At 71.9% G+C, this 54523-nt stretch carries 60 protein-coding genes (2 of these 60 only partly in view); 23 read left to right on the top strand and 37 right to left on the bottom strand.

Going from position 1 to position 54523, the window contains the following annotated elements:
* The 3 genes in view from BIU90_RS07570 to BIU90_RS07580 are tightly spaced (at most 59 nt apart) and all read right to left on the bottom strand, a layout consistent with a single transcriptional unit that may run on beyond the window.
* On the bottom strand, nucleotides 1-1123 hold the 5' portion of the coding sequence (locus tag BIU90_RS07570; RefSeq protein ID WP_071299606.1) for a serine/threonine-protein kinase. 446 nt of this gene lie to the left of the window's left edge; only the first 1123 of its 1569 coding nucleotides appear in the window; its start codon is at nucleotides 1121-1123; its stop codon lies off the left edge, out of view.
* A 10-nt stretch (nucleotides 1124-1133) separates the two neighbouring features.
* The gene (locus BIU90_RS07575) at nucleotides 1134-1955 is read right to left on the bottom strand and encodes a phosphatase PAP2 family protein (protein ID WP_071299607.1); all 822 of its coding nucleotides are present in this window, start codon (nucleotides 1953-1955) and stop codon (nucleotides 1134-1136) included.
* A 59-nt stretch (nucleotides 1956-2014) separates the two neighbouring features.
* Nucleotides 2015-3700: a bifunctional 3'-5' exonuclease/DNA polymerase gene (locus BIU90_RS07580; protein WP_071299608.1), complete on the bottom strand. Its 1686-nt coding sequence runs from the start codon at nucleotides 3698-3700 to the stop codon at nucleotides 2015-2017.
* Between the two features lie 115 nt (nucleotides 3701-3815).
* Between BIU90_RS07580 and BIU90_RS18650 the strand changes: the two genes are divergently transcribed.
* The gene (locus tag BIU90_RS18650) at nucleotides 3816-3953 is read left to right on the top strand and encodes a hypothetical protein (protein ID WP_175470157.1); all 138 of its coding nucleotides are present in this window, start codon (nucleotides 3816-3818) and stop codon (nucleotides 3951-3953) included.
* Nucleotides 3954-3956: 3 nt separating this feature from the next.
* Here BIU90_RS18650 and BIU90_RS07585 read toward each other — a convergent pair whose 3' ends face one another.
* From BIU90_RS07585 to BIU90_RS07615, 7 genes are all read right to left on the bottom strand, one after another.
* A complete protein-coding gene (locus tag BIU90_RS07585; protein ID WP_071299609.1) occupies nucleotides 3957-4178 on the bottom strand; it encodes a hypothetical protein in 222 nt (73 codons plus the stop codon).
* 35 nt (nucleotides 4179-4213) lie between these two features.
* The gene (locus BIU90_RS07590) at nucleotides 4214-5002 is read right to left on the bottom strand and encodes a hypothetical protein (RefSeq protein ID WP_071299610.1); all 789 of its coding nucleotides are present in this window, start codon (nucleotides 5000-5002) and stop codon (nucleotides 4214-4216) included.
* A complete protein-coding gene (locus BIU90_RS07595) occupies nucleotides 4999-5853 on the bottom strand; it encodes a carbohydrate ABC transporter permease (protein WP_071299611.1) in 855 nt (284 codons plus the stop codon). The genes BIU90_RS07590 and BIU90_RS07595 overlap by 4 nt, the downstream gene beginning before the upstream one ends.
* Nucleotides 5850-6833, bottom strand: coding sequence for a carbohydrate ABC transporter permease (locus BIU90_RS07600; RefSeq protein ID WP_071299612.1), 984 nt, complete (start codon nucleotides 6831-6833; stop codon nucleotides 5850-5852). The genes BIU90_RS07595 and BIU90_RS07600 overlap by 4 nt, the downstream gene beginning before the upstream one ends.
* 10 nt (nucleotides 6834-6843) lie before the next feature.
* A complete protein-coding gene (locus BIU90_RS07605) occupies nucleotides 6844-8184 on the bottom strand; it encodes a sugar ABC transporter substrate-binding protein (protein WP_083403782.1) in 1341 nt (446 codons plus the stop codon).
* A gap of 23 nt (nucleotides 8185-8207) precedes the next feature.
* Nucleotides 8208-9413, bottom strand: a complete 1206-nt coding sequence (locus BIU90_RS07610; protein ID WP_071299613.1) for a Gfo/Idh/MocA family protein — start codon at nucleotides 9411-9413, stop codon at nucleotides 8208-8210.
* Between the two features lie 221 nt (nucleotides 9414-9634).
* Nucleotides 9635-10423, bottom strand: coding sequence for a DeoR/GlpR family DNA-binding transcription regulator (locus tag BIU90_RS07615; protein WP_071299786.1), 789 nt, complete (start codon nucleotides 10421-10423; stop codon nucleotides 9635-9637).
* Nucleotides 10424-10555: 132 nt separating this feature from the next.
* Here BIU90_RS07615 and BIU90_RS07620 point away from each other — a divergent pair, with 132 nt between their 5' ends.
* The 5 genes from BIU90_RS07620 to BIU90_RS07640 are packed head-to-tail and all read left to right on the top strand — an operon-like array spanning nucleotide 10556 to nucleotide 15234.
* Nucleotides 10556-11434 carry an SIS domain-containing protein gene (locus BIU90_RS07620; protein WP_071299614.1) on the top strand — a complete coding sequence of 293 codons (879 nt, stop codon included), beginning with the start codon at nucleotides 10556-10558 and terminating at the stop codon, nucleotides 11432-11434.
* Nucleotides 11434-12372, top strand: a complete 939-nt coding sequence (locus BIU90_RS07625; protein ID WP_071299615.1) for an ROK family protein — start codon at nucleotides 11434-11436, stop codon at nucleotides 12370-12372. Before BIU90_RS07620 ends, BIU90_RS07625 begins: the two co-directional genes overlap by 1 nt.
* A complete protein-coding gene (nagA, locus tag BIU90_RS07630; protein WP_071299616.1) occupies nucleotides 12369-13487 on the top strand; it encodes an N-acetylglucosamine-6-phosphate deacetylase in 1119 nt (372 codons plus the stop codon). The genes BIU90_RS07625 and nagA overlap by 4 nt, the downstream gene beginning before the upstream one ends.
* Complete coding sequence (locus BIU90_RS07635) at nucleotides 13484-14401, top strand: 1-phosphofructokinase family hexose kinase (protein WP_071299617.1); 918 nt, start codon at nucleotides 13484-13486, stop codon at nucleotides 14399-14401. The genes nagA and BIU90_RS07635 overlap by 4 nt, the downstream gene beginning before the upstream one ends.
* A complete protein-coding gene (locus tag BIU90_RS07640) occupies nucleotides 14398-15234 on the top strand; it encodes a class II fructose-bisphosphate aldolase (protein WP_071299618.1) in 837 nt (278 codons plus the stop codon). Before BIU90_RS07635 ends, BIU90_RS07640 begins: the two co-directional genes overlap by 4 nt.
* A 64-nt stretch (nucleotides 15235-15298) precedes the next feature.
* Here the strand turns inward: BIU90_RS07640 and BIU90_RS07645 are convergent, their stop codons facing one another.
* The 3 genes from BIU90_RS07645 to BIU90_RS07655 form a co-directional block, all read right to left on the bottom strand.
* Nucleotides 15299-16681, bottom strand: coding sequence for an L-serine ammonia-lyase (locus BIU90_RS07645; protein ID WP_071299619.1), 1383 nt, complete (start codon nucleotides 16679-16681; stop codon nucleotides 15299-15301).
* Nucleotides 16682-16866: 185 nt separating this feature from the next.
* Nucleotides 16867-17061 carry a PspC domain-containing protein gene (locus tag BIU90_RS07650; RefSeq protein ID WP_071299620.1) on the bottom strand — a complete coding sequence of 65 codons (195 nt, stop codon included), beginning with the start codon at nucleotides 17059-17061 and terminating at the stop codon, nucleotides 16867-16869.
* Between the two features lie 10 nt (nucleotides 17062-17071).
* Nucleotides 17072-17998, bottom strand: coding sequence for an NADP-dependent oxidoreductase (locus tag BIU90_RS07655; RefSeq protein ID WP_254786973.1), 927 nt, complete (start codon nucleotides 17996-17998; stop codon nucleotides 17072-17074).
* 94 nt (nucleotides 17999-18092) lie between these two features.
* On the opposite strand from BIU90_RS07655, the gene BIU90_RS07660 reads away from it, so the two are divergent.
* Nucleotides 18093-18911 carry a shikimate 5-dehydrogenase gene (locus BIU90_RS07660; protein WP_071299622.1) on the top strand — a complete coding sequence of 273 codons (819 nt, stop codon included), beginning with the start codon at nucleotides 18093-18095 and terminating at the stop codon, nucleotides 18909-18911.
* 49 nt (nucleotides 18912-18960) lie between these two features.
* Here BIU90_RS07660 and BIU90_RS07665 read toward each other — a convergent pair whose 3' ends face one another.
* The 6 genes from BIU90_RS07665 to BIU90_RS07690 form a co-directional block, all read right to left on the bottom strand.
* Nucleotides 18961-19404: an SRPBCC family protein gene (locus BIU90_RS07665; protein ID WP_071299623.1), complete on the bottom strand. Its 444-nt coding sequence runs from the start codon at nucleotides 19402-19404 to the stop codon at nucleotides 18961-18963.
* Nucleotides 19405-19409: 5 nt separating this feature from the next.
* Nucleotides 19410-20855, bottom strand: a complete 1446-nt coding sequence (locus tag BIU90_RS07670) for an NAD(P)/FAD-dependent oxidoreductase (protein WP_071299624.1) — start codon at nucleotides 20853-20855, stop codon at nucleotides 19410-19412.
* A gap of 48 nt (nucleotides 20856-20903) precedes the next feature.
* Entirely contained in the window at nucleotides 20904-21596 is a 693-nt protein-coding gene (locus BIU90_RS07675) for a hypothetical protein (RefSeq protein WP_071299625.1), read from the bottom strand.
* 95 nt (nucleotides 21597-21691) lie between these two features.
* Nucleotides 21692-22174, bottom strand: coding sequence for a hypothetical protein (locus tag BIU90_RS07680; RefSeq protein ID WP_071299626.1), 483 nt, complete (start codon nucleotides 22172-22174; stop codon nucleotides 21692-21694).
* Nucleotides 22175-22204: 30 nt separating this feature from the next.
* A complete protein-coding gene (locus BIU90_RS07685; protein WP_071299627.1) occupies nucleotides 22205-22435 on the bottom strand; it encodes a hypothetical protein in 231 nt (76 codons plus the stop codon).
* 60 nt (nucleotides 22436-22495) lie between these two features.
* Nucleotides 22496-23173, bottom strand: coding sequence for a hypothetical protein (locus BIU90_RS07690; protein ID WP_071299628.1), 678 nt, complete (start codon nucleotides 23171-23173; stop codon nucleotides 22496-22498).
* Between the two features lie 102 nt (nucleotides 23174-23275).
* On the opposite strand from BIU90_RS07690, the gene BIU90_RS07695 reads away from it, so the two are divergent.
* On the top strand, nucleotides 23276-23551 hold the full coding sequence (locus tag BIU90_RS07695) for a hypothetical protein (RefSeq protein ID WP_071299629.1): 276 nt from the start codon (nucleotides 23276-23278) through the stop codon (nucleotides 23549-23551).
* 93 nt (nucleotides 23552-23644) lie between these two features.
* Here BIU90_RS07695 and BIU90_RS07700 read toward each other — a convergent pair whose 3' ends face one another.
* The 3 genes from BIU90_RS07700 to BIU90_RS07710 form a co-directional block, all read right to left on the bottom strand.
* Nucleotides 23645-24172 (bottom strand): GNAT family N-acetyltransferase, encoded by a 528-nt coding sequence (locus tag BIU90_RS07700; protein ID WP_071299630.1) that lies wholly within the window; start codon nucleotides 24170-24172, stop codon nucleotides 23645-23647.
* An 80-nt stretch (nucleotides 24173-24252) separates the two neighbouring features.
* Nucleotides 24253-25530, bottom strand: coding sequence for an ABC transporter permease (locus BIU90_RS07705; RefSeq protein WP_071299631.1), 1278 nt, complete (start codon nucleotides 25528-25530; stop codon nucleotides 24253-24255).
* Nucleotides 25527-26255 carry an ABC transporter ATP-binding protein gene (locus BIU90_RS07710; RefSeq protein ID WP_071299632.1) on the bottom strand — a complete coding sequence of 243 codons (729 nt, stop codon included), beginning with the start codon at nucleotides 26253-26255 and terminating at the stop codon, nucleotides 25527-25529. Before BIU90_RS07710 ends, BIU90_RS07705 begins: the two co-directional genes overlap by 4 nt.
* An 80-nt stretch (nucleotides 26256-26335) precedes the next feature.
* Here BIU90_RS07710 and BIU90_RS18275 point away from each other — a divergent pair, with 80 nt between their 5' ends.
* A complete protein-coding gene (locus tag BIU90_RS18275) occupies nucleotides 26336-26965 on the top strand; it encodes a TetR/AcrR family transcriptional regulator (RefSeq protein WP_071299633.1) in 630 nt (209 codons plus the stop codon).
* 134 nt (nucleotides 26966-27099) lie between these two features.
* Here the strand turns inward: BIU90_RS18275 and BIU90_RS07720 are convergent, their stop codons facing one another.
* From BIU90_RS07720 to BIU90_RS07750, 7 genes are all read right to left on the bottom strand, one after another.
* Entirely contained in the window at nucleotides 27100-28101 is a 1002-nt protein-coding gene (locus tag BIU90_RS07720; RefSeq protein ID WP_071299634.1) for a glycine betaine ABC transporter substrate-binding protein, read from the bottom strand.
* Nucleotides 28098-28895, bottom strand: a complete 798-nt coding sequence (locus tag BIU90_RS07725; RefSeq protein WP_071299635.1) for an ABC transporter permease — start codon at nucleotides 28893-28895, stop codon at nucleotides 28098-28100. The genes BIU90_RS07720 and BIU90_RS07725 overlap by 4 nt, the downstream gene beginning before the upstream one ends.
* Entirely contained in the window at nucleotides 28888-30150 is a 1263-nt protein-coding gene (locus BIU90_RS07730) for an ABC transporter ATP-binding protein (protein WP_071299636.1), read from the bottom strand. Before BIU90_RS07730 ends, BIU90_RS07725 begins: the two co-directional genes overlap by 8 nt.
* The gene (locus tag BIU90_RS07735) at nucleotides 30137-30784 is read right to left on the bottom strand and encodes an ABC transporter permease (RefSeq protein ID WP_071299787.1); all 648 of its coding nucleotides are present in this window, start codon (nucleotides 30782-30784) and stop codon (nucleotides 30137-30139) included. Before BIU90_RS07735 ends, BIU90_RS07730 begins: the two co-directional genes overlap by 14 nt.
* Nucleotides 30785-30991: 207 nt before the next feature.
* Complete coding sequence (locus BIU90_RS07740) at nucleotides 30992-31684, bottom strand: DinB family protein (RefSeq protein ID WP_083403785.1); 693 nt, start codon at nucleotides 31682-31684, stop codon at nucleotides 30992-30994.
* Nucleotides 31681-32292 carry a hypothetical protein gene (locus BIU90_RS07745; RefSeq protein WP_071299637.1) on the bottom strand — a complete coding sequence of 204 codons (612 nt, stop codon included), beginning with the start codon at nucleotides 32290-32292 and terminating at the stop codon, nucleotides 31681-31683. The genes BIU90_RS07740 and BIU90_RS07745 overlap by 4 nt, the downstream gene beginning before the upstream one ends.
* Nucleotides 32293-32351: 59 nt before the next feature.
* Nucleotides 32352-33227, bottom strand: coding sequence for an aminoglycoside phosphotransferase family protein (locus BIU90_RS07750; RefSeq protein ID WP_071299638.1), 876 nt, complete (start codon nucleotides 33225-33227; stop codon nucleotides 32352-32354).
* Nucleotides 33228-33393: 166 nt separating this feature from the next.
* On the opposite strand from BIU90_RS07750, the gene BIU90_RS07755 reads away from it, so the two are divergent.
* Together BIU90_RS07755 and BIU90_RS07760 are read left to right on the top strand one after the other, a co-directional pair.
* Nucleotides 33394-33828, top strand: coding sequence for a hypothetical protein (locus BIU90_RS07755; protein WP_139195169.1), 435 nt, complete (start codon nucleotides 33394-33396; stop codon nucleotides 33826-33828).
* Nucleotides 33829-33867: 39 nt separating this feature from the next.
* A complete protein-coding gene (locus BIU90_RS07760; RefSeq protein WP_071299640.1) occupies nucleotides 33868-34923 on the top strand; it encodes a hypothetical protein in 1056 nt (351 codons plus the stop codon).
* A 104-nt stretch (nucleotides 34924-35027) separates the two neighbouring features.
* Here BIU90_RS07760 and BIU90_RS07765 read toward each other — a convergent pair whose 3' ends face one another.
* The 3 genes from BIU90_RS07765 to BIU90_RS07775 are packed head-to-tail and all read right to left on the bottom strand — an operon-like array spanning nucleotide 35028 to nucleotide 38052.
* Complete coding sequence (locus tag BIU90_RS07765) at nucleotides 35028-36191, bottom strand: PP2C family protein-serine/threonine phosphatase (RefSeq protein ID WP_071299641.1); 1164 nt, start codon at nucleotides 36189-36191, stop codon at nucleotides 35028-35030.
* The gene (locus BIU90_RS07770) at nucleotides 36188-36940 is read right to left on the bottom strand and encodes a ThuA domain-containing protein (RefSeq protein ID WP_071299642.1); all 753 of its coding nucleotides are present in this window, start codon (nucleotides 36938-36940) and stop codon (nucleotides 36188-36190) included. Before BIU90_RS07770 ends, BIU90_RS07765 begins: the two co-directional genes overlap by 4 nt.
* Nucleotides 36937-38052 (bottom strand): Gfo/Idh/MocA family protein, encoded by a 1116-nt coding sequence (locus tag BIU90_RS07775; RefSeq protein ID WP_254786974.1) that lies wholly within the window; start codon nucleotides 38050-38052, stop codon nucleotides 36937-36939. Before BIU90_RS07775 ends, BIU90_RS07770 begins: the two co-directional genes overlap by 4 nt.
* A 100-nt stretch (nucleotides 38053-38152) precedes the next feature.
* On the opposite strand from BIU90_RS07775, the gene BIU90_RS07780 reads away from it, so the two are divergent.
* Nucleotides 38153-38611, top strand: coding sequence for a DUF3817 domain-containing protein (locus tag BIU90_RS07780; RefSeq protein ID WP_071299643.1), 459 nt, complete (start codon nucleotides 38153-38155; stop codon nucleotides 38609-38611).
* Nucleotides 38612-38829: 218 nt separating this feature from the next.
* On the opposite strand, the gene BIU90_RS07785 is transcribed toward BIU90_RS07780, so the two are convergent.
* Entirely contained in the window at nucleotides 38830-41040 is a 2211-nt protein-coding gene (locus BIU90_RS07785; protein ID WP_071299644.1) for an NADP-dependent isocitrate dehydrogenase, read from the bottom strand.
* 169 nt (nucleotides 41041-41209) lie between these two features.
* Here BIU90_RS07785 and BIU90_RS07790 point away from each other — a divergent pair, with 169 nt between their 5' ends.
* Nucleotides 41210-41485 carry a hypothetical protein gene (locus BIU90_RS07790; RefSeq protein WP_071299645.1) on the top strand — a complete coding sequence of 92 codons (276 nt, stop codon included), beginning with the start codon at nucleotides 41210-41212 and terminating at the stop codon, nucleotides 41483-41485.
* The gene (locus BIU90_RS07795; protein WP_071299646.1) at nucleotides 41482-43185 is read left to right on the top strand and encodes a sodium:proton antiporter; all 1704 of its coding nucleotides are present in this window, start codon (nucleotides 41482-41484) and stop codon (nucleotides 43183-43185) included. Before BIU90_RS07790 ends, BIU90_RS07795 begins: the two co-directional genes overlap by 4 nt.
* A 35-nt stretch (nucleotides 43186-43220) precedes the next feature.
* On the opposite strand, the gene BIU90_RS07800 is transcribed toward BIU90_RS07795, so the two are convergent.
* A complete protein-coding gene (locus BIU90_RS07800) occupies nucleotides 43221-43715 on the bottom strand; it encodes a hypothetical protein (protein WP_071299647.1) in 495 nt (164 codons plus the stop codon).
* A gap of 93 nt (nucleotides 43716-43808) precedes the next feature.
* Between BIU90_RS07800 and BIU90_RS07805 the strand changes: the two genes are divergently transcribed.
* From BIU90_RS07805 to BIU90_RS07825, 5 genes are all read left to right on the top strand, one after another.
* On the top strand, nucleotides 43809-44699 hold the full coding sequence (locus tag BIU90_RS07805) for a M23 family metallopeptidase (protein ID WP_071299648.1): 891 nt from the start codon (nucleotides 43809-43811) through the stop codon (nucleotides 44697-44699).
* A gap of 69 nt (nucleotides 44700-44768) precedes the next feature.
* Nucleotides 44769-46034 (top strand): hemolysin family protein, encoded by a 1266-nt coding sequence (locus tag BIU90_RS07810; protein WP_071299649.1) that lies wholly within the window; start codon nucleotides 44769-44771, stop codon nucleotides 46032-46034.
* Between the two features lie 185 nt (nucleotides 46035-46219).
* A complete protein-coding gene (locus tag BIU90_RS07815; protein ID WP_217640900.1) occupies nucleotides 46220-47101 on the top strand; it encodes a helix-turn-helix transcriptional regulator in 882 nt (293 codons plus the stop codon).
* Nucleotides 47102-47127: 26 nt separating this feature from the next.
* The gene (locus BIU90_RS07820) at nucleotides 47128-47814 is read left to right on the top strand and encodes an SAM-dependent methyltransferase (protein ID WP_083403786.1); all 687 of its coding nucleotides are present in this window, start codon (nucleotides 47128-47130) and stop codon (nucleotides 47812-47814) included.
* Between the two features lie 162 nt (nucleotides 47815-47976).
* Nucleotides 47977-48459, top strand: a complete 483-nt coding sequence (locus BIU90_RS07825) for an FBP domain-containing protein (RefSeq protein WP_071299650.1) — start codon at nucleotides 47977-47979, stop codon at nucleotides 48457-48459.
* A gap of 70 nt (nucleotides 48460-48529) precedes the next feature.
* Here BIU90_RS07825 and BIU90_RS07830 read toward each other — a convergent pair whose 3' ends face one another.
* A complete protein-coding gene (locus BIU90_RS07830; protein WP_071299651.1) occupies nucleotides 48530-49516 on the bottom strand; it encodes an aldo/keto reductase in 987 nt (328 codons plus the stop codon).
* 130 nt (nucleotides 49517-49646) lie between these two features.
* Here BIU90_RS07830 and BIU90_RS07835 point away from each other — a divergent pair, with 130 nt between their 5' ends.
* Entirely contained in the window at nucleotides 49647-50174 is a 528-nt protein-coding gene (locus BIU90_RS07835; protein ID WP_071299791.1) for an acyl-CoA thioesterase, read from the top strand.
* A 22-nt stretch (nucleotides 50175-50196) separates the two neighbouring features.
* Nucleotides 50197-51747 (top strand): FAD-binding oxidoreductase, encoded by a 1551-nt coding sequence (locus BIU90_RS07840; protein WP_071299652.1) that lies wholly within the window; start codon nucleotides 50197-50199, stop codon nucleotides 51745-51747.
* A 180-nt stretch (nucleotides 51748-51927) separates the two neighbouring features.
* On the opposite strand, the gene BIU90_RS07845 is transcribed toward BIU90_RS07840, so the two are convergent.
* Nucleotides 51928-52317: a hypothetical protein gene (locus tag BIU90_RS07845; RefSeq protein WP_071299653.1), complete on the bottom strand. Its 390-nt coding sequence runs from the start codon at nucleotides 52315-52317 to the stop codon at nucleotides 51928-51930.
* Nucleotides 52318-52410: 93 nt separating this feature from the next.
* Here BIU90_RS07845 and BIU90_RS07850 point away from each other — a divergent pair, with 93 nt between their 5' ends.
* Together BIU90_RS07850 and BIU90_RS07855 are read left to right on the top strand one after the other, a co-directional pair.
* Nucleotides 52411-52995, top strand: a complete 585-nt coding sequence (locus BIU90_RS07850) for a YdeI family protein (RefSeq protein WP_071299654.1) — start codon at nucleotides 52411-52413, stop codon at nucleotides 52993-52995.
* 66 nt (nucleotides 52996-53061) lie between these two features.
* A complete protein-coding gene (locus BIU90_RS07855; RefSeq protein WP_071299655.1) occupies nucleotides 53062-53940 on the top strand; it encodes an aldo/keto reductase in 879 nt (292 codons plus the stop codon).
* Between the two features lie 94 nt (nucleotides 53941-54034).
* Here BIU90_RS07855 and BIU90_RS07860 read toward each other — a convergent pair whose 3' ends face one another.
* Nucleotides 54035-54523 carry the 3' portion of an SDR family oxidoreductase gene (locus BIU90_RS07860; RefSeq protein ID WP_071299656.1) on the bottom strand. Its footprint extends 243 nt past the window's final position, so the window shows 489 of its 732 coding nt (coding positions 244-732); its start codon lies beyond the right edge, outside the window; the stop codon is at nucleotides 54035-54037.

The following is a 54523-nucleotide window of genomic DNA, read 5'->3' on the forward strand; positions in this document are numbered from 1 at the left end:
GGGGCGCGACCGGCGGGACCGGAGCGCCGCCGCCGCTCTGGCCACCGCCCCGCTGGGCACCGAGCACGGTGGTCGCCATGTCGTCCGGACGGGAGGCACCGCTCGCGGGCAGCACGCGGGTCGCGTCCTCCTGTGCTCCGGGCACGGGCATCGCCCGCGTCGGCTGGTCCGCAGCCGTCATCGCCTGGGTCGCCTGGTCGGCAGTCGCGGCGGACGCACCGGACCCGGCCACGGCCACGGCACCGGCCACCCCGGCGGCCGCAGCCGCCGGGGTCAGCGTGCCCGGGCCTCCCGGCAGGAGCTGCGTGGCGGGCGCACCGTCGTCGTACGACAGCGCGCGGAGTCGTTCGGCGGCCTCGGCGGCGGTCGGCCGCTCGGCCGGGTCCATCGCGGTCATGACGTGCAGCAGCACGCGCCAGGCCGTCGGCAGCGCCGGGTCGATCTCGGGGGCCTTCGTCAACCGGGTCATGGCGGACTCGACCGCGCTGCCGGGGAACGGCATCCGGCCGGACAGGCACTCCAGCAGTACCAGGCCGAGGGAGTACACGTCGGACTTCCCGCTGATCGCCTGGGCCGTCACCTGCTCGGGCGCCAGGTACGCGGCGGTCCCCATCACGGTGCCGGTCCCGGTGACCCGGGCGGCGTCGCGGAGCAGGGCGATGCCGAAGTCGGCGAGCTTGACGTGCGTGCCGTCGGCCTCGAGCAGGACGTTCGCGGGCTTGACGTCTCGGTGGACGATGCCCTGCGCGTGCACGGCGGCCAGGCCCTCCGCGACCTGCGACCCGAGGCGCGCCGTGGTGGGCCGGTCGAGGGCGCCCTCCTTCAGCCGGGTGGCCAGGTCGCTGCCGGGGACGAGCTCCATCACCAGGTACGAGTCGCCGTCGGCGTCGTCGAGGGCCGCGTCGTAGAGCGTCACCAGCGCCGGGCTCCGCAGGCCGGCGAGGACCTGGATCTCGGCCTCGGCGCGCGCGCGTTCACCGTGGTCGACGGCGCCCATCCGGAAGACCTTGACCGCGACCTCACGCCCCAGCTGCTCGTCGACCGCGCGGTACACCGAGGCCATGCCCCCGTGTCCGAGCGTGCCCGTGACGCGGTACCTGCCGCCGAAGACCCGTTCTGCCATGCCCGGCAACCTACCGGCCCGACCTGACGGGCTGCGCGGGCGCGGCGCCCTCGTCCCGGTGTCGCAGCGTCGTCAGGTACAGCCGGTGGGCCGTCACCACGAGGGCCAGCCAGGCCAACCCCAGGGCCCACGCGGCCAACACGTCGGTGAGCCAGTGGTGCCCGAGGAACACGCGGGAGATCCCGACCGCGACGACGAACGCGGTGCCCACGACGATCGTCGTCACCCGGGTCACGCGCCGGCTCTCACGGAGGAGCAGCAGGTACACGATCGTGCCGACGACCACCGTCGCGTTGAGCGTGTGGCCGGAGGGGAACGACGGGGAGTGCTCGTACGGCGGCACCGCGTCGGCCCGCGGCGGACGGTCCCGGCCGATCAGGTCCTTGCCCGCCACCGTCATCGCGAGCGACCCCGCGCTCGCGGCGACGAGCAGGACGAGCGGTGTCCACGACCGGCGTTGGATCGTGAAGCCCACCAGGAACAGGACCGCGACGATCGGCATCCCGATCGTGCCCGCGACGTCCGTGAACCCGGTCACGGCGGCGTCGAGGCCGGGAGCCCGGAGCGACATCGCGAAGTCCAGGGCCGGGCGGTCGAGCACGGCGACGTCGTCCCCGCCCTGGACGGCCTCGTAGACCTCGGAGGCGAGCCAGGTGCCGACCGTCGCGATCGCGATGCCGATGAGCAGGGTCAGCACCAGGACGGGCAGTGCGCCGTACCGCTCCCCGAGGCGGGCCCAGGCATCGGCGGTGGTGCGGCCGGCACGGGTGCGCCAGGTGGTCAGGTCGACGTCGCCGACCCTGCGGTGCTCGGGGCGCGCGTCGTCGGTCATCGACCCAGCCTGCCCGTCGGCACCCGTGCGTACGCCCCGTCGCGGGGCGGCGACGTGGGTCAGTCCTTCGCGCTGCCGTAGTCGTCGACGACCGACACGGACAACGGGAACGTGACCGGGAACGACCCGAACAGGATCCGCCCCGCGTCCTCCGCCGCCGCCACGACCTGCCCGGCGACCCACTCGGCGTCGGCAGCGGGAGCGTGCACCACGATCTCGTCGTGCACGAAGAACACCAGGTGGGCGCCCTCGCGCAGCGGACCCGTCGCTCTGGTCGCCATCCGGGTCCGGAGCGACGCCATCCACGAGAGGGCCCACTCCGCCGCGGTGCCCTGCACCACGAAGTTCCGGGTGAACCGCCCCCAGCTGCGCGCCCGCGACTCCACGGAACGCTGCATCGCCGGGGTCCCCTCGACCGACCACGCCAGGGCCCGCGCTTCGAACCACGCCGGGTCGGGGACCGGCGACGTCCGCCCGAGCCGCGTCGTCACCGGTTCGCCGCGCTCCCCCGCCGCCGCCGCACGCGACACCAGGTCCAGCGCGCGGGGGAACGCCCGAGCCAGCCGCGGGACCAGTCGACCACCCTCGCCCTGGGTCGCGCCGTACATCGCACCGAGCATCGCGCCCTTCGCCTGCTGCCGGGTCTCGACCGCACCCGAGGCCACCACACCGTCGTACAGGTCGCGCCCGTCCCCGGCGCGGGCCATGTCCAGGTCGCCGGACATCGCCGCGAGCACCCGCGGTTCCAGCTGTGCGGCGTCGGCCACGACGAGCTTCCACCCGGGGTCGGCGACGACGGCCGGCCGGATCGTCTTCGGCAGCTGCATCGCCCCGCCGCCGTTCGCCGCCCATCGCCCGGTGACGACGCCCCCGACGGCGTACTCCGGGTGGAAGCGCCCGTCCTGCACCCACTCGTCGAGCCATCCCCAGCCGTTGGCGGTCAGCAGCCGGTACAGGCGCTTGTACTCGAGCAGCGGTGCGATCGCCGGGTGCTCGAGCTGCTGGAGCTCCCACTTGCGGGTGCTGTCCACCACGAGCCCGGCCCGCCGCAGGGACCGCAGGACGTCGGCGGGCGAGTCGGGGTTGAGCGCGGGGTCGTCGAGCGCAGCGCGCAGGTCGTCGGCGATGTCCTCGAGTCGACGGGGTCGGACCCCGTGCGGGACCCGCGGTCCGAGGGCGTCCTCGAGCAGACGCTCGTGCACGTCGGCGCGCCAGGGCAGCCCGCCGAAGCGCATCTCCGCAGCGACGAGGGCCCCGGCGGACTCGGCGGCCACCAGGAGCCGCAGGGCACCGGGATCGGTCGATCCGGCGACGGCGTCGAGCTGTGCGCGCAGTTCGGCCACCGGGTCGCCCTCGTCGACGGCGGAGGGCACGGCGAACATCGCGTCGTCGAACAGGGCCGCCTGCGTCGGGTGCGCCGCGCGTTCCGTGGGTGCCGCCCGGTCCCAGGCCGACTCGGGAGCGGCCTGCAGCGCCGATCCCCGTGCGGCGAGCGCCCCGCGCAGGATCCGGTGCGCCAGCCGCAGGTCGACGCACCGGGCGACCCGACCGCCGGCGGCCAGGACCAGCGGGTACCACTGGGCGGTGTCGTCCCAGACCCAGCGCACCCCGGCCCGCTCGTGCTGGGCGACGAACGCGGCCAGCTGCCCTTCCGGCACGAGAACGGGTGCGCCGTCGTCCGCGCCGGCGTCGGTCAGGGGCGTCGCGAGGACGCCGCCATCGGCGCGGTTGAGGACGAGGTGCACGGAACGATCATGCCGTGCGCCACCGTCGGCGTCGGACGGGCTTCAGTCAACCGGACGACGCGGCTTCGGTCTCGCGGCTGATGTCCCGGCGCGGTCGATGCCGGAAGGTGGTCCCATGAGCACCGTCACCCCGCGCCACCACCGTCCGCCGCAGGGCACGCCCGCCGGGGGCGCCGTGGCCGTCCTGGTCGTCGGGATCCTCCTGGTCACCGCCCTGACCCTGCTGTCGATCGCGGTGCTGCTGCAGCCCTGACGGTCAGCGGCGGTCGCTGCGGTGCGGGTCGGTCCCGCCCGGACGCACCGCCGCCGTGTCCGCGACGTCGATCCGCACGGTGCCGTCCTCGCGCTCGTCGACCTCGACCCGCGGGGCCTCGTCGCCCGCGTCCGAGCCGGACATCCGCCGGAGCGTGTCGTGTCGGCGCTCGTCGAACGTCATGTCGACGCCGTCGTCCAGGTGGTCGCGGTCCGCATCGCTCATGCCCGCGACGGTACGCCCACCACCCCGGTGCGCCGTCAGGACACCGGCGCGACGCCCGTGCGCTCGGTCCAGTGGCCGCCGACCCGCCACCGGTCGAGGACCGCGAGCTGGAGTCGTCCACGTGCCACGGCGGCGCGCGCCTGGTCGAGCGGCAGCCCGAACACGAACTTCGCCACGCTGGCGTCCCCCTCGTGCTCGTCGGCGTCGGACGCCGGCAGCAGGGCGAACCGACCGGCGAAGCGCACCAGGTTGGCGTTCGGTCCGAGCACCGCGGGCAGGCCCGGGTCGAGGGTCCACGAGCGGCAGCTCCAGGTGTCGGCCGCCAGGTCCGGCGCCAGGCGACGGAGGACGTCGGGCGCCGCACGGAACGACCGGTCGCAGGCGTCGACATCGAGCGGCCCGGTCTCGGGCACGTGCACACCCCAGGCCGGGCTGCCGTCCGGCAGGTGCGCGCCGACCTCGTACTGGAGGCGCCCCACGGCCACCACACGCCCGGTCGCCACCGCGCAGAACCAGTCCAGCCCGGTGCCGCGGACCCCGTACCGGTCGCGCTTGCGCACCACGTCCGCGATGCTCGCCGCCGCCTGCTCGTCGGTCAGGCCGCGGCCGACCAACCACGCCGCGGTCTGCGGCAGGACGGCCTGCACGGCGGCGAACGCCAGGTCGTCCTGCTGCCCGGCCGGCGCGTCCGCGACGCTCGCCGTGAGCTCCGCGGTCACCGTGGCGGCGCGGTCGGGCCGGCCGACCGCGGCCGCGAGCAGCGCGACGGAGGCGGGTCGGGCCTCCCGTCCGGAGCCCGCGACCGGACCGGCCGCACCGGTCACTTCAGCCCGGACGACGCCAGGCCGTCGATCACCCGACGCTGCAGCACGACGAACATGATGAGCACCGGCGCCATGGCCATCAGGCTGGCGGCCATCAGCACCGGGTAGTCGATCGTCCGGTCGCTCGACAGCGTGGCCAGGCCCGCCGCGAGCGGCATGTCCTCGGCCCGGGTGGACACCACGAGCGGCCAGAGCAGCTCGTTCCAGGACCACAGCACCGTCGTGATCGCCAGCACGCTGATCGACGGACGGGCGAGCGGCAGCATGATCCGCCAGAACACCTGGAACGGGTTCGCCCCGTCCATGCGCGCGGCCTCTTCGAGCTCGGGCGGCAGGTTGAGGAACGCGGTCCGCATCAGGAACGTGCCGAACGCGCTGAACAGCCCGGGCGCGACGATCCCGGCGAGGGTGTCGAGCCAGCCGAGGCCCTGCACGATCTGGTACTGCGAGATGAGGTACACCTGCGAGGGCACGAGCAGGATCGACAGCACGATCGCCAGCAGCACGGCCCGACCGCGGAACCGCATCCGGGCGAAGGCGTAGCCAGCCAGGGTGCAGAGCACGATCTGCGCCAGGGTGCGGATGATCGTGACGTACACCGATGTGCCGAGCTGGTCCAGGAACGGCAGCCGTTCGAACACGGCGGCGAAGTTCTGCCACTGCAGCACGCCCGGCCAGAACACCGGCGTCGGCGAGGTCACCTGCGCGTTCGTGGACAGCGACATGATGATCTGCCACAGGAACGGGAAGGCCATCACGAACCCGCCGACCCCCAGGACGACGTGGATCCACCAGTGGCTGCCGCCACGACGGCCCGGCCGCTTGCCGGTCCTGATCACGGTGGTGGTCATGACTGCACCCACTTCCTCTGGACGCGGAACTGCACCAGCGTGACGATGCCGATGAGCACGAAGATCACCATGGCGATCGCCGCCGCGAAGCCCTTGTCGTTGTCGATGAACCCGGCGCTGTAGAAGTAGAAGACGAGCGACATCGTCTTCGGGATGACCGGGTTGGTGCTGCCGAGGATCGCGTAGAGCAGGTCGAACAGCTGGAAGCTCGAGATCGTCGTGACGATGACCACGAAGAAGATGCTCGGCGTCAGGAGCGGCACCGTGACCGAGCGGAACTGGCGCCAGCGGCTGGCCCCGTCGAGCTCGGCGGCCTCGTACAGCTCGGGCGGGATGTCCTTGAGGCCGGCGCCGAGGATGATCATCGAGAAGCCGAGCGAGGACCACAGCCCGACCAGGCTGACCGCGACGAGTGCGAACCCGGGCGTCGAGATCCAGTACGGGCCGTCGATCCCGAACCGGCCGAGGAACCAGTTCACGATGCCGTAGTCGCCGTTGAACATGATGCGCCAGACCAGGGCGATCGCGGCCGGCATCGCGACGTAGGGCAGGAAGAACAGCACCCGGTAGAACTGGGCGAACCGCAGGCCCGGGGTGTTCAGCAGACTGGCGAGCCAGACCGCGATCGGGATGCCGATCAGCACGATCACCGTGTAGATCACGGTGTTGAGCAGCGACTGGTACAGCTGCGGGTCGGCCAGCAGCCGGGTGTAGTTCGCCAGGCCCGTGAACGTCGCGCCACCGAACACGCCCCAGGTGGTGAACGAGAACCAGAACGTCTGCAGGATCGGCCAGATGTAGAACGTGCCGACGCCGACCAGCAGCGGCAGGACGAACAGCCAGGGCCAGACGCCGTCCGTCCGCCGGGGGCGCCGGCCGGACTCGGGTGCGGGGGCGCCCCGCCCGGACGCACGCGGCGTCCGGGCGGGGCCGGCGACGGGGGAGGTCGCCGTGTCGGGGTGCTCGGTGTGGATCGTCATCGGGGTGTCGTCACCGTTCCTTGCCGAGGGCGGCGTCCATCTTCGTGGCGAGCTGCTCGGCCACCTGGTCGACCGGGGTCGAACCGTCGAAGGCACTCGGCAGCAGGTTGGTCTCGAGGGTGTTCCACGCAGCGGTGTTCTTCGACACGGGCAGGGGCTTGGCGTAGTCGACCGCGTCGAGGAACACCTGCAGGTCGGCGTCGGGCATCGTCTTCGTGAAGGCGTCCTGCGTCCCGGTGAAGGCCGGGATCACCGCACCCATGTCGCCCTGCTGCTGCTGCGCGGCCTTGCTGGCGAGGTACACCTGCAGCGCCTGCGCGGCGGCCTTGTGCTTCGAGTCCGCCGACACCACGTTCGAGACACCGTGGATGACCGTGGCCTGCTCCTTGCCCTTGGGCAGCGGGTACACGACGACGTCCTTCTCCATGTCCGTGCCGACCAGGGCGGAGCGGAACCAGCTGCCGCCCTGGTACATCGCGAGCTTGCCGGAGGTGAACCACTGGTCGGCCGTGGTGTCGGTCAGCTGCTTGATCGACGGCGACGCACCCGACTTGATGAGGTCCGTCCAGAACTGCAGCCCCTGCTCGGACGCCTTCGACGCGTACTCGGACTGCGTCCCGTCGGCGTTCAGCACGGAGCCGCCCGCCTGGAAGATCGTGTCGTAGTAGGTCGTCTGGCCGTCCATGCCGCCCGCGGCGCCGTACGCGCCCTGGGCCTTGAGCTTCGCGGACAGTTCGGCGCCGGTCTTCTGGAAGTCGTCCCAGGTCCAGTCCTTCGACGGCAGGGCGACCCCGGCCTGCTCGAACAGTGCCTTGTTCACCCAGACCCCGATCGTGTCGAAGTCCTTCGGCACGCCGTACTGGGTCTTGTCGTACGTGTACAGCTTGTTCAACGCCGACGAGTAGTTCGCGGGGTCGATCGCGCCGGCCTTGACCTCGCCGGTGATCGGCGCGAGCTTGCCGTTGCCCGCGTACAGCTGGAAGTTCGGCCCGTTCATCCAGAACAGGTCGGGCAGGGTGTTGCTCGACCCCTGCGTCTGCAGCTTCGTCCAGTAGTTGGCGAACGGCGTCACGTCGACGTTCACCGTGATGTCCGGGTACTCCTCGTTGAAGCCCTTGATGTTGGCCTTGATCGCCTTGACCTGGTTCTCGTCCCAGACGGCGTAGTCGATGGTCGCCTTGGTGTCCTTCGGCGCCTTCTCGTACGCGGCGGAACCGCTGCTCGACGCGCCGGAGGACGACGAGCACCCGGCCAGCACGACGGCGGCACCGAGGGCAGCGACGAGGCCCAGGGCGAGCCGGCGGCCTCGGCGGCCGGAACTCGATCCTCGGGCGGGGGTGTGTGCGGTCATCGGGAGGTCCTTTCGCACGGCCGTCAGCGGGTGACGGTCTGAGGGGTGTGGGTGAAGTGGGCGATCGTCTGCTCGGGCAGGGCCGGGACGTCGAGGGGGACGGACCCGTTCCGCAGGGAACGGGTCGCGAGGGCTCCTGCGGCGACCGCGGCACGCGCCGCGAGCGGGGACAGGGAGGTCGGTTCGCCGAGCGCGACGTGACGCAGGAACTCGGTCATGGTGAGCAGGTCGGCGTCCGCGTGCCCGGACTCGACGCCGTCGATGGGGTACTCGCGGTCGCCCTGCACGTCCCAGCCACGGCGATGGGTCCAGACCTTGACCACGCCGCCACCGGTGTCGCCGATGTTCTCCAGGCGCCCGTGCGTGCCGATGACGGTGTAGTTCCGCCAGTAGTCCGGCGTGAAGTGGCACTGCTCGTAGCTGGCCTGGACGCCGTTCTCGAGCGTCATCATCACCATCGACACGTCCTCGACGTCGACGACGGGGTTCAGCCCGGTCTGCTCGGCGGGCGGCCAGTTGTCCATCGAGAACCAGTCCGTCATCAGCTCGCCGCTGCGGTCGCGGCGGTCGGTCACGTCGCCGTAGACGGACAGCGACCCCATGCCGACGACCCGGCTGGTGCTCGCGCCGGCCAGGGCGTGGATGACGTCGAGGTCGTGGCTGGCCTTCTGCAGCAGCAGGGAGTTCACCCGGGTGCGGTCCGCGTGCCAGTCCTTGAAGTAGTAGTCACCGCCGTTGCCCACGAAGTGGCGGCACCACACGGCCTTGACCTCGCCGATCTCGCCGCGGTCGATCACCTGGCGCATCAGCCGGACCACCGCGGCGTGTCGGAAGTTGTGGCCGACGTAGAGCGGCGTCCCGGTCTCGGCGGCCGTGTTGAGCACGTCGTCGGCGTCCTCGAGCGTGATCGCGAGGGGCTTCTCGAGGTACACGGCGATGCCCGCGCGGAGCAGGTCGGTGGCGATCTCGGCGTGGGTCCAGTCCGGGGTGGTGACGATCGCGGCGTCGACCTGCCCCGCCAGTGCGCGGTGGTCCGCGACGACCTGCGCGTCCGGGTACTCGGCACGGCCGCGTTCCCGCCCTGCCTCGGTGACGTCCACGACGGCCGTCACCTGTGCCTGCAGGTCGGGGGCGGAGGCGACTGCCTCGGCGACGTGCCGCGCGATCGCGGACCGCTGGCCCATGCCGATCACCGCGACGCGGAGTGGTTCGTTCGTCTCGACGCTCATCTCGCTCCCTTGCGTGATTGTGACGCCCATGATGCCGAATCGATCATGAATGCACAATAGGCGCTCACGGAACGCTCACGGAAGCGAGATGCAAGGGTTTTACACGCCGGTAACGTCCGGCTCGTCGTCGGCTCGGCCTGGAGGCCCGGCGCGGCCCCGCCACCGCGGGCTGCGGTGGACGTGTGGCCGACTCGCCAGCGGGCGGGTGGCGACGGTGTTGCTCAGCTGGCGACGACGAGTTCCACGCCGGCCGCTGCCAGGTCGGCGGCGAAGGCCGGCGGGACGGGCTGGTCCGTCACCAGGACGTCGAGGCGGTCGAGGGGACAGATCCGTGCGAAGGTCGCGCGTTCGATCTTGGTCGAGTCGGCGACCACGACGACCCGGCGCCCGACCGATGCGAAGTGCCGGCTGACCTCGGCTTCGCCCTCGTGCATCGTCGTCGCGCCGTACTGCCCGGTCAGACCGTCGACGCCCAGCACGACGACGTCGAGCGCGAACTCGTCGAGCGTGTCCCGGACCAGGGGGCCGACGAGCTCGTACGACTGGCGCCGTGCGACGCCTCCGGTGACGACGATCTTGACGTTGGCGCGGACCGAGAGCTCGTAGCCGATGTTGAGCGCGTTCGTGACGATCGTGATGCCGTACTCGCCGTCGGCCCGGTTGAAGCGCTCGCTCTTGCCGAGGGCCCGTGCCACCTCGGTCGTGGTCGTCCCGCCGTTGAGCCCGACGGTGTCGCCCGGCTCGATGAGCCCGACGGCCGCACGGGCGATCGCGGTCTTGGCCTCGGCCTGTCGGGCGATCTTGTACTGCAGCGGCAGCTCGTACCCGGCGCCGAGTGCCGCGGCACCGCCGTGCGTGCGCGTGACCATCCGTTGGTCTGCGAGCGTGGCGAGGTCGCGCCGGGCCGTCGCCGCGGAGATCCCGAGCATCTCGCCGATCTCGGCGATCGACACGTTGCCCCGTTCGCTCACGAGTTCGAGCAGGGCGTTGAGCCGCTGTTGCGGAGTCATGACCGCCATCCTACGGGCGCCGTCCTCACGCTTGATGATCGGAAATGACGTTTTGCTCTCGCACTGCGCACGATCGCTCGCTATGCTGCCGATCATCGATCACCTGGATCGACCCCGGATCGGAAGGCCCTCATGACCGACACCTTCGTGAGCGAGGAGCTCGCGTCGCAGCCGGAGACCTGGCGCGCTGCCGCCGGCCTGCTGCCCACGTTCGCCCACTCGCTCCCCCAGCCCGGCGAGCGCGTCGCCGTCGTCGGCTGCGGCACGAGCTGGTTCATCGCGATGAGCTACGCCGTCGCCCGCGAGCAGGCGGGCCTCGGCGTGACCGACGCCTTCGCCGGCTCCGAGTACCCCGCGGCACGCGACTACGACCGCGTCGTCACGATCAGCAGGTCCGGCACCACGACCGAGATCGTGTCCCTGCTGCAGGCGCTCCCCGAGCAGCGCACCGTGCTCATCACCGCGGTCGCGGACAGCCCCGCAGCGGCCGTCGCGGACGAGACCGTCGCACTGCCCTTCGCCGACGAGCGCTCCGTCGTCCAGACGCGGTTCGCCACGACGGCCCTGGCGCTGCTCCGTGCCTCGCTCGGGGACGACGTCGAAGCCCTGGCTGCGCAGGCCGAGACCGCACTGACGCTGCCCGTCGACGACCTGCTCGACGCCGAGCAGGTGACCTTCGTCGGCCGTGGCGCCGCGGTCGGTCTGACGTTCGAGGCCGCGCTCAAGACCCGTGAAGCCGCGCAGTTCTGGGCCGAGTCCTACCCGGCCATGGACTACCGGCACGGTCCGATCGCGATCGCACAGCCCGGGCGGCTCGTGTGGTCGCTCGGTGACGCTCCGGAGGGCCTCGCGGCCGAGGTCGATGCCACCGGCGCCCGCTTCGTGCACCACGACCTCGACCCGATCGCCGGGCTGGTCGTCGTGCACCGCTTCGCCGTCGCCCTGGCCGAACGCCGCGGCCTCGACCCGGACCACCCGCGGTCGCTGACCCGCTCGGTCATCCTCACCTGATGACGACGGGCGGGGTCGTGCTCGGGGTCGACGTCGGCGGCACGGGCATCAAGGCCCGCGTCACCGACGCCAGTGGACGGTCGCTCGGCGACCACCGTGTGCCGACCCCGAAGGACGACCCCCACGCCCACCGACTGGCCGAGGTCGTCGCCGACCTCGTGGTCGGTGCCCTCCGCACGCCGGCCCCCGGACCGGACCACACGCTCGACGCCGTCGGTCTGGTCGTCCCCGGTGTGGTGCACGAAGCGTCGGGGACCGCTGTCCTGTCCGTGAACCTCGGCTGGCGGGGCGTCCCCGTCCGTGACCGCGTCCAGCAGGCCCTCGAGCACCGCGGCATCACCGTGCCGGTCGCGTTCGGGCACGACGTCCGCGCCGGCGCCCTGGCCGAGGTCAGCGGTCCGGGCGCAGCGGCGCTCCGGGTCGGCTCGGTGGGGTTCGTCCCCGTCGGCACCGGCCTGGCCAGCGCCCTGGTGGTCGACGGCGCCGTGGTCGACGGCGGCGGGTGGGCCGGCGAGGTCGGGCAGGTCCGCATCACCGTGGGCCCGCACGCCGGCGCCCGCACCGAGGAGATCGCCTCCGCCGGCGCGGTCGCCCGTCGTCTCGGGGTCCCGAGCGCGCGGCAGGCGGTCGAGCGTGTCCGTGCCGGCGACCCCGCGGCCGTGGCGGTCTGGCACGAGTGCATCGACGTCCTCGCCGACGCGATCGCCTGGATGACCGCCGTCGCCGGGTGCCACACGGTGGTCGTCGGCGGTGGGCTGGCCGAGTCCGGCGCGCTGCTGTTCGGACCGCTCGGATCGGCGGTAGCCGACCGACTGCCCGGGCTCCGTGCCCCCGCGCTCGTCCCCGCACGACACCGTGATGCCGCCGGGTCCCTCGGCGCCGCGATCCTGGCGCAGGACCTGCTGGCCTCGCTGACGTCGACGGGGCAGCGCGCATGACGGGCATCACCGACCCCGGTCGCACCGTCCTCGTCACCGCCGAACGACTCGTCACGCCGAGCCAGGACCTGGCGCACGGGTGGCTGCTCGTCCGTGACGGCCTGGTCGCCGCACTCGGAACCGGTACCCCGCCGCCCCACGACGAGCGTGAGGACCACCGCGGCACCGTCGTCCCGGGCTTCGTCGACCTGCACGCCCACGGTGCGCTCGGCCACGACTTCACCACGTGCACGGTCGACCAGGCACGCGCCGTCGTCGCCCACCACCGGTCGCGCGGCACGTCGGCGCTCGTCGCCTCCATCGCCTCCGCCCCGACCGACACCACGACCGATGCACTCCGACGGCTCGGTCCCCTGGTGGCGGACGGCACGCTCGCCGGGCTGCACCTCGAGGGCCCGTGGCTCGCCGCAGGCCGGCGCGGCGCCCACGCTCCGGGCCTCCTGCACGCGCCGACCGCCACCGAGGCACAGGCGTTCCTCGACGCGGCGGACGGCGCCCTGCGGATCGTGACCCTGGCGCCCGAGCTGCCCGGCGCGCTCGACGTGGTGCGGCTCCTCGTCGACGCCGGGGTGGTCGTCGCGATCGGCCACACCGACGCCGACGCCGCCACCACCCGAGCCGCCGTGGACGCCGGCGCACGGCTCGTCACCCACGTGTACAACGGCATGCCGCAGCTGCACCACCGCGCACCGGGTCCGGTCGGCATCGCCCTGACCGATGACCGCCTGACGGTCGAGGTCATCGCCGACGGCCACCACCTGGACGACGTCACGATCGAGCTCGTCCGACGCAGTGCGACCGGTCGCGTCGCTCTCGTCTCCGACGCGATGGCCGCCACCGGGTGCCCCGACGGCGAGCACCGCGTGGCCGGGTCGGCGGTCGTCGTGCGGGACGGGGTCGCGACGACGGCGGACGGATCGTCCCTCGCAGGCAGCACCAGCACCGTTGCTGACGGGTTCCGGCGCCTGCTCGACCTCCGTGTCCCGCTGCACGACGCCGTGGCCGACACCTCCGGCCACGCTGCCCGCCTGCTCGGCCTGCCCGTGCCGCTGGCGGTCGGCTCCCCTGCCGACCTGCTCGTGCTCGACCCCCAGCACCGGGTGGTGCACGCATGATCGTCGTCGTCACGCCCAACCCGGCCGTCGACGTCACCTACCGCGTGGACGTCCAGCGGATCGGGACGACCCAGCGCGTGCAGCGCGTCGAGCGTCGGCCGGGCGGCAAGGGCCTCAACGTCGCCCGGGTCCTGGCGGCCGAGGGCATCGCGACGCACTCGGTGCTCCCGCTCGGCGGCGCCGCGGGGACGTGGGTCGCCGACCAGGTCCGGGCACTCGGGCTCGACCTGACGGTCGTCCCGGTGGACGGCGAGACACGCACGACCGTCACCGTCGTGGACGACCTGGCGCACCCGACGATGTTCGGCGAACCCGGGCCCCGCACGACCTCGGAGTCCTGGGACCGGGTGCGCGACGCGGTCCGCCGGCGTCTCCCCACAGCCGGGGCGCTCGTGGTGTCCGGCTCGCTCCCGGTCGGTGCCGCCGCCGAGGTCGTCGTCCCGATGGTGCGCGACGCCGTCGCGGCGGGCGTCCTCGTCGTGGCGGACCTGTCCGGACCGGCCCTGCTCGCAGCCGCCGGGGCCGGAGCCTCCGTGTGCAAGCCGAACCGGGACGAACTCGCCGAGGCCACCGGACTCGCCGACGAACGCGCCGGGGCTCTCGCGCTCCTCGACGGCGGCGCCGGACTGGTCGTCGTCTCCCGTGGACACGAGGGGATCGCGGCCCACACGACGGACCGGACCGTCACCGTCCCGGCGGTCCCCGGGATCACCGGGAACCCGACCGGCGCCGGAGACGCGGCGACCGCCGGACTCGTCCTGGCGCTGGGTGCCGGGGCGGACCTCCAGACCGCCCTGCGCTCGGCCGCCGCGTACGGTGCCGCCGCCGTCCTGCGCCCCGTCGCCGGCGAGGTCGACCGCGCGGCGGCCCACCGCTTCCTCGACCACCACGAACCGACTCGGAGCCCCGCATGACCACCGCACTCGCCCTGCCCGGACTGCTCGACGCCGCCCGGACGACCCACCACGGCGTCGGCGCCTTCAACGTCGTGCTCCTCGAACACGCCGAGGCGATCGTGACCGGGGCCGAACGCGCCGGTCACCCCGTCGTCCTGCAGATCAGTGAGAACTGCGTGCGGTACCACGGCGGTCTCGCACCGATCACGACGGCGACCCAGGCGATCGCGCGGGCGGCCGACGTCGAGGTCCTCGTGCACCTGGACCACGTCGAGGACCCCGACCTCGTCACCCAGGGCATCGCGCTCGGGGTCGACTCGATCATGTACGACGGCTCACGCCTGGACCACGACCACAACGTCGCGGCGACGCGGGACCTCGCCGCCCTGTGCCACCGCGCCGGCATCGCCATCGAGGCCGAACTCGGCGAGGTCGGCGGCAAGGACGGCGTGCACGCGCCGGGGGTCCGGACCGACCCGGACGAGGCAGCGGCGTTCGTGGCCGCGACCGGTGTCGACGCCCTGGCGGTCGCCGTGGGCACCTCGCACGCCATGCAGACGCGGGAGGCCTCGGTGGACCGCGAGCTCGTCACCCGGCTGCGTGCGGCGGTCCCGGTGCCGCTCGTCCTGCACGGCTCGTCCGGGCTGTCGGACGCCGAGCTGCAGGGTGCGGTCGCTGCGGGCATGACGAAGATCAACATCTCCACGCACCTGAACGGGCTGTTCACCCGGGCGCTCCGCACCGTGCTCGACGACCGACCCGACGTCGTCGACCCGCGTCGGTACGTCGCGGCCGGACGGGACGCGATCGCCACGGAGACCGCGCGTCTGCTCGAGCTGCTGGCAGCCTGAGCAGCAGCGCGCCAGGACGGCAGCGCGGCAGCGCGGCAGCCGGTTGCCCAGCGCCGTCGGCGTGTCAGCAGAGCGGGACGTTCACCGCCAGACCGCCCATCGCGGTCTCCTTGTACTTGGTCGACATGTCCGCGCCGGTCTGCCGCATCGTCTCGACGACCTGGTCGAGCGACACGTGGTGCACCCCGTCGCCGCGGAGCGCCATGCGTGCGGCGTTGATCGCCTTGTTCGCCGCGATCGCGTTCCGCTCGATGCACGGGATCTGCACGAGTCCGCCGATCGGGTCGCACGTCAGCCCGAGGTTGTGCTCCATCGCGATCTCGGCCGCGTTCTCGACCTGTTCCGGCGTGCCGCCCAGGACCTCGGCGAGTCCGGCAGCCGCCATCGACGCGGCCGAGCCGACCTCGCCCTGGCACCCGACCTCGGCGCCGGAGATCGAGGCGCGCTCCTTGTAGATCGAGCCGATCGCGCCCGCCGTCAGCAGGAACCGCACGACCGCGTCGTCCCGGAGCTCGGCGGTGATCGCGGGCACGTAGGTCAGGGCGTACGCCAGCACGGCAGGGATGATGCCCGCGGCACCGTTCGTCGGCGCGGTGACGACCCGCCCGCCGGAGGCGTTCTCCTCGTTGACGGCCATCGCGGTGAGGTTGACCCACTCCATCGCGAACAGGGGGTCGTGCTCGGGATCGTCCCGCACGAGCTGCTCGTACCAGGTCGCGGCACGGCGACGGACGTCCAGCCCACCGGGGAGCGTGCCGACCCGACGGATGCTGCGTTCGACGCAGGACTCCATCACGTCGTGGATCGCGAGCAGGCCGGAGCGGACCTCGGCCTCGGTGCGGGTGACGGTCTCGTTCGCCAGGGCGATGCCGCTCATCGGCAGGCCGGTGGCAGCGCAGGCGGCGAGCAGCTCGGCACCGCTCGAGAACGGGTGCGGCACGGCGTCGACGACCGGGATGGCCGCTTCGCTCACCGCTGCCGGCTCGTCCTCGCCGTCGCGGGTGATGAACCCGCCACCGACCGAGTAGTAGGTCTCGACGACGAGCTCGGTCCCGCCGGCGTCGAACGCCCGCAGGCGCATGGCGTTGGGGTGGCGCGGCAGCATCGTCAGCGGGTGCTGCACCACGTCACGCAGTCGGAAGGGCACCTGCTGGCCGCCGGAGAGCCGGAGGACGCCGTCGCGCTCGAGTTCGTCGAGCGACACGGCCATGGCGTCGGGGTCGACGGACTCCGGTTGGGCACCTGTCAGTCCCGCCGCGACCGCACCGAGCGTGCCGTGGCCCTGCCCGGTCGACGCCAACGACCCGTACAGGTCGACCCGCACCGTGGCCACCGGCATCGCGGCGACCTGCTCGGCGAACGCGGCGGCAGCCCGCATCGGCCCCACGGTGTGCGAGCTCGACGGGCCGACACCGATGCTGAAGAGATCGAACACGGAGACCGGCACGTCGCCACCCTAACCCGTCCGGACGGTGCGTCGGCGGCCCTCGGACGGCGGTGCGCCCTTCGTCGCCCGGTGCGAGCCTGGCAGCCCGCACCACGCCACCAACCGCGCACCACCCGTCAACCTCGCACCGTGCGCGGCACCGCCCCGCACCACCCGTCAACCACGCACCGTGCGCGACACCGCACTCAGCGCCGGCGGCGGCCCTCGGACGGCATCAGGATCCACAGCAGGACGTAGGCGATCCACAGCGGCCCGGGGAACAGGCTGAGGAGGACCCAGACGACCCGGACGAGGAACCTGGACCAGCCGAGACGATCGGCGATGCCGGCGCAGACACCGGCGAGCAGACGACCCGAACGAGGACGCGCAAGTGACTTCATGGCCCCGACGCTACGGGATGAGGACGATCTTCCCCCGGGTGTGCCCCTGCTCGAGCTCCTCGAAGGCGTCCTGCACGCGCTCGAGCGGGTAGGTCGCGGCGACCGGCACCTCGATCGCACCCTCGGCGACCATCTGCGCCAGCGCGCCGAGGATCTCCGGGTCGGCGGTGTCCGCGCTGCCTGAGGCCTTCGCCCCGACCTCGGCCGCGGCCGCGAACGCGATGACCGTCTCGATGCGCTCGGCCGGGATCCCGAGCGCGATGCCGAGGTGGACGTACTCCGCACCGTGCGTGTCGATGAGCGCGTCGACGCCGTTCGTGGCGAGTTCCTCGATGCGCTGCTGCAGCCCGTCGCCGTACGCGACGGGTCGGGCACGCTTCGACGCGAGCCACTCGTGGTTCGCTTCGGACGCGACGGCGATCACGTCGATGCCCTCGTTCGTGAGCAGCTGCGTGACGAACCCACCCACGCCACCCGCGGCACCGGAGACCACGACGGTCTCCCCCGCCCTCGGGTCGACGGCGCGCACGGCTGCGGCCGCGGTCGTCGCGACGATGTCCAGGCCACCGGCGACCGTCCAGTCCAGCAGCCGGGGCTTCTGCACGACCTGCTCCGCGGGGACGGAGACGTACTCGGCCTGGCTCGAGCGCTCCCACGACCAGCCGAGGACCTCTTCGCGCTCGTCCACGCCGTCGACGCCCTCGCCGACCGCGACGACGATGCCCGCGAAGTCGGTGCCCTGGCCGGTCGGCAGGTCGCCGCCGAACACTCCTTGGCGGATCGCGGCCTCGCCGGGGTTGATCCCGGCGGCACGGACCCGGACGAGCACCCGCCCGGGCTCGACGGTGGGCACGGGGACGTCGGCCACGTGCAGCACGCTCCGGTCGCCCCACGCCTCGATGCGGACGGCTCGCATGGTCTCAGGAAGATCGCTCATCCCGTCCGACGCTACCCCCGGTCGGTCGATCCCCCTGAGTGGAGCGGTCCATCGGCGTGGCAGCCGGGTCGTGTGACCGTGCGACACTGGCCCCATGCCCATCCTCCACAAGGACATGCAGGTCTGCATCTCGCTCGCTGCCCGGCCGAGCAACATCGGCACCCGGTTCCACAACTTCCTCTACGACGAGCTCGGGCTGGACTTCGTCTACAAGGCGTTCACGACGACCGACCTGCCCGGCGCCGTCACCGGGATCCGCGCGCTCGGCATCCGCGGTTGCTCGGTCTCGATGCCCTTCAAGGAGGCGATCATCCCGCTCGTCGACACGATCGAGGACTCGGCCGCGGCGATCCAGTCCGTCAACACCGTGGTGAACGACGACGGCGTGCTCACCGCGTCGAACACCGACTACGAGGCCGTCGCGTCACTCCTGGCCTCGCACGACGTCGACACCGGCTCGCGGGTGCTGCTGCGCGGTTCCGGCGGCATGGCGAAGGCCGTCACCGCGGCCTTCCGCGGCGCGGGCTTCGACCACCTGACCGTGGTCGCCCGGAACGAGGACACCGGTCCCGCCCTGGCCGACCAGTACGGCTACGCCTGGTCGCGCTCCGAGGCCGAGGCCGGCGACGCCGACCTGCTCGTCAACGTCACGCCGCTCGGCATGGACGGCGAGCAGGCGAACGCGCTCGCGTTCGAGCCGGACCGCATCGCTGCGGCGCACACCGTCTTCGACGTCGTCGCCTTCCCGTCGGAGACCCCGCTCGTGCGCGCCGGTCGGGCCGCCGACAAGCACGTCATCACGGGCGCCGAGGTCATCGCGCTGCAGGCAGCGCGGCAGTTCGAGCGGTACACCGGCGTCGCCCTGACCGACGACCAGGTGCAGCGCGCGAGCGCGTTCAGCCGCACCGTCTGACAGACGGGAGGAGCGCGGCGGGCCCGCCACGGGCCTCCCGTCCGGTGCGTCAGCTGTTCCGGGCGCGACCGGCCGCGACCCAGCCGAGCCGACGGATGCTCTCGTGGTTGCGGATCCAGATGCCGGGCTGGGCGATGAAGCCGGGCACCAGCGAGCCGGGGCCCCGCACGGGGTTCTCCCGCAGCGTGACCTTGCAGCCGCGGGGATGTGGTTCCACATCGACCTCGACGCGGGCCTCACCCATCGGCCAGCCCCGCGCCTGGATCACCAACCGCCGCGGTTCGTCGAGCTCGAGCACGGTCGTGGTGTCGTTGATGACGAGCGGCCAGATGCCGAAGGAGTGGTGGATCTCCGTGCCGACCGCCGGCCAGCCGGGGTCCTCGCCGCGCATGCGGGACGCGCCGACCACCCACGTGGGGTAGAGCCAGCCGTCGCTGAGCACGTCGAAGACGTCCTCGGGCGAGCAGTGGACGATGCGGACGTTCTTGGCCATGGTGATCAGTCCTCCGGAGACAGGTCGACGTCCTCCGACAGCCCGAAGGTGTGTCGCAGTGCGCTCCGTGCAGCATGCCACCCGGCCATGCCGTGCACACCGGGGCCGGGTGCCGCCGACTGCGACGACAGGTACATGCCGCCGCCCATCCGCCACGGGTCGCTCGACAGGACCGGGCGCTTGACCAGCTGCCAGAAGCTCGCGGCGCCGGCCGCGATGTCGCCGCCGACGTAGTTGGGGTTGTACTCGCCCATCTGCACCGCGGTCCGCGCGCTCGACGCCAGCACGGTGTCGCGGAAGCCCGGTGCGAAGCGCTCGATCTGCCGGGTGACGGCCTCGGTCGGGTCGATCGTCGACCCCGCGGGGACGTGTGCGTACGCCCAGAAGACGTGCTTGCCGGCGGGAGCACGCGACGGGTCCATGACCGTGGGCTCGGCGCCGAGCACGTACGGCTGCTCGGCGTGCTGCCCACGCGCGACGGCCTCCTCGGCCGCGGCGATCTCCTGCCGGGTGCCGCCGATGTGCACGGTGCCGGCGCGGCGCAGGTCGGCGTTCGTCCACGGCACGGCATCGGAGAGGGCGAAGTCGACCTTCGCTGCCGCGTTGCCGAACCGGAAGCGGCGCAGCGCCCCTCGACGCGGGATCGGGATCTGGCTGCCGGCGATCCGCAGCATGCCCGGCACGCTCGTGTCGAACAGCACGGCCTTGGCAGGGGTCAGGTCGCCGAGCGAACGCACCTCACGGCCGGTCTCGATCGTGCCGCCGTGTGCCAGCAGGTCCGCGGCGAGCGCGTCGACGATCGCCTGGCTGCCACCGATCGGCACCGGCCAGCCCCGGGCGTGTGCGTACGAGCCGAGCGACAGTGCCGCGGCGGCCGTCGACAGCGAGGGCATGTGCTGGATCGAGTGCGCCGCGACGCCGGACACCATCGCCGGGGCGACGTCCTGCCGGAACCGGGCGTTCCACGCGCTGCTGCCCTGTTCGAGCGCACGCAGCCCGAAGCGCAGGACCGTCAGCGGGTGCCGCGGGACGTGCAGCAGCGCGTCGGTGGCGAAGTCGGCGACCTGGTCGGCACTCGCGGCGAGCGGTCCCATCAGGTTCCGGAAGGCCGCGCCGTCCGCCCCGAGCTGGGCGGCCGTGCGCTCCAGGTCCTGGTACGCGATGCCCGCGCGGCCGTTGTCGAGCGGGTGGCCGTACTGCACCTCGGGCAGGCGCAGCTCGATGCGGCGCTCCATCTGGAACAGCCGGAAGAACTCGGACTGCAGCGCCATCGGGTGTACGGCGGAGCAGACGTCGTGGTGGAAGCCCGGCAGCGTGAGCTCGGCCGTGCGTGCTCCCCCGCCGATGGTGTCGTTGCGCTCGACGACCTCGACGGACAACCCGGCGCGCGCCAGGGTCACCGCAGCAGCGAGCCCGTTGGGTCCCGCCCCGACCACCACTGCATCGACCATGCGACCGAGCCTACGAGTCCTGTACCCCGTGGGTGCTCAGCCGGTCGATCAGATCACCGCTCGTCCCTCGTCGATGACGCAGTCCCGGCGCGCGAGGACCTCGTCGATCCGATGAGCACCGCGGAGGAACTGTTCTGCATCGGTGTCGATGAACCCCGCGATCTCGAGGACATCATCCCGGACGCGTTCGAGTGGAGCGCCGATGATCGGCTCGTGGTGCGCGAGGCGGTTGCGGAAGCGTCGGACTTCATCGAGCCTGCGGTGCAGCTGCTTGCGTCGGACCGTTCGCAGGCCGGGAAAGGCACGGACCATTCGAGGCTGCCACAGTGTGGTCTCGTAGCCGAATCGCGGGTCACGAGGGATGCCCGCGTCGGTGAGCCCAACCCAGAGTCCGAAGCTCGTGGCAGCCACGACGTCATCCGCGGACGGCTCGTCCACGCCGCGACGCTGGAGGGTCGAGATCGCCCCGTCGACCGCGCGACGCTCGCGCTGCATCAGGTGTACAGCGGGATCGTTCCACCAGTCATCTGCACGGCCGGCTCGGAGGGCATCGTGAACGGCGTTCCGCAGGAGGACCTCGAGCCAGGCGATCGGGCCCCAGAAGGCAGTCGTGAGCTCCGTGTTCCAGGCGTAGAGCCTGAGCGCCCGGTGGACATGGCCGTCCTGGAGGGCCATGAAGCGCGCCAGCCGTGGCGCGCTGATGCGGTCCGGTAAGGCTCGGAACCGTGCGGGATCGATCATCCACTCCCCCCAGGAACGACGATTGCCCCAGGAGTCCGGCTGGCCGAATGGTCCTGGGGCGTTACAAGACGATCGTACCAGCCGTGCCTGACATGTCAAGCATCAGATCGGATCGTGCGTTCGCGCAGCCGGTCGCGGACGACGTCCGCCGTGCCCGCCGGGTCCGCACACTGCACGACGTACTCGTGACCCGCGGTCGTGACGATGGACAGCGCGAGCCGGTTGCCGAGGATCAGCCCGGTCCGCCCCCGGAGCCACCGCAGCCCCGCGCCACCGAACTCGGACCACGACTGCTCGACGGTCCGCACGGTCTCGATGTCAGTCAGCCCGATCGTCCGGCGGTACACCGGACGGAAGCGGACGGTGACCTCGTCGCGGACCGTCACCGAGACCGATCCGGCGACCATCACGACACCGACAGCGAGCACGAGCAGTCCCGGCGCCAGCGTCATCACCGCGAACCCGGCGCCAGCCTCGGCGACGACGGCCCACACGAGTACGACGACGGCCACGAAGGACAGCACCAGCGTCGCGCCGACCGCCTGCATCCAGGCGGGCGTCGCGATCCGGTCGACCACAGGGGTGCGGTCTGACCCCGGGGCGCGCACTCAGTCCTCCGACTTCGATCGCTGGGCACGGAGCCGGGCAGCCGTCCCCGCCAGGACGATCGCGGCCCAGAGGACGACTCCCCCGACCACGCGCTGCACGACCGACACCGGGCCGCCATGCCCGGAGGAGATCGCGGCGCTCAGCATGACCAGGACCGCGCTGACGGGCAGGGGGATGCGGAGCGTGAGGCACGGGCGGAGAAGACGGCGAACGAACACGAGAGCGGCCACACGTCACTGTCGCACAATCCGCGGGAGTAACGCATCACATCTCGGATACCGGTGCGGCCGTCAGGACCGTGGAGCGTCGGCGTCCGCGGGGTCGGAGCCCTCATCCGGCAGGTCGACGTCGGAGGGGTCGTCGGTGTCCTCGAGCGCCTCCGGCCCGGTTCCGACGGGGTGCTCCGCCAGCAGCGCCGCGAAGTCCTCGTCGAGCATCTGCTGCACGCGGTCGTCGCGGCCGATCTCGTAGCCCTCCTCGGGGCGCTGCGCCCACCCGAGCCGCCCGACCACCGTGGTGCCGATGTCGTCCCACGCTCGGGCACGGGCAGCCAGCACGATGCGGTCGACGAAGCCCTGGTCGTCCCGCCGCCCGTCGAGCATCTCGGCCAGCTGCTCGTACGTGGCCTCACGCGTGCGGAGCTTGTGGTCGTCCCCGCGCTTGTAGTCGTGCTGGTGCTTCGACCGGCCCTTCTGCTTCACCGCCTTCGAACGGATCTCCCGCATCCGCTCGGCGTCGCCGCGTTGTTCTTCGGCCATGCGGTGCAGTTCCTCGCGCACGGTCTCGGCAGCGACGGCGTGGTCGAAGAAGCCCTGGTCGCGCAGGGAGTTGGTGATGATCCGGTTGGCGACGGCGATGGTCACCGCGGCCTTCGAGATGAGGAACCCCTCGTCGACCGCCCGCTTGAGCTCCACCTGGCTGACGGGTCGCTCGGTCGAGTCCTTGCCGCGCCGTCCGAACAGAGCCATGCTCCGACGATACCGGCGGAGGACGACGGTCCGCCCGCAGGTGGACCCGGATCACCGACGGGAGGGACGACGCGCCGCCACCGCGTCCGTACCGTTGGGCGCATGGTCACCTCCACCACGTCGCACCGCACCGGTCTCGGCACCGCCAGCCTGGTCCTCGGCATCTGCTCCCTGCTCGCCGGCTGGACACTGGTCGCCCCGATCGTCGGGCTCGTCCTCGGCGTCATGTCGCGCGGCCGCGAACCCATGGCACGTGGTCGCGCGGGGTGGGGCATCCTGCTCAACCTGCTCGCCCTGGCGCTGTGGATCGTCCTCGGCGTCGCATTCCTGGCGCTCGGCTCGCTCGCGGTCTGGCAGGGCGCGACCCAGGGCAACTGACCGCCCGGCGTCGCACCCCCTGACGAACATCGCACCCCGGCGTACCGGGGTGCGATGTCCACACCGGGGTGCGAAGCGGCGGAGGACGGTCCGTCAGAGCACCAGGCCGTACACGGCGACGTCGACGCGCCGCTCCCCCAGCGGCATGCCGCTCCGCAGCGTCCCCTCGTGCACGAAGCCGAGCCGTTCGGCCAGGCCACGACTGCGCACGTTCTCAGCCGCCGTGCGGATCTCGACCCGGCGCGCGCCCCGCGCCCGCGCGACCCCGACGAGTGCGGAGGCCGCGCGCCGGGCGACACCCCGGCCCTCCAGTCCGGCGTCCACCCAGTAACCGAGGGATGCCTGTCCCAGGTACGTGTCGAACGCGAGGGACGCTGCTCCGACGATCCGGTCGTCGGCGCGGATGACGCACGGCAGTGAGCGGTCCAGGGCGTACTGGCCGAGCAGGTGCTCGGTGTAGCGCTCGGTGCCCGCGCGCGTCTGCGGGCCCCACGCCCACGGTTCCGCGGCCCGCAGGCGGTCCAGGTTCGCCAGCACCAGCTCGTGCACGGGTCGGACCGTCGTCAGGTCGCGGAGCGTCAGCGTGTACCCGTCACCCAGGTCCCGTCCGTACGCCACCACGGCTCGACACTATGCACGCGCAGCGGGCCCCGTCCGGGTGTGGACGAGGCCCGCTGCGTCATCGGGACGAGGAGTGCGCGCTACTCGTAGCGGAGGGCCTCGATCGGGTTCTGTCGTGCCGCGCGACGAGCCGGCAGCGTGCCGGCGAGGAACGCGATGAACATCACCACGAGGATGATCGTGATCACCGAGGACGGCGCGAACTGCATGATCTGCAGGCCCGGCAGGTCCTTGAGCACGGTGCCGGCGAGCACGTTCGAGATGCCCGTGCCGAGCGCGATCGCCACGCCGGCGCCGATCGCACTGCCGAGGAAGCCGATGAACACCGCCTCGAGCGAGAACAGCGTGTAGACCTTGCCGCCGCCCATGCCCATCGCCTTCATCAGGCCGATCTCGCGGGTGCGCTCCTGCACGCTCATGAGCAGCGTGTTGATGATGCCGAACCCGGCGGCGATCAGCGCGATCACGGCGAAGGCGTTGAGCACCCCGACGATGCCGCTGATGACGGTCTGGAACTGCCCGAGCTGGTCCTGGATCGTCTGGCCCGTGTAGCCGTCCTTCGACAGGGCGCTCTTGACCGTCGCTGCCGAGGCACCGGACGACATCGTGGCCGAGGCGCTGGCGTACGACGTGGCGATCGACGCGGGCTTGCCGGTCTCCTGCGCGGCCTGTATGGCGTCGGTCAGGGCGGCGTTCGCCCCGGCGCCGCCACCGAACAGTGACTCGTTCTGCACGCCGACGACCGTGGCCGTCAGGGTGTGCTCCGCGCCCTGGTAGTCGTCGACCGCGAAGGTCACCTGCTTGCCGACGGCCGCGTCCGCACTGCCGAGCCCGAGGTTCTTGAGGTAGTTCGTGGGCAGGACCACCTGGTTCGCGTCGGTGCCGTCGTCGAGCTGCTTCCCCGAGGCCAGGTCGGCCTTGATCTCGCCCGCGTTGGCGGTCAGCGTCACGACGTACTTGCCCTTGCCGTCGTACTCGGCGTACTTCGGGCTGAGGGCGACGGCGGGCCGGACCGAGTCGATCCCGGACACGCCCTTGATCTTCGTGACGTCGGACTGGGACAGGTACGCGAAGGACGCGGGCCCACGGTTGACGCTCTGGCTGGACTCGTCGGGGTCGTACTTCGCCGGGCCGCCGTCACTCGAGCCGGTGTCGGCGGTCTTGGTGATCGTCAGCGTGCCGGTGTCGCCGATCGAGGCCACCTGGGTGTCGATGTAGTTGCTGACGCCCGTACCGATCGCCGAGGTGAGCGTGATGGTGAACGCGCCGATGAAGATCGCGATGACGGTGAGCGTGGTGCGGAGCTTCGACCGGAAGGTGTTGCCGATCGCGGTGCGGAGCAGGTCGAGGAAGTTCATGCGGAGTGCCTTCCGTGCTCATGGGTCGCCGGGGCGGGCGCATCGGACCCGCCGACGATCAGGCCGTCGCGCACGTTCACGCTCCGGTCGCACCGCGCGGCCAGCTCCTCGTCGTGGGTGACGACGACCAGGGTGATCCCCCGCTCGCGCTGCAGGCCGAACAGCAGGTCCTCGACGATCTCGCCCGTGTTCGAGTCGAGGTTGCCGGTCGGTTCGTCGGCGAAGATGACGCTCGGCTCCCCCACCAGCGCCCGCGCGATGACCACGCGCTGCTTCTGGCCGCCGGACAGGTCGTTCGCGTCGCTCTTGGCCTTGTCCGCCAGCCCGAGGGCATCGAGTGCGGCCATCCCGCGCCGCTTGCGCTCGGACGCCGAGACGCCGGCGATCTTCAGCGGCAGCACGACGTTGTCGAGCACGGAGGTCTTCGGCGTCAGGAAGAACTGCTGGAACACGAACCCGAACGTGCTGTTGCGGGTGCGGTTCACCTCCCGGGCGCCGAGGGACGCCGCGTCGGTGCCGTCGAGCAGGACCTCGCCCGTCGACGGCTTGTCGAGCAACGCCAGCAGGTGCATGAGCGTCGACTTGCCCGATCCGGACTTGCCGACGATCGCCAGGCTCTCGCCCTGGTGCACGGCCAGGGAGACGCCCTTCAGCGCGTCAAACCGTGTGGAGCCACGGCCGTAGGTCCTCGTGAGGCCACGGGCCTCGAGCACGGGAGTCGTCATGTGCCCACCGTAGTGTCCGCTGCACGAATGCAAGTTTGCGTTTCCTGTAGAGACTGTGACGTTCCGGTTACAGTCGTGCCATGAGCGAGCCCGTCCCGACCCCTGCACTCGGTCTCCGCGACCGCAAGCGGATCGAGACGCGGCACCGGATCGCGGAGTCGGCCAGGTCGCTGGCGATGGAGCAGGACATCGACCGCACCACGATCGAGCAGATCGCCGCACGCGCCGACATCTCGCCGCGCACCTTCTTCAACTACTTCGACAGCAAGGAGGACGCGGTCCTCGGGCACACCGAACTCGACCTGTCACCGGAGACGCTGGACGCCCACCTGCGTGCCGTCGCCGGGCGTCCGGCGGCCCAGGCCGTGGTCGACCTGGCGTTCCTGGTGTTCGGTGAGACGTTCGGCGACGACCGCGAGCGTGAGGCACGGAAGGCGGTGCTCGTGCGCTTCCCGCAGCTGATGCGCCGCCAGGTGAGCCGGATGACGACCGTCGCCGAGGCGATGACCGGCGCCGTCCGCACCGTGCTCGAGCGGGATCCGGCGTGGGGTCCGGACGCAGCGACCCCGCAGGCCGCGGAGATGCTGCTCGGCATGGTGATGACCGCGCTCCGCAGCGCGGTCCGGCACGAGGGCACCGATCCGGACGACGTCCGGGCGGCGGTGACCGCCCTGATCCGCGACACGGCGGCTCGGATCAGCGCCGCCTGAGGGACGGGAGGCGCGTGGCTGTGCCGCCACGCGCCTCCCGTCCGTCCTGTGGTCGCGACCCAGTCGCGAAAGCGACAGATCGCGCCCGGAACTCGGGCGCGATCTGTCGCTTCTGCGGAGGAGACGGCGACGCGTCAGGCCTTCGTGATGAAGCCTTCCTTCACCATCCAGTCGAAGGCGACGTCGGCGGGCTCGCGGCCCTCGACGTCGACCTGCCGGTTGAGCTCCTGCAGCACCGCGTCGGTGAGCTTCGGGGAGATCTGGTCGTAGACGTCGGCCAGCTGCGGGTACTCCTTGAGCGTGGCGCTGTCGAGGACCGGGGCGACGTTGTACGCCGGGAAGAACCCCTCGTCGTCCTGCAGCACCGACAGCCCGAGGGACTTGATGCGGCCGTCGGTGGTGAAGACCTCGCCGAAGTTGCACTTCCCACGGTCCGTCGCCGTGTAGACGGTGCCGGTGTCGAGGATGTCGACGTTGCCCTTCGGGATGCCGTTGTCACCGGACCCACCGAGCTCGAGGCCGTACTGCTCGAGCATCGGCTTGAAGCCGTCGGCCCGGGAGTTGAACTCGGACTCGACGCAGAACGTCCGCTGGTCCTTCGGCAGGTCGGCGATCTGCGACAGCTTCGTGATGCCCCCGAGCTCGTCCACCGCCTCCTTGCGGACCGCGAACGCGTACGTGTTGTTCATCGGCGCGGGCGGCAGCCAGGTGAGACCGTTGCCGGCGTCCTCGTCCTTGACCGCCTGGTACTGCTCCTGCTTGTCCGGGATGCCCTCCTTGTGCCCCATGTAGGTCAGCCAGGCGGTGCCGGTGTACTCGTACGTCATGTCGGCGTCGTGGCCGGTCATGAGCTGGCGGACCGCGACACTGCCCGGCACGTTCGTCTCGTCCGTGACGTCGAAGCCCGCGGCCTTGGCAGCGAGCACGCCGATCTTGCCGAGCACGAGCTGCTCGGTGAAGTTCTTCGACGTGACGGTGATGTGGGCGCCGTCGGGCAGGTCGTCGATCTTCTCGATCGTGCCCGGCGCGGCGGCCGGCACGAACGAGGTGGCGGGCTGCAGGCCACAGCCGGTCAGGGCGAGGGCGGCGGCCCCGGCGACGAGCGTCGCGGCGACGCGGCGGTTGCGGCGCTTCATCGGAGTCCCTTCGGTCGGGCGACGGTCTCGACGATGCGGCCGATCCAGTCGATGGAGAGCGCCAGCAGCGCGATGAGCAGCGCGCCGGAGACCAGCACCTTGGGCAGGAACAGGTTCACGCCGGTGGTGATGAGGAGCCCGAGTCCCCCGGCGCCGATGAACGTCGCCAGCGCGGCGGACCCGACGAGCAGCACCAGGGCGGTGCGGATGCCCGCGAGCATGACCGGCACGGCGAGCGGCAGTTCGACCTTGAGCAGCACGGCGAACGCGCTCATGCCCATGCCCCGGCCGGCCTCGACCAGCCGGGCGTCGACGCTCTCGATGCCGATGATGGTGTTCCGCAGCACCGGCAGGATCGCGTAGAGGACGAGCGCGATGACGGCTGCCCAGAACGAGAAGCCGAGCCAGAAGGCGAGCAGGACGACCAGGCCGATGGCGGGTGCCGCCTGCCCGAAGTTCGCGATCGCCAGGATGACCCCGCTGGCCCGTCGGAGCGCGCCGCGGGTCAGGACGATCCCGAGCGGGATGCCGATGACGAGCACGATGAGCGTCGAGACGACGGTGAGCAGTACGTGCTGCCACGTCAGCGCGAGCAGGTCCGCCGGGTTGAGCGTCGAACGCTCGGTCGCGGTGAGGTCGGCCGTGGCCAGCCAGACGGCGAACGCGCCGAGGACGACCAGGATGGCGACCGGCTGGATGACGAGCGGCTTCCACGAGCCGCTGCGCGCGGAGCGCTTGGTCCGCTCCTGCGTGGCGGTCGGATCTGCCGTCGGATCTGCGAGGACGTCAGTCATGCGCAGCTCCCGTCCCGACGGACTCCTTGGCGGGCATCGTCTCGATCGGGTTCGTGTTCGTCCCGACCGGGGTGTACGCCTGCTCCTCCGCCGCGGCCGCACGGGAGCGGGTGATCGCGTCCATGACGGTCTCGACGGTGATGACCCCGCGGAACGCATCACGACGCCCGGTGACCAGGGCGGCCCCGGCGCTCGAGACGAGCATGGTGTCGAGCGCGTCGTTCAGGGTCGCGGCCTCGCCGACGACGGGCAGGTTCGGCTCGATGCCCTCGAGGATGCGCTCCAGGCGCTCGAGCTGGCGCCGGGACGGCCACCCGATCGGGCGCTGGCGTCGGTCGACGACCACGGCGTGCCCGTGCCCGCCCGCTTCGCGCATCCGCTGCAGGACGGCCTTCGCCTCTTCACCCGGCGAGCATGTGACGGCATCGACGACCTCGACGTCGCGCACGCGGTTCAGCGTGAGCTGCTTGAGGCCGGCGCCGGAACCGATGAAGTTCTCGACGAACTCGTTCGCCGGTTCGGCCAGGATCCGCTCCGGGGTGTCGTACTGCACGATGTGCGCGCCCTCGGAGAAGATGACGATCCAGTCGCCGAGCTTCACGGCCTCGTCGAAGTCGTGCGTGACGATGACGATCGTCTTGTGCAGCTCCTCCTGGATGCGCAGCAGCTCGTCCTGCAGCCGCTGGCGCGTGATCGGGTCGACGGCACCGAAGGGCTCGTCCATCAGCAGCACGGGCGGGTCGGCTGCCAGAGCGCGGGCCACGCCGACGCGCTGCTGCTGTCCACCGGAGAGCTCACGGGGGAACCGGTCACGGTAGGTGTCGGGGTCGAGCGAGACCAGGTCGAGCAGCTCGTCGACACGGGCGGCGATCTTCGCCTTGGACCAGCCGAGCATCTTCGGAACGATCGCGATGTTCGCCGCGACCGTCATGTGCGGGAAGAGCCCCCCGGCCTGGATCACGTAGCCCATCCGGCGGCGGAGCTCGTCGCCGTCGATCGACGTCACGTCGTCGTCGCCCACCACGATCCGGCCCTCGGTGGGCTCGATCAGGCGGTTGATCATCTTGAGCGTCGTCGTCTTGCCGCAGCCGGACGGGCCGACGAGCATGACGATCTTGCCCTTCGGGATCTCGAGTGTGATGCCGTCGACCGCGGGCTTCGCCTGGCCGGCGTACCGCTTCGTGACGGTGTCGAGCAGGATGCTGCGGCCGGTGACGTCACCGTCGGTGGTGCTGGTCAGGTCAGTGCTGGACACGGATACCTCGCGAGGTGGTCAGTCGGCCGAGGCCGAGGAGGAGCAGGTCGAGGACGAGGGCGAGCAGGACGACGCCCACCACACCCACCACGACGGAGTTGAGGGCGTTGGCGCCGCCGAGGCGGGACAGGCCGGAGAAGATGAAGCCGCCGAGCCCGGGGCCGAGGGCGTAGGCGGCCACTGCGGCCACGCCCATCACCATCTGCGCGGAGACCCGGACGCCGGTCAGGATGATCGGCCACGCCATCGGCAGTTCCACCTGCACGAGCGTGCGGAACCGGCCCATGCCGATGCCGCGCGCGGACTCGACGACGGCGGGGGAGATCTCGCTCAGTCCGACCACGGCGTTGCGCAGGATCGGCAGGGCGGCGAAGAACGTGATCGTCACGACGGACGGCACGACGCCGAACCCGAGCGGGACGAGCAGCAGGCCGATCACGGCGAAGGACGGCAGCGTCAACCCGATGGTCGACACCTCGTTCGCGAGTGATCGGAGGCGTGGGTTGCGGTAGACGAGTGCTGCGAGCACCACGGCGATGACGGTGGCGAGCACGGTGCACTGGACGACCAGTGAGAAGTGCTGCCACGATGCGAACCAGATCTGGTCCGAACGGTCCACGACGTACTGGAACACGGGGTCGGGCTCCTTCCGGGTCGGCATGTCGGCCCTCGGAGCGGGGCACAGGTGCCGCCAAAGCTAGCCATCGCGAGCGCTAGTTGTACAACCACAACTGTCCGGAGGCGCCGTTTCCTGCGGAATCGCGAAGTCAGGAACCCCTGGTCAGAGGGGTCATCGTCCGCCGAGCCTGGGAGAACGGTAACGATCCCGCACCAGCGTCGGCTAGAGCCCCGCGCTCCGGAGTCCCGCCCGCTCCGCGATGTCGACCAGGTGGTCCCGCCACGCCTGCCACTCGTCCGGCGACTTCTCGGCCAGGTTCCCGTCGCCGTCACCGGCCAGCCCGTCGAGCATCTCGCGCACGATGTCCGCGTGCCCGGCGTGCCGCGCGGTCTCGTACGCCATGTGCACCAGGACCCGGTGCAGCGTCACGTGGCGGTGTTCCTCGGGCCACCACGGCACCACCCCGGGGGCGTCGAGGTCGAGCGCCGCGATGGTCGCGTCCGCGTGAGCCGCACTGGCGTGGTGGAAGGAGACGATGTCGGCCACGGTCTCGTCGAGCGTCGCGTACATGTCCCGGTCGTCGTCGGAGTCGAGCCAGGCGGGGGGATCCGGGAGCGGCCGGTCGAACACGCGCCCGAAGTACTCCGCCTGCACCGCTGCGACGTGCTTGACCAGCCCGAGGACGTTCGTCCCCGTCGGGGTCACCGGCCACCGGGCCTGTCGCTCGGCGAGCCCGTCGAGCTTGCCGAGCAGCGCTGCCCGGTGCTTCTGCAGGTACCGGTGCAGGGTGTGCTTCATCGCATCGGGGTCCGCCGAGGGGCCCTCGTCGGCAAGCCCGGCGTTCCCCGATGCGACGAGGGAGTCGTGCGAGACCGCCGGTTGTACCGCCGGCGGGTCCTCGGTCAGGTCGCTCATGCGTCCGATCGTGCCACCGTCCGGGCGCGGATGCGCTCCGACTCCGCCACGGCCACGCGCTCGGCCGTCAGCAGCAGCCCTGCGACCTCGGCGGACGAGCGCGTCGGTGCGTCGTTCCAGGTCGTCAGGTCGCGGACCCGGCCCATCCGGACGTCCGGCGCGGGGCACCACAGCACGGGCTTGCCCTCGTCGACCGCCATGGCGTGCCACACGACGTCGAGCGCCCGCTGCACGGGCATCGAGTGCACGGCGTGCGGCCCGCCAGCGGCGTACACGACGGCTCCGACCAGGCACGCGCCGACGAGCGGGCGTCCGGCCACGTCCATCGCCGCGGCGCTCGACGCCTTGCGCGTCCGGCCCTTCTCGTCCACGTAGGCGAACCACGCGTGCTGGATCCACCCACGCTCGATCACCCCGCGCGCCCCGGACAGCAGGCGTCCGAGGTCGGCGAGCTCGAGCATCTCGGCTTCGGCACGGCGGACCCGGGCAGCGTCTCGACGGGCTGCCAGGCGGTCGAGCAGACCGCGGAGCCGGGAGCGGGCGGGCGAGGACGGGGAGGGAGCGGCGTCGGTGTCGACGTCGTGCTGGACGCGGAACTCGAGGGTCATCAGGCCCCTCCGATCTTCACGTGCACGGATGGTGTGGAGTGACGATAACCCCGTTCGGCTCACCCGTCGAGAGCCGCTTCGGTCCCGCGCACACCGACCGTCCGGAACGCGCTGTCGTCGCTGGTCCACAGGGCCGAACCGATGGACACGGCCCAGCCACGGGCCCGCAGGCGCGTGGCGTCGTCGACCGCGACGCGCTCCAGGAAGACGGCCCGGGCCTCCCGGCCGAGCGTCAGCCAGGCGGTCGCCAGGTCGACGGCCGGGTCGCCCGCGGTGACGTCGCCGAAGTCGACGACGGCGGACAGGCGGTCGCCGTCGACACCGGGGTCCACGAGCAGGTTGAACGGGTGCAGGTCGCCGTGCACCCAGACGGGAGGCCCGGTGTGGGTCGGCGCCGCCGCTGCGGCCCGCCAGAGCGCGGCCAGCTCGCCGGCCCGGGGCACGCCCGACGTCCGCAGGCGCTCGAGCACGGCCGCGCTCCGCGTGGCGAGCGGGACCGCCCGGACCGGGTTGACCGGCGCGTCCGGCGGCGCCGCGACGTGCAGCAGCCGGACGAAGTCGGCGAGCGCCGTGGCCACCGCGACCCCGCCGATGCGTTCGCCGGCGGGGGTGCCGGGCAGCCAGGGCACGATGCTCCACGACCACGGGTAGCCCAGGGCAGGACGGCCGGTGCGGACGGGTGCCGGGACGGGCACGACCGCGGCGACCTGCCGGGCGAGCACGGGGAGCCAGCGTTGCTCGTGCTCGATGAGCTGGGCGGCCGCCGCACGGCGGGGGAGTCGGACGGCCAGCGTGTCCCCGAGCCGGACGACCACGTTGTCCCAGCCGTTCGCGACGACCTCGAGCGGCAGGGCTGCCAGGTCGGGGTGCTGGTCGGCGAGCAGCGCCCGGACGAGGGGAGCGTCCACGTCGTGCTCGGCGGCGGGGGTCGGCATCGGGTCAGGCTAGCCCGGGTGCCTCCCGTGAACGGGGGCGTGCGGAAGATGAGCAGTCCTTGCTAGTTTCACAGGGTCGGTTGCGTGGGCTTCGCTGGGGGGGCTCACGACCCGCGCTCGGCCCTTCACCGGCTCCCGTCAGGCACGGTGCCCTACGGTTCCGGCCATGGACGGTTGGCGGGCCCCGGTGCGATGGGCACGGACGGGGCGGTGGCTCCTGGTGCCGATCGCGGTGCTGGACTGGTTCACGCTCGTGCCGCAGGGTGCCTTCGTGGCGGCGTTCGCCGTCGCCGTGTTCGGTCTCGCCGCCGTCGCCGCAGCGCTCGTCGTGCGGATGTTGCGCGGACGGCGAGTGGTGATGGCGGCCCTCGGCGTCGTGATGCTGCTCGGGGGACTCGCCTGGTTCGCGATCGACCCGTTCCCGGGCTCGTTCCCGCTCATCGAGGCGTGGTGGCCGGACGCGATCACCCAGCCGCAGCACGTCGGGAGTGCCTACTGGCAGCTGGCCGGACTCGGCATCGAGCTGTGCGGGTTCGGGCTGCTCGGGACGTTGCTCGTGGTGGCGCTCACACGGCCGTCCGGCTCCTCGGTTCATCACTGATATTCTGCATTCTTCATTCATGAAGGAAGCAGGACCCCCTTGCAGAAGCAGTACATCCCGAGCATCATCGCGTTGGCGCTCCTCGGCGCCGTCGCGCTGCCAGCCGCCGCGAACGCCGCTCCCGCGCAGCCGGTCAAGACCCCACAGATCCAGGGCGTCGGTGGGAACGGCCAGTGGAACCTCGTGGGCAGCGGCTCGAACGCCGCAGGTGAGGTGTCGGTCCGGAGCTCCGAAGGCATCAGCATCGGCAGCGTGGCGGGCGCGACCGGGTTCAAGAACAAGAAGGTCGTCGTCACGGACGAGAACGGTGCCGAGGTCTGCGACTCGGGCGCCACCGCCGGTCAGTCGACCGCCTGGATGTGCACGGCGATGCCGCACATGCTGCCGGTCGGTGATCACACCCTGACCGCCGTCGCCTACAGCAAGGACGGCTCGCGTCGCTCGGCGACGTCCCGCCCGGTGACCGTGCACGTGCTCGAGGGCACGCCGCAGACCGGTGCACCGACCGCGCCGGAGGTCTCGGTCAGCCACGAGGGCACCACGACGACCGTGGAGTTCACCAGCGGCGTGCCGTACGGACAGCTGAAGACCTTCGCCGCGGACGGCAAGGTCTCCGTCACGAAGTACCTCGACGAGCACGGCTCCACCGCACTCACGTTCGACGACTCCGACCTGCGCGGCGCTGTCACCTACACCGCCGTCGTGGTCGACGCGAAGAACGTCGCCTCCGACCCGACCGCCTTCACGGTCGGCAGCGGCCAGCCCGACTCGACGGTCGTCGAGGCACCCGGCCCCGTCGACCCGGAGTTCTCCGTGGGAACCGGTGACGAGACCATCGCCCGACCCGAGCTCGGGTCGGTCCACGAGTTCAACCGGAACGGCGTCCACTGGATGGTCGTGAACGCGAAGGGTGTCGCCGGCGCCGAGGCGGTCTTCACCGACGCGCGCGGTGTCGAGACGAAGGGCGAGTTCTCGTCGACGGGTTCGCTCGTCATCCGGATCGACCTGCCGTACGGCGCCGAGCCCGTAGTCGCCCTCGTGCAGGAGGTCGACGGGGTCGCTTCGGCACCGTTGACGGTCCGACCGAGCAAGTAGGCAGTACCGAGAGCGGGGCGTCGACCGGTGGTCGGCGCCCCGCTCGTCGGTCTCAGGTCGTTCGTCGGTCCCAGGCCGTTCCTCGGTCTCGAGCCGTTCTTCCGTCAGCCCGCGGAGGTCGCGTGGCGGGTCAGCACCGCGACGGTGACGTCGGCGTCCGGCGCCGTCGGCAGCAGCGCCTGGACCCGGTCCGCGAAGTCGGCACCGGCACCGACCGCGAGGGCGGCCACCGCGGCGACGTCCCCGAGCCCCTGGAGCGCGAGGACGCCCCGGGTGAAGAGCACGAACCGGTCGCCCGGCGCCAGGGTCAGCTCGACGTGGGTGCGCCCGACCCCGCGCTGCAGGCCGATCGGCAGGTCGAGGGTCTGCAGGACGGTGGACGAGCCGTCTGCCCGGACGTGCAGCGCCAGCCCGTGGCCCGCGTCGACGTAGACCAGCCGTCCGGTCGCCGGGTCGACCCGTGCGTGGAACAGCGACCCGACGGCCGCCGAGGCGTCGAGGTCGTCACCGATCTGCGTCTCGAGCGCCGGGCCGTCCGACCCGAGATCCGCGTCCGTCCGAGCGACGACGGCGGCACGGATGGTCGCGGCGAGCAGTGCGGCGGCGCGCCCCACGGCCGACACCGACCCGACCGTCAGTCGGAGCGTGCCGTCCTCGGCCATCCGCCAGTCCGCGACGTCGCCCGAGTCCGCACGCGCCGACGACACCACGCGCAGGTCGTGTCCCGGGACGTCGACCGGATCCGGGGTCATGCCCACCAGGACCTTCCGCACGCGGTCCCGGTCCATCGCCTGCCCGAGTTCCCGTTCCGCCCAGCGGGCCAGGTCGGTGAGCAGCTCGAGTTCCTCGGCCGTCAGGGTGCGCGGGACGGCGTCCATGATGCACAGCGTGCCGACCTGCGTGCCGTCGGGCATCGCGAGCGGCGCCCCGGCGTAGAAGCGGATGCCCTGCTCGCGGACGGCGGCCATGTCACGGAAGCGCGGGTCGAGGGTCGCGTCCGTCACAGCGACCGGGCCGTCGTGCATGACGGTCACCGAGCAGAAGACCTCGCCAGCGGGTGCGTTCCCGCCCTGCTGCCAGCCCTGCGTGGACTGTGCGGTGACGACGTCGTGGTGCACCAGGTTGAGGAAGCTCAGCGGGACCCCGAACGCCTGCTGCGTCATGCGGGTGATCCGGTCGAACCGTTCCTCGGGACCGCTGCCGAGGATGCCGAGGGCCTCGACGGCAGCGGTCCTGCGGGTGGAGCTCTGATCCGTGGTGGTGGTCACCCGTCCTGTCTACCCGTACCCGCGGTCAGGAACCAGTCCCGGGGGTGGGGGTCCGCTGTCAGCGTCTGCCGCGCCGTGGTGGGCGCCGCCCAGCCGGCCGCGTTCGCCAGGACCCGCTGGATGTCCGGGTGGTGGTACACCGGGTACTCCTGGTCGCCGGGCGAGAAGTAGAACACCCGTCCGCGGCCGCGGCGGTAGGCAACACCCGAGCGGAAGACCTCGCCACCCGCGAACGTCGACAGGAAGACCTCTTCGTCCGGGCGGGGAATGTCGAAGTACTCGCCGTACATCTCCTGCCGGTCGATGACGATCGGGTGCGGGACGCCCTCGGCGATCGGGTGCTCGGGCGCGGTCGTCCAGACCAGCTCGCGCTCCCCGTCGTTGCGCCACTTCAGCGAGCACGTGGTGCCCATCAGGCGCTTGAACGGCAGCGAGTAGTGCCCGGAGTGCAGCACGACCAGGCCCATGCCCGCGTGCACGGCGTCGACCACGCGCTGCACCACCTGCTCCGACACCTGGTCGTGCGCAACGTGACCCCACCAGAACAGCACGTCGGTGGCGTCCAGGCGCTCCTGGGTCAGGCCGTGCTCCGGCTCCTGCAGCGTCGCCGTCGACACGGAGGCATCGGGGTGGTGCTGCTGCAGGGCGTCGGCGACCACGGTGTGGATGCCGTTCGGGTAGTGCCCGAGGACGACCGCGTCCCCGCGGCTCTCGTGCACGTTCTCGTTCCAGACGACGATGTTGGTCACGCCTGCACCTCCACTTCGTGCCCGGCAGCCGCGGACGCGTAGATCGCGTCGACGACACGGCTCCGGTGCAGCGCGAACTCCCCGTGGTGGCCGTCGTGCAGGCCGCTGCGGATCGTCGCGATGAACTCCTCGATGACCCGCTGGTGGTGCCCCGACGGGACCTCCACCGCGGGTCGGGTGACGGTCGGGACGCCCTGCTCCTCGGAGTAGAGCGTCACGGTGCCCTCGGTCGCGTAGTTCCGGACGAACAGCCGGGCGCCACCGGTCGAGCCGAGCAGCTCGACCTCGATGTCCTCGGCGTCCTTGGAGTAGCTCGCCCAGCTCGCCTGCAGCTGCAGGCTCGAGCCGTCCTCGAACCGCAGCAGGGCGTTCGCGAAGTCCTCGACGTCGAACGGGCGGCCGGTCGCGGCGGAGACCGGACCCCGGCTGCTGCCGCCACGGCCGGCGCTGCCGAGCTCGTTGTAGGTCACCGCCGACGCGGTCACGACGCGGGGCTCGCCCATCAGGTGCAGCGCGATGTCGAGCACGTGCGAACCGAGGTCGATGAGCGGCCCACCGCCCGCCGTCTCCTTGTTCGCGAACCAGCTCTGGATGCCCGGGATGCCCGCACGGCGGAGCCAGCTGGCACGGGCGTGGTAGACGTGGCCGAGCGGATCGCCCTGGGCCAGGTGGGCCGCCAGGAACTGCACGTCGGCGCGGCGACGGTGGTTGTATGCGACCTCGAGCACGCGGTCGTTGCGCACTGCGGCGTCGACCATCTCCTGCGCCTGGTCGCCGGTCGTCGCGAGCGGCTTCTCGCAGAAGACGTGCTTGCCGGACTCGAGCGCAGCGACCGCGATCGGGTGGTGCAGCGCGTTCGGCACGCCGATGGAGACGATGTCGAGGTCGTCGCGGGCGACCAGGTCCTGCCAGTCCTCGTACCGGTTCGGCACGTGCCGGGACTCGGCGAGCTCCGCCAGTCGTGCGGGTTCCTGCCCTGCGAGCGCCACCACCTCGACTCCGGGCAGGGCCGTGTAGGCATCGAGGTGCGTGGTCCCGGCGAACCCGAGCCCCACCACCCCGACGCGCAGCGTGCGGGTCGGATCCGTCGTCGTGTTGGTCGTCATCGACATGGCTCCGACGCTACCCGAGGCCCGGGTCGAATCGATACGACCTGCGGCGTGTTGCCTGCTGCACGGCCGATGGACATGTGGTGTCCGCGACGATGGGACCATGACGCCACGATCCCTGTTCCGCGCCCTCGCAGTGGCCGAACTCGTGACCTGGACGATGCTCCTGGTGGGCATGCTCATGAAGTACGCGCTCGGGTTGGGCGACCTACCGGTGCGCATCGGAGGCAGCGTCCACGGCTTCGTGTTCCTGGCGTACCTGGTCGTGGCGACGGTGGTCGCGGTGAACCAGCGGTGGTCGTTCGGTACGACGGCGCTCGGCTGGGCGAGTGCGATCGTGCCCTACACGACGCTGCCGTTCGAGTCCGGCGTCGCCCGACGCGGCATGCTCGAGGGTCCCTGGCGTCGATCGCCCGACCTCGGCGCGCGTCCGGGTCCGCTCGACCGCCTGCTGTTCGCCGTCGTGGCGCACCCGTTCGTGGCCGCGCTGGTCGGCATCGTGCTGGTCGCGGTGGTCTTCGCGGTCCTGCTGACGCTCGGCCCGCCCGTCCCGTCCCGCTGACCGGGCGCGACCTCCTCGAGCGGTCCCCGGCCGACTCCTCGAGGTCGCACGACTTGCCGCTCAGGTCTGCCGAGGTTCCAGCACCGACCGGTGCGCTCGTCCGAGATGCCGGAATTCTGGAACCTGGGGGGCGAGAGCATGCGCCGGGCGCGACCACGTGACGGACGGGAGGCCCGGTGCCAGCTGGCACCGGGCCTCCTGTCTGTGGAGTGGCGCGCCTACAGCGCGGCCAGCACCGCGTTCAGCGTGGCGGACGGGCGCATGACCGCGCTCGTCTTGGCGTCGTCCGGGCGGTAGTACCCGCCGATGTCCGCGGGCGAGCCCTGGACCGCGACGAGTTCGTCGACGATCGTCTGCTCCTGCTCGCCGAGCGTACCGGCGATCTCGGCGAACGCCGCTGCCAGCTCGGTGTCCTCGGTCTGCGCCGCGAGCTCTTCGGCCCAGTACTTCGCCAGGAAGAAGTGGCTGCCGCGGTTGTCGATCGTGCCGATCTTGCGGCCGGGGGACTTGTCCTGCTCGAGGAAGGTCCCGGTCGCCCGGTCGAGCGTCTCGCCGAGGATGCGTGCGCGGGCGTTGCCCGTGACGCCGGCGAGGTGCTCGAGCGACACCGCCAGGGCCAGGAACTCGCCGAGGCTGTCCCAGCGCAGGTAGTTCTGCTGCACGAGCTGCTGCACGTGCTTCGGCGCAGACCCGCCGGCACCGGTCTCGAACAGGCCGCCACCGCCGAGCAGCGGGACGACGGAGAGCATCTTCGCCGAGGTGCCGAGTTCCATGATCGGGAACAGGTCGGTCAGGTAGTCGCGGAGGACGTTGCCCGTGACGGAGATCGTGTCCTCGCCGCGGCGGATACGGTCGAGCGAGAAGTGCATCGCATCGACCGGCGACAGGACCTCGATCTGCAGCCCGTCGGTGTCGTGCTCGCCGAGGTACCGGTGTACGAGCTCGATGAGGGCGGCGTCGTGGGAACGGGTCTGGTCGAGCCAGAACACGGCCGGCGTCGCGCTGGCGCGGGCGCGGGTGACGGCGAGCTTCACCCAGTCGCGGATCGCGACGTCCTTGGTCTGGCACGCGCGCCAGATGTCACCCTGGGCGACCTGGTGCTCGATGACGGTGTCGCCGGCGGCGTTCGTGACGCGCACGGTGCCGTCGCCGGGGACCTCGAAGGTCTTGTCGTGGGAGCCGTACTCCTCGGCCTTCTGCGCCATCAGGCCGACGTTCGGGACCGAGCCCATGGTCGACGGGTCGAAGGCGCCGTTGGCCTTGCAGTCCTCGATCACGGCCTGGTAGATGCCGGCGTAGCTGGAGTCCGGGATCACCGCGACGGTGTCGTGCTCGTCGCCGTCCGGGCCCCACATGTGGCCGGAGGTGCGGATCATCGCGGGCATCGACGCGTCGACGATGACGTCGCTCGGGACGTGCAGGTTCGTGATGCCCTTGTCCGAGTCCACCATCGCGAGCTCGGGTCCGGCGGCGATGCCGTCCGCGAAGGCCTGCTTGATCTCCGCGCCGTTCGGCAGCGCGTCGAGCCCGGTCAGGATCGAGTTGAGGCCGTCGTTCGGCGTCAGGCCGGCAGCGGCGAGGTCGGCGCCGTAGCGGTCGAACACGTCGGGGAAGAACGCCCGGATGACGTGCCCGAAGATGATCGGGTCGGAGACCTTCATCATCGTGGCCTTGAGGTGCACCGAGAACAGGAGCCCAGAGTCCTGGGCGCGCTGGATCTGTGCGCGGAGGAACTGCTCGAGCGGCCCGACGTGCAGGACGGTGCCGTCGATGACCTCGCCGGCCAGGACGGGGATCGACTGCTTGAGGACCTGCTCGTGGCCGTCGGCGCCGACGAACGTGATCGTCAGGGTGTCGTCGGCCGGCGCGACCCAGGTCTGCTCGTTGGAGCGGAAGTCGTCGACGCCCATCGTCACGACCTCGGTCTTGGAGTCCGAGCTCCACGCACCCATGCGGTGCGGGTGCTTGCGGGCGTAGTTCTTGACCGACAGCGGGGCACGACGGTCCGAGTTGCCCTCGCGCAGGACCGGGTTGACGGCGCTGCCCTTGACCTTGTCGTAGCGGGCGCGGGTCTCGCGCTGTTCGTCCGTCGAGGGCTCGTCCGGGTAGTCCGGCAGGTCGTAGCCCTGCGACTGCAGTTCCTTGATCGCCGTCTTGAGCTGGGGGATCGAGGCCGAGATGTTCGGCAGCTTGATGATGTTCGCCTCGGGCGTCCCGGCGAGGTCGCCCAGTTCGGCCAGCGCGTCGTCGAGTCGCTGCTCGTCGGTGAGCCGCTCGGGGAACAGCGCGATGATCCGGCCGGAGAGGGAGATGTCCCGCGTCTCGACGTCGACACCGGCAGTGCCGGCGAACGCCTGGATCACGGGGAGGAAGGAGTGGGTGGCGAGGAACGGTGCCTCGTCGGTGAGGGTGTAGATGATCTTGGCCATGCTGGCGGGTACTCCCTTGTTCGCACGTCGGTGGCTCCACGGTACTCGTGGTCGGCGATGTCTCGACATCAAGATACATGGAGCATCCGGACTTCCAGACGAGGTCCAGGAACCTCACTGCCGGCGCTTGGCGGGCGGTCGTGCAATGGACGTGTCGAGAGGAGCCACCATGTCAGCACCACGTCGTCGTCCCGAGGACTCCGGGTGGACCGTTGAGGACCTCCGCTCCGCCTGGGCCGCGGACGGCAGCGGGCCCTTCCGCTACGCGCCGGACGGGTCCGGACCGTACTCGTACGACCCCGACGGCAGCGGGCCGTGGCTGGTGGAAGCACCCCGTCGACGTCGACCGTGGTCCGTCGTGGGCAGCGGCGCGCTCGCCCTCGCGGTGGTCGTGGGGAGCGTCGCACTCATCGCGACCCCGCTCGGTGCCACCCTGGGGGTGTGACAGGACTCCTCGTCGGCGGGCTGCTCGGACTGCTCGTCATCGCCGGCGCCGCCGTGCTCGGCCCGCGCATCGGCATCGCCGCGCCCCTCGTGCTCGTCGCGGTGGGCATCGTCGCCAGCCTGGTGCCGTGGATCCCGGACGCCGACATCGACCCCGAGCTGATCCTCGCCGGGGTGCTCCCACCGCTGCTGTACGCGTCGGCGGTGTCGATGCCGACGATGAACTTCCGGCGGGAGTTCGGCGCGATCAGCGGGTTGTCGGTCGTGCTCGTCGTCGCGAGCTCGGTCGTGCTCGGACTGTTCTTCGCGCTCGTGGTGCCGGGTCTCGGTCTGGCGTGGGGCATCGCCCTCGGCGCGATCGTCAGCCCCACCGACGCCGTGGCCACCTCGATCGTCAAGCAGACGTCGGTCTCCCGTCGAGTGGTCGCGATACTGGACGGCGAGTCCCTGCTCAACGACGCGACCGCGCTCGTGATCCTGCGCACGGCGATCGTCGCCGGTGCCGCGTCGTTCTCGTTCTGGGGTGCCGTGGGGGACTTCGCCTACGCGGTGGTCGTGGCGGTGGCGATCGGCCTGGTCGTCGGGTGGCTGAACCTGTGGGTGCGGTCGCGGGTGTCGAACGCCACGGTCAACACGGCGCTGTCGTTCGCGGTGCCGTTCGTCGCCTCGCTGCCGGCCGAGCACCTGCGCGCCTCGGGCCTGGTGGCGGCGGTCGTCGCGGGCCTGGTCACCGGGATCCGGGCGCCCCGGGTCCTGCCGCCGACGCACCGACTGTCGGACGCGCAGAACTGGGGCACCGTCGCGTTCGTGCTCGAGGGCGCGGTGTTCCTGGTGATGGGCCTCGAGCTCGCGTCCATCGTCGCCGACGTGCAGCGCGACCACGCCGGCGTCGTCCCGGCCCTGCTCATCGCCGTCGGCGCCCTGGTCCTCACGGTGCTCGTGCGGACGGCCTACGTCGTCCCGCTGCTGCTCGGCCTGTCACGACGGGCCCGACGTCAGGGTCGGCTGCAGGAGCGACTCGAGGAGTACCGGAGCGGGGACCGCGAGGCGGCGAGTCGAGCGGTCCAGGACCACCGGTTCGGCAACCGGCCGCCGAGCGAGCGCGACCTCGAGCGGTTCGGCACCCGGGTGCGGCAGGTCCTGGCGGACATCCGCTACTTCGCCGCCGCACCGCTCGGGTGGCGCGAGGGGACCGCGGTCGTGTGGGCCGGGATGCGCGGTGCGGTCACCGTCGCCGCCGCCCAGACCCTGCCGGCCGGGACGCCGCAGAAGTCCCTGCTGGTGTTCGTCGCGTTCGCGGTCGCCGGGCTGTCGCTGCTGCTGCAGGGCGGCACGATCGGGCCGCTGTTGCGCCGGATCAGCCCGCCCGCACCCGACGACGCGGTCCGCGACGCCGAGGAGCGAGGCCGGTTGCTGGAGCTGATGCGGAGCGCTGCCGAGCAGGTGACCGCGGCGAGCGCCGACGACGCCACGACGAACGCCCGGACGCGCGAGGAGCTCGAGGCGTCCGACCCCGCCGAGCTCCGCGCCTGGTTCGGGCGCGAGAAGGTCCGCCGGCTGCAGGTCCTCGACGCCCAGCGGTCGGTCCTGCTCGACGCGCGGGACGAGGGCACGTTCGACGCCGAGGTGCTGGAGTCGGTGCTCGGCAACCTGGACGCCGAACAGATCGCCCTCGAGCTGCGGGGCGGTCCGACGGGCTGACCGTCGCGTGGGCCGCCGGGTCCCGACCGCTCGGGTCAGTGGCCGATCGAGATGCGGAAGACCCGCACACCGGCTGCCTGCAGTGCCGCCAGGCCCAGGCGGAGCCGCATCGTGCGGAACGGCCGGCGGAAGCCCGACGGCGCCGAAGCCGCACCGATCTGGTGCAGCACCTCGGACGTCAGGGTCCTCTCGAGCTTCGGGACGAGCCGGGTCGCACCGGAGACGGTGATGACGATGCGGACCGCGTGCGGCGTCAGCAGCGGAGCGATCAGGTCGGCGGCCTCGTGCGCGCGGTGGAAGGCCGGGTCATCGCCCGGGCGGCGGATCGCGATCACGGCGAGCTCGGCCTCGGCGCGCTCGGAGGGATCGGGGAGGTCGTCGACGCCGACCACCCGCATCCGTGCCGCATCGACCCCGGCGCGCACCGCGGCGACCCGCAGCACCGGCAGGAGTTCCTGCGTGCCTGCGAGCACGACCTCGGCGCGCTGCAGGTCGATGGGTTCGTGCCGTTCCCGGGGCGTACGGGCCATCGGGGGGTCCTTCCGCTCGCTCGGGTCCCCACGCTACTGATCCCGCCTGGGGGCTGTACAACCGGACAGCTTCGTGCAGAATGGTCTGCGGCCATGACGATTCCCAGCGACGCAGACCAGCAGCACACCACTCCGACTGTGCACCTGTCGCGTCGTGCTGCCCTCGCGGCCGAGCGCGCCGCGGCCACCGAGGCAGCGAAACCCGCCAAACCCCCGAAGGCCGCCAAGCCCGCGAAGGCCGCCAAGCCCGTCCGGGCCGCGAAGGCCGCCAAGCCCGTCCGCGCCGCGAAGGCCGCCCGGGCACGCCGTCGCACGAGCCGCCTCACCCTGACCAGCGCCGCCGCCGCCGTCGCGATGTTCGCCGCGTCCGCCATGCCGGCCCACGCCAGCGCCGGGACCTCCGCCGCGACGTCGACGCTCGCGCCGATCGTGCGGACCCAGGACTACGCCGTCACCCAGGCCGTCGCCACCGCCACCACCTCGCGCGACGGCTTCACGATCGGTGGCGGGAACAAGGTCGTCACGACCGACCCCGACGCCGCGGTGGTCTACGGCGGCGAGGTCCGCTCGCCGTTCCCCGCTCCGGTCCGCATGAGCTCGGGCTTCGGGTACCGGTCCGCACCGTGCGCCGCGTGCTCGTCGCAGCACCAGGGCCTCGACTTCAACCCCGGGATGGGCGCGCCCATCGGTGCCGTCGCCGCCGGGACCGTCCGTGTCTCGGGCACGTACTTCTCGTACGGCAGTGCGGTGATCATCGACCACGTGATCGACGGCCGCAAGGTCTCGACGCTGTACGGCCACATGATCCCGGGCTCCTCGCCGGTCACCGTCGGGCAGAAGGTCGAAGCCGGGGAGTTCATCGGCAAGGTCGGCTCGTCCGGGGTCTCGACCGGGGCGCACCTGCACCTCGAGGTGCTGATGGACGGTTCGCTGCCCGTCGACCCGCGCGCCTGGATCGAGACGCACACCGGCCGCTCGCTGTAGCGACAGACGCGGGGCGGTCTCCCAGCGCCTGCGCCACCACTGCCCAGGGAACCTGTGCAGGATCACAGGGTGGACACCTGGTTGGCCTTCGCTCTCGTCGTCGTCTTCGTGCTGGTCGGCGGGGTGTTCGCCGCGGCCGAGATCGCCCTGGTGTCACTCCGCGAGTCCCAGCTCCAGCAGCTCGAACGCCGCGGCACCCGAGGCGCTCGCGTCGCCGCCCTCGGCCGTGACCCGAACCGGTTCCTGTCGGCCGTGCAGATCGGCGTGACCGTGGCCGGGTTCTTCTCCGCCGCCTACGGTGCGTCCTCGATCGCCCCGGACGTGGCGCCGCTGTTCATCGGCCTGGGCCTCGACCGCGGCGCAGCAGAAGCGGTCGCGCTGGTCGCGATGACGCTGGTCATCGCCTACCTGTCGCTCGTGTTCGGCGAGCTGGTGCCCAAGCGCCTGGCCCTGCAGCGCGCCGAGGGCTTCTCGATGGCGGTCGCCCCGACCCTGGAGCGGTTCGCCGTCCTGATGCGCCCGGCGATCTGGGTGCTGTCGAAGAGCACGGACGCGGTCGTCCGACTGCTCGGCGGCGACCCCGATGCCCGCAGCGAGTCCATGAGCACCGAGGAACTCCGGGGCCTGGTGTCCGACCACGACGCCATCGACGAGCAGGGCCGCCGCATCGCCCGCAGCGCGCTGGACGCCCAGGGCCGGATCCTCCGCGAGTCGATGCGCCCCTGGTACGACGTCGCCACGCTCGACGGTGCGCAGAGCATCGCCGACGCCACCGACCGCGCGCTCGACCTCGGCCACACCCGGTACGTCGTCACCGACGGCTCGCGCGACCAGGTCGAGGGCTTCGTGCACCTGCGCGACCTGCTGCGTCCGGCCGACGCCACCGCGGCGATCACCACCATCGCCCGACCGATCGTCGCGTTCCCCGAGACGAAGTCGCTCTCGAGCACGATCGCCGAGATGCGCACGACGGGCGCCCAGATCGCCCTGGTCGTCGACGAGTACGGCGGCAGCGCCGGCATGGTCACGCTCGAGGCCCTGCTCGAGGACCTGGTCGGCCCGATCCGTGACGAGTACGACGCAGCACACGTGGTCGACACCGGGGACGTGGACGGAGCCACCGTGCTCGAGGACCTGGTCGCCGACGGCGGCCCCGTCCTGCCGGACGGCGACTACGAGACGGTCGGTGGCCTGGTCCAGGTGCACCTGGACCGCGTCCCGCGGGTCGGCGACGTCGTCGAGGTGGGCGAGCACCGGCTCGAGGTCACCCGGATGGACGGGCACCGCGTGGCCCGCGTCGCGATCGTGACGCGAGCGGACAAGGTCGGGTCCTGACCGTCGGTCAGCAACCACAGGCGGACTGGAGGCTCCCCATCCGACACGGCCACCCCGCCGCTGGCGCGTCGGTGTGGAACCGGCGGACGTGGGCCCAGTGGCGGCGTCGCCACGGGCCTCCAGTCCGTTCCGTGGTCACGCTGGTACCTGCCGGACGTCCGGCCGCACGACGTAGCCTTGCCGGCATGGGCATCGACGTACGCAACGAGATCCGTGACTTCCTGTCCTCGCGGCGGGCGCGGATCACCCCCGACCAGGCCGGCATGCCGACGTTCGGCGGTGGCGTGCGACGGGTCCCGGGACTGCGGCGGCACGAGGTCGCGATGCTCGCGGGCGTCAGCGTCGACTACTACACGCGGCTCGAGCGCGGGACGCTCAAGGGCGTCTCGGACAGCGTGCTCGAGGGTCTGGCCGGTGCGCTCCAGCTCGACGAGGACGAGCGCACCCACCTGTGGGACCTCGCGCGCCTGGCGAACTCCGGCGTGAAGATGATGCACAAGACCATGCCGACGCGCATCCGTCCGGGCGTGCAGCGGCTGCTCGACGCCATCACGGGCGCTCCAGCGTGGGTGCGGAACGAGCGTGGCGACGTCCTCGCCGCGAACGACCTCGGCCGTGCGCTGTACGCGCCGATGTTCGCCGGCCCCGGGCGCCCGGTGAACTCCGCGCGCTTCACGTTCCTCGACCCCGCCGCCCGCACGTTCTTCGTCGACTGGCCCCGCACCGCGCGGGACTCGGTGGCGATCCTCCGCGCTGCCGCCGTCGCGAACCCCTGCGAGCCCGGACTCGTCACGCTCGTCGGAGAGCTGTCCACCCGCAGCGAGGAGTTCCGCACCTGGTGGGCGGAGCACGACGTGCGACTGCACCGTGCGGGCAAGAAGCGGATCAACCACCCGGTGGTGGGCGACCTGGAACTCGACTACGAGGCGTTGGAGCTCGTCGCGGACCCTGGTCTGACGATGTTCACCTACAGCGCCGAGCCCGGTTCCGAGTCCGCTCGGTCGCTCGTGCTGCTCGGCAGCTGGGCCGCGACGGAGCGTGCCGAGCAGGTCGCCGCCGAGGCCTGAAGCACGCTGCGCCGTAGGCTGACCGCGTGAGCGTCGACCGCACCCCTCGCGCCGAGCCGGCCTTCGCCCGCGCGGTCGCCAAGGCCCTCGGCGACGTCGGCACGGTGCTCGCTCTCGGTGCTCGCAGCGCCCGGTACGCGCCGGCCTCCGCGGATGTCCGCACCGTCGAGGCACCGGACGACGCCCCGCCCGCCGCAGACGAGGCCCTGCCGGCCGCGGACGGCGCCGTCGTGGCGTTCTGCGTGCAGGACTGGCCCGACCTCGAGCGAGGGCTCGCTGCGGTGCGCGCCGCGACGAGGGGGCCGGTCGCGGTGCTCACGCGGGACCCCGAGCGCATCGCCGCACACTGGCTGTCGGCGTACGCGCCCGAGGTCGTGGCCGCCGACGCTGCACGACACCCCGCGCTCGACCGCATCGCCGCAGCCCTCGGGGACGACGTCACGACGACCCGCCTGCCGGTGCCCTTCACGAGCGTCGAGGGCTTCGCCGAGGCCTACTACGCGCGGCCGGAGCGGCTGCTCGACGCCGACGTGCGGCGAGCAGACCCGGCCTGGGGACTGGTCGACGAGATGACAGCCCGGCGCGCGGTCGCCGCACTCCGCACGGCGCTGGAGTCCGGCGCCTGGGACGACCGTCACGGGCGGCTGCGCGTCCAGCCGACGTACGACGGCTCGGTGGTGCTCTTGACAACGGGTCGTACGCTGGAGTCGTGATCCACCGTTCCGAGGAGGTCGTCGGCTTCCACGCCGGCATCAGGGCCTGACGCCCCTGGCTGTGTCGTCCGACACGGCCGGACTCGTCGACCCCTGCTCAGACTCCCCGTCCGGCGTGGTGCCCGTGTGCGCCCCGGACGGCACCACAGAACGGCTCACACCATGCTGCCCATCAGCGAGACCACCATCCGCGCGTCCTTCGTCAACGCATCGCGCAAGGAGGTCAGCGACGTCACGATGCCGACCGACCTCGAGGCGGTCGTCTGGGACGACCTGGACTTCCTCGGCTGGCGCGACCCGAAGGCCGCTCGACGCGCGTACGCCGTCGTGCCCACCCTCGACGGAACCCTCGTCGGGATCCTGTTCCGCCAGGCCGAGGCCTCACCGCGTTCGCGGGCGCAGTGCTCGTGGTGCCAGGACGTCCGGCTGCCGAACGACGTCGTCTTCTACAGCGCCAAGCGCTCGGGTCCGGCGGGCCGCAAGGGCGACACCGTCGGCACCCTGGTGTGCCAGGACTTCCAGTGCTCGCGCAACGTCCGCAAGGCGCCGCCGCCCGCCTACGAGGGCTACGACGTCCAGGCAGCGCGGCTCCGGCGCATCGAGGACCTGCAGCTGCGGGCGGCCGGGTTCGCCGCGGAGGTCTAGACCCGCTGGATGTCGGACGGGAGGCCCGGTGCCAGCTGGCACCGGGCCTCCAGTCCGTCATCGGTGTGGACTACCGGCCGATGGTCGACATGTCGGGGTAGCGGTCGCCTGTCGGCGCCGGCAGCGCCGACAGGCGCGCGACCTGCTCCGCCGAGAGCGTCAGGTCGGTGGCCCCGACGTTCTCCTCGAGCCGGCTGACGCGCTTGGTGCCCGGGATCGGCACGATGTCGTCGCCTTGGGCGAGCAGCCACGCCAGCGCGACCTGCGCCGGGGTGCCGCCGACCTCGTCCGCGACGTGCTTGACCTCGTCGACGATCCGCATGTTCGACGCGAACGCCTCCTCCTGGAACCGGGGGTTCTGCGAGCGGAAGTCGTCGGCGTCCAGGTCGGACGGCTTCGTGATCGCACCCGTCAGGAACCCGCGGCCGAGCGGCGAGTAGGGCACCAGGCCGATGCCGAGCTCGCGCAGCGTGTCGAGCACCTCGCCCTCGGGGTCACGGGTCCACAGCGAGTACTCGCTCTGCAGCGCGGTGACCGGGTGCACGGCGTGGGCCTTGCGGATGGTCGCAGCGCTTGCCTCGGAGAGCCCGATGTGGCGGATCTTGCCCTCCTGGACGAACTCGGCGAGCTGGCCGACGACGTCCTCGATCGGGATCGCCGGGTCGACGCGGTGCTGGTAGAAGAGGTCGATGTGGTCGGTGCCGAGGCGGCGGAGCGAGCCCTCGAGCGCCTCGCGGACGGACTCCGGGGCGGAGCTGATGCCGCGCTCGGTGGGCGGCTCGGTCTCGCCGGCGGTGTGGTGGACCAGGCCGAACTTCGTCGCGACCACGACCTCGTCCCGACGACCCTGCAGGGCCCGGCCGAGCAGTTCCTCGTTCGTGTAGGGGCCGTACATCTCCGCGGTGTCGAACAGCGTGACGCCGAGGTCGATCGCGCGGTGGATGGTGCGCACCGACTCGTCGTCGTCCGATCCAGCGCCCGAGTAGAAGGCGCTCATCCCCATCGTCCCGAGTCCGAGGGCACCGACGTGGAGGTCACTGAGCTTGCGTGTCTGCATGGCTCCGGTCTACTCCGGCCGTGCCGTTTGGAGGGAGGCACCGGTCGTACCGGTCAGGTTCGGACGACGTTTGGTGCGGATCCTCCAAGGTCTCGGGGGCGAGCGCGGCACGTCTGGTCTGATCGGGTCCGTGAACCTGTACTTCCGCCTGCTCCTGCTGCGCCTGCGCACCCGACGGGCACGCCCGCTGTCGTTGTGGGACGAGGCCAGGACGCCGTTCCGGGTGACCCTGACCGACCTGGACCCCCTGCGGCACGTGAACAACGGCAAGTACCTGTCGATGCTCGACCTCGGGCGGATGGACCTGATGCTCCGGTCGGGGTTCTGGCAGTCGCTGACGGACCGCGGCTGGTACCCGGTCGTTGCCGCCCAGACGATCACGTACAAGCGGTCGCTGACGCTCGGGCAGCGCTTCGAGCTCGTCACGCGGGTGCTCGGCGTGGACGAACGGTCCGCCTACATGGAGCAGACCTTCACGCGCCGGGGCGCGGTCGTGGCGCGGGCCGTCGTGCAGGCGCGGTTCCTGCGCACGAGCGGTGGGACGGTGTCGACGGAGGAGCTCATGGAGGCCCTGGGTGGCGCTCCGGAGGACCGGACCCTGCCGGCGTGGGTGCACGACTGGGCCGGAGCCGTCCGCATCAGCTCGACGGCGGAGTAGCCCGCGGGGGTAGACAGGTCCGGTGAGCGAACCGACGAGCAGCAGCACCACCCGCCGAGGACTCATCGCCGGGGGCGTGGGGATCGGCATCGCGGGTGTCCTGGCCGCGTGCAGCGGCCCAGCACCCACGCCGTCCGGCTCGCCGTCGGCATCGGGACGACCGTCGGGAGGCCCGTCCGGCTCCCCGAGTGCGTCCGGCGGTCCGACGTCGTGGGATGCCCTGGCCGCGGCCACGTCGGGCAGGCTGCTGCGGTCCGGCTCGCAGGGCTGGGACAGCGCACGGGTGCTCGAGAACCCGCGGTACGACGACGCCGACCCACAGGGCATCCTCCGGGTCGCGAACACCGACGACGTCGCCGCGGGACTGGCCTTCGCGCGGAACACGAACACCCCGGTCGCCCTCCGGGCGGGCGGTCACTCGTACACGGGGTGGTCCGCCGGCGGCGCTCCGGGGACGGACGTCCCTCGGTCGCTCGTCATCAGCACGGCGGACCTCGACGGCATCCAGGTGTCGGGGGACTCCGTGACGGTCGGCCCGGGTGCCCAGCTCGCGGACGTGTACGCCGCGCTGGCGCAGGCTGGCCGCGCCATCGGAGCCGGGTCGTGCCCGACGGTGGGCATCGGCGGCCTGACGCTCGGCGGGGGCGTCGGCGTCCTCGTCCGCTCGTTCGGGCTCACGGCCGACCAACTCGCCGGCGTGACGATGGTGACGGCGGACGGCGCTGTGCACGAGACCTCGGCCTCGACGGACCCGGACCTGTTCTGGGCGAGCCGCGGGGGTGGCGGCGGGACCGTCGGTGTCGTGACCGCGATGACCTTCCGGACACAGCCCGCGCCCCGTGTCCTGCTCTTCACCATCGTCTTCCCGTTCTCGGCCGCCGCCGCGGTCGTCCGCGCCTGGCAGGCCTGGGCGCCGAAGGCCGACCCGAAGCTCTGGTCGACGCTGAAGCTGCTGGCCGGCACGCGACACAGTACTCCCACCGTCACGATCACCGGCACCTGGACCGGTGACAAGTCGGGAGCCGACACCTCCGTCGATGGTTTCATCGCGGCCGTCGGAGTGCAGCCGACGACACATACCGCAACCGACATGAGCTACGGCGAAGCGATGTCGCAGCTCGGCGGGAAGCCCGAGCGGGTCTCGCAGTCCGCGACCTCGTCGATCGGGACGGCCGCGTTGACCGACGCGCAGATCGACGTCCTGGTGCAGCAGGCGGCGGCAGCGGGGAAGGTCTCGGGGCTGCGCGAGGGCGGTGTCGCGCTCGATGCCCTGGGCGGTGTCGTCGCCGAGGTCGGGCGGACCGAGACGCCGTTCCCGTGGCGGTCGGCGCTCTGCACCGTGCAGTACACCGCGGTCTTCGCCGACGGCAGCGACCCGGCGCCCTACGACGACTACGTCCGCGGGTTCCGGCGGGCGATGCAGCCGGCGTGGGGCGACGCCGCGTACGCGAACTACTGCGATGCCGCGATCACCGATCCGTCCGCGTACTTCGACGTCAACACCTCGCGTCTGCACCGCATCGCCGAGCAGGCCGACCCCCACGGGGTGTTCGCCCAGCCGCACTGGGTCTGAGCGGGGCTGCGCGGCGCCGGCGGAGCGCGGCCGCGCGCGGCGCGGCCGGCTGGCGCGGTGTGCGTCCGCACAACGGAAAGCACGCGGCACCACGGGACTGCGTGGTGTCGCGTGCTTCCGGTTGCGCGAATCAGTCCGTCACGCGGGCCGGTCCCGCGCGGGGCCAGCCGGTCGGGCTGGTCAGCCGCGGCGGAAGTAGCCGTTCGAGGACGGCAGGAACATCAGGACGGTGGCGATGATCACGGCGATCAGGCCGATCGTGCCGAAGATGCTGAACGATGCGATGCCGAAGACGACTTGCAGGATCGCCAGGACGAGCAGCACGATGCGTGCCCAGTTCCGGCCGTCGCGCATCTTGAAGACGATGAACAGCTGAACCAGCGCGATGATGATCGCAACGACCGCACTCGCGATGACCAGGCCGCCGACGTTCTGCGCCTGGGCGTTCGCGCCGCCGCCGGAGAACAGCGCGATGACGCCGCTGATCAGCCCGAGCAGGACCGTGACGAGCCAGAGGACGTAGGAGACAGTGACCGTGGTCGGACGACCCGACCTCGACGATGTGCTCATGGTGTGTGTTCCCTTCGTGGTCCCTGTGGACCGGTTGCGGCAGAACGTAGTCCCGGCGAACCGCCCGCGTCCGCCCCGCCCTACGATGTGCGCATGGTGGCACCGGAGCTGGTCGTCGAGGACGTGGACGCCTGGCGCGACTGGCTGGTCGCGCACGAGGACGATCCCGACGGCGTGTGGCTCGTGCTCGCCAAGAAGGGCACCACGGAGCCGACGAGCCTGACCTACGCACAGGCGCTCGACGAGGCGCTGTGCTCCGGATGGATCGACGGGCAGAAGCGCGCCCGCGACATCGCGACGTTCCTGCAGCGCTTCACCCCGAGGCGTCGGGCCTCGCTGTGGTCCGAGCGGAACATCGGGCTGGTCGCCGCCCTCACCGACGCGGGGCGGATGCGCGACCGGGGACAGGCCGAGGTCGACCGGGCGAAGGCGGACGGTCGATGGGACCGTGCCTACGCGGGAGCGGCGACGGCGACCGTCCCCGACGACCTGCAGGCCGCGCTCGACGCCACTCCGACTGCGGCGGCGCTGTTCGTCGAGCTGGACGCCACGAACCGGTACGCCGTGCTGCACCGGGTGTTGACCGCGCCGAGCCCGACGGCGCGGACGAACCGGATCGCGAAGCTCGTGGGCATGCTCGAGCGCAGCGAGACGCCGTACCCGCGCCGGACGGGCTGACGGCGCTGAGGCGCTGGGGGACAGGTCACCACCTCGCGTTCGTGATCGCGGCGTAGAACCGGACCCATGACCAACTCCGACACCACGACCCGGCCCGCAGCGGCCTCCGGCACGTTCCGCATCGGCGGCGACCTCGAGGTGCACCGTCTGGGCTACGGCACCATGCAGCTCACCGGCCCCGGCGTCTGGGGACCGCCGAAGGACCACGACGAAGCCGTCCGCGTGCTCAAGCGCGCGGTCGAGCTGGGCGTGGACTTCTTCGACACCGCGGACAGCTACGGCCCCTACGTCGCCGAGGAGCTGCTGCACGAGGCGCTCCACCCCTACGGCGACGACATCGTGATCGCCACGAAGGCGGGTCTGACCCGCACCGGTCCGAACCAGTGGCCGCCGGTCGGCCGCCCGGAGTACCTGCGCCAGGAGGCCGAGATGAGCCTCCGCCGCCTGGGGCTCGAGCGCATCGACCTGTTCCAGCTGCACCGCATCGACCCGAAGGTCCCGCTCGAGGACCAGGTCGGCGAGCTGAAGAAGCTGCAGGACGAGGGCAAGATCCGGCACATCGGGCTGTCCGAGGTGTCGGTCGACGACGTCAAGGCCGCGCAGGAGATCGCGACGATCGTCTCGGTGCAGAACCTCTACAACCTGCAGAAGCGTGACGCCGAGGAGCTGCTCGACTGGTCCACCGAACAGGGCATCGGGTTCATCCCGTGGTTCCCGCTGGCCACCGGTGGGCTGACCGGCGACGACTCACCGCTGACCGAACTCGCCCAGCGCAAGGGTGCGACCCCGGCCCAGCTCGCACTGGCCTGGCTGCTCAAGCGGTCGCCGGTGATGCTGCCGATCCCCGGCACGTCGAGCGTCGACCACCTCGAGGACAACCTGGCGGGCGCGACGATCGAGCTCTCCGACGACGAGTTCGACGAACTCTCGAAGCTGGGGGAGTGACGCCCTCGGGATCTGCGATCGTCAGCAGTCCCCGGATCGCGTGATGACGAATCCGGTCCCCGATCCACCAGGATCGGGGACCGGATTCGTCAGCTCAGGAGACGATGGCCGCCATGGCCTGCGCGGTCGCCGCGCCGAGGTCCTCAGCCGGACGGCTGAGCAGCCCCTTCACCATGCGGGTGTCCTCATCGGCGAGCACCTCGAACGCGCCGGTCGCCGCGCCGTCCAGGGCCTGTGCCACGACGCGCTCGGGGCTGGTCTTCGGGACGTCGAACCGAGCACCCATCGCGGTGTCGATCATGCCGACGAGGACACCGGTCACCGTGGTCCCCTGGGCGGACAACTCGGTCCGCAGACCGTTCGTGGCCGACCACGCCGCCGCCTTCGAGGCTGCGTAGACCGTGGGGATCGGCGTCCATGCCGCAAGCGACAGGACCGTGAGCACCGCACCGCCGCCGTTGGCCGCGAGCACGGGTGCGAACGCCCCCGAGACACGGATCGTGCCGAAGACGTTGGTCTCGAACACCGCACGGAGGACGTCGTCCGGGGCGGCCGCGATGGAGCTGTCCGACGCCGGGGCGAT

This window comes from Curtobacterium sp. MCBA15_001 (assembly GCF_001864835.1).
In the GTDB taxonomy this organism is placed as follows: Bacteria; Actinomycetota; Actinomycetes; order Actinomycetales; family Microbacteriaceae; genus Curtobacterium.

Excerpts from the sequence above, each read along its gene's own strand:
- BIU90_RS18650 (WP_175470157.1), top strand. The coding sequence starts at position 3,816 with ATGAGCACCGTCACCCCGCGCCACCACCGTCCGCCGCAGGGCACGCCC.
- BIU90_RS07670 (WP_071299624.1), bottom strand. The coding sequence starts at position 20,855 with ATGGTCGATGCAGTGGTGGTCGGGGCGGGACCCAACGGGCTCGCTGCT.
- BIU90_RS07595 (WP_071299611.1), bottom strand. The coding sequence starts at position 5,853 with ATGACCACCACCGTGATCAGGACCGGCAAGCGGCCGGGCCGTCGTGGC.
- BIU90_RS07625 (WP_071299615.1), top strand. The coding sequence starts at position 11,434 with ATGACGACGGGCGGGGTCGTGCTCGGGGTCGACGTCGGCGGCACGGGC.
- BIU90_RS07725 (WP_071299635.1), bottom strand. The coding sequence starts at position 28,895 with ATGACTGACGTCCTCGCAGATCCGACGGCAGATCCGACCGCCACGCAG.
- BIU90_RS07640 (WP_071299618.1), top strand. The coding sequence starts at position 14,398 with ATGACCACCGCACTCGCCCTGCCCGGACTGCTCGACGCCGCCCGGACG.
- BIU90_RS07665 (WP_071299623.1), bottom strand. The coding sequence starts at position 19,404 with ATGGCCAAGAACGTCCGCATCGTCCACTGCTCGCCCGAGGACGTCTTC.
- BIU90_RS07830 (WP_071299651.1), bottom strand. The coding sequence starts at position 49,516 with ATGCAGACACGCAAGCTCAGTGACCTCCACGTCGGTGCCCTCGGACTC.
- BIU90_RS07815 (WP_217640900.1), top strand. The coding sequence starts at position 46,220 with ATGGGCATCGACGTACGCAACGAGATCCGTGACTTCCTGTCCTCGCGG.
- BIU90_RS07855 (WP_071299655.1), top strand. The coding sequence starts at position 53,062 with ATGACCAACTCCGACACCACGACCCGGCCCGCAGCGGCCTCCGGCACG.
- BIU90_RS07705 (WP_071299631.1), bottom strand. The coding sequence starts at position 25,530 with ATGAACTTCCTCGACCTGCTCCGCACCGCGATCGGCAACACCTTCCGG.
- BIU90_RS07800 (WP_071299647.1), bottom strand. The coding sequence starts at position 43,715 with ATGGCCCGTACGCCCCGGGAACGGCACGAACCCATCGACCTGCAGCGC.
- BIU90_RS07610 (WP_071299613.1), bottom strand. The coding sequence starts at position 9,413 with ATGAGCGTCGAGACGAACGAACCACTCCGCGTCGCGGTGATCGGCATG.
- nagA (WP_071299616.1), top strand. The coding sequence starts at position 12,369 with ATGACGGGCATCACCGACCCCGGTCGCACCGTCCTCGTCACCGCCGAA.
- BIU90_RS07605 (WP_083403782.1), bottom strand. The coding sequence starts at position 8,184 with ATGACCGCACACACCCCCGCCCGAGGATCGAGTTCCGGCCGCCGAGGC.
- BIU90_RS07600 (WP_071299612.1), bottom strand. The coding sequence starts at position 6,833 with ATGACGATCCACACCGAGCACCCCGACACGGCGACCTCCCCCGTCGCC.
- BIU90_RS07650 (WP_071299620.1), bottom strand. The coding sequence starts at position 17,061 with ATGAAGTCACTTGCGCGTCCTCGTTCGGGTCGTCTGCTCGCCGGTGTC.
- BIU90_RS07710 (WP_071299632.1), bottom strand. The coding sequence starts at position 26,255 with ATGACGACTCCCGTGCTCGAGGCCCGTGGCCTCACGAGGACCTACGGC.
- BIU90_RS07850 (WP_071299654.1), top strand. The coding sequence starts at position 52,411 with ATGGTGGCACCGGAGCTGGTCGTCGAGGACGTGGACGCCTGGCGCGAC.
- BIU90_RS07785 (WP_071299644.1), bottom strand. The coding sequence starts at position 41,040 with ATGGCCAAGATCATCTACACCCTCACCGACGAGGCACCGTTCCTCGCC.
- BIU90_RS07655 (WP_254786973.1), bottom strand. The coding sequence starts at position 17,998 with ATGAGCGATCTTCCTGAGACCATGCGAGCCGTCCGCATCGAGGCGTGG.
- BIU90_RS07755 (WP_139195169.1), top strand. The coding sequence starts at position 33,394 with ATGGACGGTTGGCGGGCCCCGGTGCGATGGGCACGGACGGGGCGGTGG.
- BIU90_RS07845 (WP_071299653.1), bottom strand. The coding sequence starts at position 52,317 with ATGAGCACATCGTCGAGGTCGGGTCGTCCGACCACGGTCACTGTCTCC.
- BIU90_RS07750 (WP_071299638.1), bottom strand. The coding sequence starts at position 33,227 with ATGCCGACCCCCGCCGCCGAGCACGACGTGGACGCTCCCCTCGTCCGG.
- BIU90_RS07825 (WP_071299650.1), top strand. The coding sequence starts at position 47,977 with ATGCTGCCCATCAGCGAGACCACCATCCGCGCGTCCTTCGTCAACGCA.
- BIU90_RS07620 (WP_071299614.1), top strand. The coding sequence starts at position 10,556 with ATGACCGACACCTTCGTGAGCGAGGAGCTCGCGTCGCAGCCGGAGACC.
- BIU90_RS07805 (WP_071299648.1), top strand. The coding sequence starts at position 43,809 with ATGACGATTCCCAGCGACGCAGACCAGCAGCACACCACTCCGACTGTG.
- BIU90_RS07585 (WP_071299609.1), bottom strand. The coding sequence starts at position 4,178 with ATGAGCGATGCGGACCGCGACCACCTGGACGACGGCGTCGACATGACG.
- BIU90_RS07690 (WP_071299628.1), bottom strand. The coding sequence starts at position 23,173 with ATGGCTCTGTTCGGACGGCGCGGCAAGGACTCGACCGAGCGACCCGTC.
- BIU90_RS07745 (WP_071299637.1), bottom strand. The coding sequence starts at position 32,292 with ATGACCCTCGAGTTCCGCGTCCAGCACGACGTCGACACCGACGCCGCT.
- BIU90_RS07720 (WP_071299634.1), bottom strand. The coding sequence starts at position 28,101 with ATGAAGCGCCGCAACCGCCGCGTCGCCGCGACGCTCGTCGCCGGGGCC.
- BIU90_RS07775 (WP_254786974.1), bottom strand. The coding sequence starts at position 38,052 with ATGTCGATGACGACCAACACGACGACGGATCCGACCCGCACGCTGCGC.
- BIU90_RS07790 (WP_071299645.1), top strand. The coding sequence starts at position 41,210 with ATGTCAGCACCACGTCGTCGTCCCGAGGACTCCGGGTGGACCGTTGAG.
- BIU90_RS07660 (WP_071299622.1), top strand. The coding sequence starts at position 18,093 with ATGCCCATCCTCCACAAGGACATGCAGGTCTGCATCTCGCTCGCTGCC.
- BIU90_RS18275 (WP_071299633.1), top strand. The coding sequence starts at position 26,336 with ATGAGCGAGCCCGTCCCGACCCCTGCACTCGGTCTCCGCGACCGCAAG.
- BIU90_RS07635 (WP_071299617.1), top strand. The coding sequence starts at position 13,484 with ATGATCGTCGTCGTCACGCCCAACCCGGCCGTCGACGTCACCTACCGC.
- BIU90_RS07780 (WP_071299643.1), top strand. The coding sequence starts at position 38,153 with ATGACGCCACGATCCCTGTTCCGCGCCCTCGCAGTGGCCGAACTCGTG.
- BIU90_RS07615 (WP_071299786.1), bottom strand. The coding sequence starts at position 10,423 with ATGACTCCGCAACAGCGGCTCAACGCCCTGCTCGAACTCGTGAGCGAA.
- BIU90_RS07740 (WP_083403785.1), bottom strand. The coding sequence starts at position 31,684 with ATGAGCGACCTGACCGAGGACCCGCCGGCGGTACAACCGGCGGTCTCG.
- BIU90_RS07695 (WP_071299629.1), top strand. The coding sequence starts at position 23,276 with ATGGTCACCTCCACCACGTCGCACCGCACCGGTCTCGGCACCGCCAGC.
- BIU90_RS07675 (WP_071299625.1), bottom strand. The coding sequence starts at position 21,596 with ATGATCGATCCCGCACGGTTCCGAGCCTTACCGGACCGCATCAGCGCG.
- BIU90_RS07575 (WP_071299607.1), bottom strand. The coding sequence starts at position 1,955 with ATGACCGACGACGCGCGCCCCGAGCACCGCAGGGTCGGCGACGTCGAC.